The organism is Prevotella sp. HJM029, from assembly GCF_000599605.1.
Taxonomy (GTDB): Bacteria; Bacteroidota; Bacteroidia; order Bacteroidales; family Bacteroidaceae; genus Prevotella.
This window is the reverse complement of sequence record NZ_AZHT01000024.1, coordinates 1-55,569: the sequence shown is the minus strand read 5'-3', so window position 1 is coordinate 55,569 and position 55,569 is coordinate 1. Positions and strand designations below refer to the sequence as shown.

General features: G+C 45.7%; 65 protein-coding genes and 2 pseudogenes (1 of these 67 only partly in view). 9 read left to right on the top strand and 58 right to left on the bottom strand.

Features of this window, described 5'->3' with window-relative positions; translation table 11 throughout:
• From X919_RS0102705 to X919_RS0102695, 3 genes are all read right to left on the bottom strand, one after another.
• Positions 1-1,125: the start of a SusC/RagA family TonB-linked outer membrane protein gene (locus tag X919_RS0102705; protein WP_371212583.1), read on the bottom strand. It extends 1,908 nt beyond the left edge of the window; 1,125 of the gene's 3,033 nt are visible here — the first part of the coding sequence; it begins with the start codon at positions 1,123-1,125; its stop codon lies off the left edge, out of view.
• Between the two features lie 30 nt (positions 1,126-1,155).
• Entirely contained in the window at positions 1,156-2,052 is an 897-nt protein-coding gene (locus X919_RS0102700; protein WP_028898918.1) for a sirohydrochlorin chelatase, read from the bottom strand.
• A gap of 312 nt (positions 2,053-2,364) precedes the next feature.
• Positions 2,365-3,975: a beta-N-acetylhexosaminidase gene (locus X919_RS0102695; RefSeq protein WP_028898917.1), complete on the bottom strand. Its 1,611-nt coding sequence runs from the start codon at positions 3,973-3,975 to the stop codon at positions 2,365-2,367.
• Between the two features lie 218 nt (positions 3,976-4,193).
• Between X919_RS0102695 and X919_RS0102690 the strand changes: the two genes are divergently transcribed.
• Positions 4,194-5,570: an MATE family efflux transporter gene (locus tag X919_RS0102690; RefSeq protein ID WP_028898916.1), complete on the top strand. Its 1,377-nt coding sequence runs from the start codon at positions 4,194-4,196 to the stop codon at positions 5,568-5,570.
• 93 nt (positions 5,571-5,663) lie between these two features.
• Here X919_RS0102690 and X919_RS0102685 read toward each other — a convergent pair whose 3' ends face one another.
• The 7 genes from X919_RS0102685 to tsaB form a co-directional block, all read right to left on the bottom strand.
• The gene (locus X919_RS0102685) at positions 5,664-6,797 is read right to left on the bottom strand and encodes a DUF6261 family protein (RefSeq protein WP_028898915.1); all 1,134 of its coding nucleotides are present in this window, start codon (positions 6,795-6,797) and stop codon (positions 5,664-5,666) included.
• A gap of 1,158 nt (positions 6,798-7,955) precedes the next feature.
• On the bottom strand, positions 7,956-9,341 hold the full coding sequence (rseP, locus tag X919_RS0102680; RefSeq protein WP_028898914.1) for an RIP metalloprotease RseP: 1,386 nt from the start codon (positions 9,339-9,341) through the stop codon (positions 7,956-7,958).
• A 39-nt stretch (positions 9,342-9,380) separates the two neighbouring features.
• Positions 9,381-10,547 carry a 1-deoxy-D-xylulose-5-phosphate reductoisomerase gene (locus X919_RS0102675; RefSeq protein WP_028898913.1) on the bottom strand — a complete coding sequence of 389 codons (1,167 nt, stop codon included), beginning with the start codon at positions 10,545-10,547 and terminating at the stop codon, positions 9,381-9,383.
• A 20-nt stretch (positions 10,548-10,567) separates the two neighbouring features.
• Positions 10,568-11,089, bottom strand: a complete 522-nt coding sequence (gene rimM / locus X919_RS0102670; protein WP_028898912.1) for a ribosome maturation factor RimM — start codon at positions 11,087-11,089, stop codon at positions 10,568-10,570.
• A complete protein-coding gene (gene murA / locus X919_RS0102665; protein WP_028898911.1) occupies positions 11,082-12,392 on the bottom strand; it encodes a UDP-N-acetylglucosamine 1-carboxyvinyltransferase in 1,311 nt (436 codons plus the stop codon). The genes rimM and murA overlap by 8 nt, the downstream gene beginning before the upstream one ends.
• Before the next feature lie 9 nt (positions 12,393-12,401).
• Positions 12,402-13,001: a DUF4290 domain-containing protein gene (locus X919_RS0102660; protein ID WP_028898910.1), complete on the bottom strand. Its 600-nt coding sequence runs from the start codon at positions 12,999-13,001 to the stop codon at positions 12,402-12,404.
• A 2-nt stretch (positions 13,002-13,003) separates the two neighbouring features.
• Positions 13,004-13,696, bottom strand: a complete 693-nt coding sequence (tsaB, locus tag X919_RS0102655; RefSeq protein ID WP_028898909.1) for a tRNA (adenosine(37)-N6)-threonylcarbamoyltransferase complex dimerization subunit type 1 TsaB — start codon at positions 13,694-13,696, stop codon at positions 13,004-13,006.
• Positions 13,697-13,783: 87 nt separating this feature from the next.
• On the opposite strand from tsaB, the gene X919_RS0102650 reads away from it, so the two are divergent.
• The 3 genes from X919_RS0102650 to nadD are packed head-to-tail and all read left to right on the top strand — an operon-like array spanning position 13,784 to position 15,910.
• Positions 13,784-14,662 (top strand): YicC/YloC family endoribonuclease, encoded by an 879-nt coding sequence (locus tag X919_RS0102650; RefSeq protein ID WP_028898908.1) that lies wholly within the window; start codon positions 13,784-13,786, stop codon positions 14,660-14,662.
• A 10-nt stretch (positions 14,663-14,672) separates the two neighbouring features.
• Positions 14,673-15,290, top strand: coding sequence for a guanylate kinase (gene gmk / locus X919_RS0102645; RefSeq protein ID WP_028898907.1), 618 nt, complete (start codon positions 14,673-14,675; stop codon positions 15,288-15,290).
• Positions 15,287-15,910: a nicotinate (nicotinamide) nucleotide adenylyltransferase gene (gene nadD / locus X919_RS0102640; RefSeq protein ID WP_028898906.1), complete on the top strand. Its 624-nt coding sequence runs from the start codon at positions 15,287-15,289 to the stop codon at positions 15,908-15,910. Before gmk ends, nadD begins: the two co-directional genes overlap by 4 nt.
• Before the next feature lie 175 nt (positions 15,911-16,085).
• Here the strand turns inward: nadD and X919_RS0102635 are convergent, their stop codons facing one another.
• Together X919_RS0102635 and X919_RS0102625 are read right to left on the bottom strand one after the other, a co-directional pair.
• Positions 16,086-16,955 (bottom strand): IS982 family transposase, encoded by an 870-nt coding sequence (locus X919_RS0102635; RefSeq protein ID WP_028898905.1) that lies wholly within the window; start codon positions 16,953-16,955, stop codon positions 16,086-16,088.
• A 218-nt stretch (positions 16,956-17,173) separates the two neighbouring features.
• Positions 17,174-17,960: pseudogene (locus tag X919_RS0102625) on the bottom strand (class I SAM-dependent methyltransferase).
• A gap of 211 nt (positions 17,961-18,171) precedes the next feature.
• Here X919_RS0102625 and X919_RS0102620 point away from each other — a divergent pair.
• Positions 18,172-18,960, top strand: a complete 789-nt coding sequence (locus X919_RS0102620; RefSeq protein WP_004341067.1) for a hypothetical protein — start codon at positions 18,172-18,174, stop codon at positions 18,958-18,960.
• A gap of 36 nt (positions 18,961-18,996) precedes the next feature.
• Here the strand turns inward: X919_RS0102620 and mobV are convergent, their stop codons facing one another.
• The 5 genes from mobV to X919_RS0102595 form a co-directional block, all read right to left on the bottom strand.
• Positions 18,997-20,358, bottom strand: coding sequence for a MobV family relaxase (gene mobV / locus X919_RS0102615; RefSeq protein ID WP_004341065.1), 1,362 nt, complete (start codon positions 20,356-20,358; stop codon positions 18,997-18,999).
• Between the two features lie 220 nt (positions 20,359-20,578).
• On the bottom strand, positions 20,579-20,995 hold the full coding sequence (locus X919_RS0102610) for a hypothetical protein (protein ID WP_028898903.1): 417 nt from the start codon (positions 20,993-20,995) through the stop codon (positions 20,579-20,581).
• Positions 20,996-21,006: 11 nt separating this feature from the next.
• The gene (locus X919_RS0102605; protein ID WP_004363971.1) at positions 21,007-22,254 is read right to left on the bottom strand and encodes a primase-helicase family protein; all 1,248 of its coding nucleotides are present in this window, start codon (positions 22,252-22,254) and stop codon (positions 21,007-21,009) included.
• A gap of 470 nt (positions 22,255-22,724) precedes the next feature.
• Complete coding sequence (locus tag X919_RS0102600; protein ID WP_004341058.1) at positions 22,725-23,114, bottom strand: hypothetical protein; 390 nt, start codon at positions 23,112-23,114, stop codon at positions 22,725-22,727.
• Positions 23,111-24,334 (bottom strand): site-specific integrase, encoded by a 1,224-nt coding sequence (locus X919_RS0102595; RefSeq protein ID WP_004341056.1) that lies wholly within the window; start codon positions 24,332-24,334, stop codon positions 23,111-23,113. Before X919_RS0102595 ends, X919_RS0102600 begins: the two co-directional genes overlap by 4 nt.
• A 616-nt stretch (positions 24,335-24,950) precedes the next feature.
• Between X919_RS0102595 and X919_RS0102590 the strand changes: the two genes are divergently transcribed.
• Both X919_RS0102590 and X919_RS0102585 read left to right on the top strand, forming a co-directional pair.
• Complete coding sequence (locus tag X919_RS0102590; RefSeq protein ID WP_028898902.1) at positions 24,951-25,853, top strand: ABC transporter ATP-binding protein; 903 nt, start codon at positions 24,951-24,953, stop codon at positions 25,851-25,853.
• Entirely contained in the window at positions 25,850-26,626 is a 777-nt protein-coding gene (locus tag X919_RS0102585) for an ABC transporter permease (protein ID WP_028898901.1), read from the top strand. The genes X919_RS0102590 and X919_RS0102585 overlap by 4 nt, the downstream gene beginning before the upstream one ends.
• 92 nt (positions 26,627-26,718) lie before the next feature.
• On the opposite strand, the pseudogene X919_RS17180 reads toward X919_RS0102585, so the two are convergent.
• From X919_RS17180 to X919_RS0102575, 3 genes and pseudogenes are all read right to left on the bottom strand, one after another.
• Positions 26,719-27,041, bottom strand: a pseudogene (locus tag X919_RS17180) (IS982 family transposase); the annotation flags it as partial.
• Between the two features lie 65 nt (positions 27,042-27,106).
• Entirely contained in the window at positions 27,107-27,925 is an 819-nt protein-coding gene (locus X919_RS14615; protein WP_051502376.1) for a hypothetical protein, read from the bottom strand.
• A gap of 13 nt (positions 27,926-27,938) precedes the next feature.
• On the bottom strand, positions 27,939-30,011 hold the full coding sequence (locus X919_RS0102575) for an LTA synthase family protein (RefSeq protein ID WP_028898900.1): 2,073 nt from the start codon (positions 30,009-30,011) through the stop codon (positions 27,939-27,941).
• Positions 30,012-30,234: 223 nt separating this feature from the next.
• Here X919_RS0102575 and X919_RS14610 point away from each other — a divergent pair, with 223 nt between their 5' ends.
• Positions 30,235-31,530 (top strand): histidine phosphatase family protein, encoded by a 1,296-nt coding sequence (locus tag X919_RS14610; protein WP_172642705.1) that lies wholly within the window; start codon positions 30,235-30,237, stop codon positions 31,528-31,530.
• A gap of 372 nt (positions 31,531-31,902) precedes the next feature.
• Here X919_RS14610 and X919_RS14605 read toward each other — a convergent pair whose 3' ends face one another.
• Positions 31,903-32,781 (bottom strand): FimB/Mfa2 family fimbrial subunit, encoded by an 879-nt coding sequence (locus X919_RS14605; RefSeq protein WP_155949638.1) that lies wholly within the window; start codon positions 32,779-32,781, stop codon positions 31,903-31,905.
• Positions 32,782-33,062: 281 nt separating this feature from the next.
• Here X919_RS14605 and X919_RS0102560 point away from each other — a divergent pair, with 281 nt between their 5' ends.
• Positions 33,063-34,304: an alpha/beta hydrolase family protein gene (locus X919_RS0102560; RefSeq protein ID WP_028898899.1), complete on the top strand. Its 1,242-nt coding sequence runs from the start codon at positions 33,063-33,065 to the stop codon at positions 34,302-34,304.
• Positions 34,305-34,412: 108 nt separating this feature from the next.
• Here X919_RS0102560 and rplQ read toward each other — a convergent pair whose 3' ends face one another.
• From rplQ to X919_RS0102375, 37 genes are all read right to left on the bottom strand, one after another.
• The gene (gene rplQ / locus X919_RS0102555) at positions 34,413-34,901 is read right to left on the bottom strand and encodes a 50S ribosomal protein L17 (RefSeq protein ID WP_028898898.1); all 489 of its coding nucleotides are present in this window, start codon (positions 34,899-34,901) and stop codon (positions 34,413-34,415) included.
• A gap of 35 nt (positions 34,902-34,936) precedes the next feature.
• Positions 34,937-35,929, bottom strand: coding sequence for a DNA-directed RNA polymerase subunit alpha (locus X919_RS0102550; protein ID WP_004380853.1), 993 nt, complete (start codon positions 35,927-35,929; stop codon positions 34,937-34,939).
• A gap of 12 nt (positions 35,930-35,941) precedes the next feature.
• Positions 35,942-36,547, bottom strand: coding sequence for a 30S ribosomal protein S4 (gene rpsD / locus X919_RS0102545; RefSeq protein WP_028898897.1), 606 nt, complete (start codon positions 36,545-36,547; stop codon positions 35,942-35,944).
• 34 nt (positions 36,548-36,581) lie between these two features.
• Positions 36,582-36,971 carry a 30S ribosomal protein S11 gene (gene rpsK / locus X919_RS0102540; protein ID WP_004380851.1) on the bottom strand — a complete coding sequence of 130 codons (390 nt, stop codon included), beginning with the start codon at positions 36,969-36,971 and terminating at the stop codon, positions 36,582-36,584.
• Between the two features lie 18 nt (positions 36,972-36,989).
• On the bottom strand, positions 36,990-37,370 hold the full coding sequence (rpsM, locus tag X919_RS0102535; RefSeq protein WP_004371766.1) for a 30S ribosomal protein S13: 381 nt from the start codon (positions 37,368-37,370) through the stop codon (positions 36,990-36,992).
• A 102-nt stretch (positions 37,371-37,472) separates the two neighbouring features.
• Positions 37,473-37,589, bottom strand: a complete 117-nt coding sequence (gene ykgO / locus X919_RS0102530; RefSeq protein WP_004350205.1) for a type B 50S ribosomal protein L36 — start codon at positions 37,587-37,589, stop codon at positions 37,473-37,475.
• A gap of 19 nt (positions 37,590-37,608) precedes the next feature.
• Entirely contained in the window at positions 37,609-37,827 is a 219-nt protein-coding gene (infA, locus tag X919_RS0102525) for a translation initiation factor IF-1 (RefSeq protein ID WP_004341775.1), read from the bottom strand.
• A gap of 17 nt (positions 37,828-37,844) precedes the next feature.
• Complete coding sequence (gene map / locus X919_RS0102520) at positions 37,845-38,630, bottom strand: type I methionyl aminopeptidase (RefSeq protein ID WP_028898896.1); 786 nt, start codon at positions 38,628-38,630, stop codon at positions 37,845-37,847.
• Positions 38,631-38,647: 17 nt separating this feature from the next.
• On the bottom strand, positions 38,648-39,985 hold the full coding sequence (secY, locus tag X919_RS0102515; protein ID WP_028898895.1) for a preprotein translocase subunit SecY: 1,338 nt from the start codon (positions 39,983-39,985) through the stop codon (positions 38,648-38,650).
• Between the two features lie 4 nt (positions 39,986-39,989).
• Entirely contained in the window at positions 39,990-40,436 is a 447-nt protein-coding gene (gene rplO, locus X919_RS0102510; protein WP_028898894.1) for a 50S ribosomal protein L15, read from the bottom strand.
• A 24-nt stretch (positions 40,437-40,460) separates the two neighbouring features.
• A complete protein-coding gene (rpmD, locus tag X919_RS0102505) occupies positions 40,461-40,637 on the bottom strand; it encodes a 50S ribosomal protein L30 (RefSeq protein WP_004380847.1) in 177 nt (58 codons plus the stop codon).
• Positions 40,638-40,649: 12 nt separating this feature from the next.
• Positions 40,650-41,162 carry a 30S ribosomal protein S5 gene (rpsE, locus tag X919_RS0102500; RefSeq protein WP_025070652.1) on the bottom strand — a complete coding sequence of 171 codons (513 nt, stop codon included), beginning with the start codon at positions 41,160-41,162 and terminating at the stop codon, positions 40,650-40,652.
• Between the two features lie 7 nt (positions 41,163-41,169).
• Positions 41,170-41,514: a 50S ribosomal protein L18 gene (rplR, locus tag X919_RS0102495; RefSeq protein ID WP_004380845.1), complete on the bottom strand. Its 345-nt coding sequence runs from the start codon at positions 41,512-41,514 to the stop codon at positions 41,170-41,172.
• Between the two features lie 20 nt (positions 41,515-41,534).
• On the bottom strand, positions 41,535-42,107 hold the full coding sequence (gene rplF, locus X919_RS0102490) for a 50S ribosomal protein L6 (protein WP_028898893.1): 573 nt from the start codon (positions 42,105-42,107) through the stop codon (positions 41,535-41,537).
• Between the two features lie 14 nt (positions 42,108-42,121).
• Complete coding sequence (gene rpsH, locus X919_RS0102485) at positions 42,122-42,517, bottom strand: 30S ribosomal protein S8 (RefSeq protein ID WP_004380843.1); 396 nt, start codon at positions 42,515-42,517, stop codon at positions 42,122-42,124.
• A gap of 184 nt (positions 42,518-42,701) precedes the next feature.
• Entirely contained in the window at positions 42,702-43,004 is a 303-nt protein-coding gene (rpsN, locus tag X919_RS0102480; RefSeq protein ID WP_028898892.1) for a 30S ribosomal protein S14, read from the bottom strand.
• A 5-nt stretch (positions 43,005-43,009) separates the two neighbouring features.
• Positions 43,010-43,564 (bottom strand): 50S ribosomal protein L5, encoded by a 555-nt coding sequence (gene rplE / locus X919_RS0102475; RefSeq protein WP_028898891.1) that lies wholly within the window; start codon positions 43,562-43,564, stop codon positions 43,010-43,012.
• Positions 43,564-43,881 (bottom strand): 50S ribosomal protein L24, encoded by a 318-nt coding sequence (gene rplX, locus X919_RS0102470; RefSeq protein ID WP_004380839.1) that lies wholly within the window; start codon positions 43,879-43,881, stop codon positions 43,564-43,566. The genes rplE and rplX overlap by 1 nt, the downstream gene beginning before the upstream one ends.
• Positions 43,882-43,903: 22 nt before the next feature.
• Positions 43,904-44,269 (bottom strand): 50S ribosomal protein L14, encoded by a 366-nt coding sequence (rplN, locus tag X919_RS0102465; protein WP_004380837.1) that lies wholly within the window; start codon positions 44,267-44,269, stop codon positions 43,904-43,906.
• Positions 44,270-44,271: 2 nt separating this feature from the next.
• On the bottom strand, positions 44,272-44,538 hold the full coding sequence (rpsQ, locus tag X919_RS0102460; RefSeq protein WP_036916772.1) for a 30S ribosomal protein S17: 267 nt from the start codon (positions 44,536-44,538) through the stop codon (positions 44,272-44,274).
• 2 nt (positions 44,539-44,540) lie between these two features.
• Positions 44,541-44,735, bottom strand: a complete 195-nt coding sequence (gene rpmC / locus X919_RS0102455) for a 50S ribosomal protein L29 (protein ID WP_028898889.1) — start codon at positions 44,733-44,735, stop codon at positions 44,541-44,543.
• A 3-nt stretch (positions 44,736-44,738) separates the two neighbouring features.
• Complete coding sequence (rplP, locus tag X919_RS0102450) at positions 44,739-45,167, bottom strand: 50S ribosomal protein L16 (protein WP_004380832.1); 429 nt, start codon at positions 45,165-45,167, stop codon at positions 44,739-44,741.
• 14 nt (positions 45,168-45,181) lie between these two features.
• Positions 45,182-45,910 carry a 30S ribosomal protein S3 gene (rpsC, locus tag X919_RS0102445; protein ID WP_028898888.1) on the bottom strand — a complete coding sequence of 243 codons (729 nt, stop codon included), beginning with the start codon at positions 45,908-45,910 and terminating at the stop codon, positions 45,182-45,184.
• 9 nt (positions 45,911-45,919) lie between these two features.
• Positions 45,920-46,324, bottom strand: coding sequence for a 50S ribosomal protein L22 (gene rplV, locus X919_RS0102440; protein ID WP_028898887.1), 405 nt, complete (start codon positions 46,322-46,324; stop codon positions 45,920-45,922).
• 36 nt (positions 46,325-46,360) lie between these two features.
• A complete protein-coding gene (gene rpsS / locus X919_RS0102435) occupies positions 46,361-46,630 on the bottom strand; it encodes a 30S ribosomal protein S19 (RefSeq protein WP_004380829.1) in 270 nt (89 codons plus the stop codon).
• Between the two features lie 10 nt (positions 46,631-46,640).
• Positions 46,641-47,468, bottom strand: coding sequence for a 50S ribosomal protein L2 (rplB, locus tag X919_RS0102430; protein ID WP_028898886.1), 828 nt, complete (start codon positions 47,466-47,468; stop codon positions 46,641-46,643).
• 6 nt (positions 47,469-47,474) lie between these two features.
• Positions 47,475-47,768, bottom strand: coding sequence for a 50S ribosomal protein L23 (gene rplW / locus X919_RS0102425; RefSeq protein ID WP_004380827.1), 294 nt, complete (start codon positions 47,766-47,768; stop codon positions 47,475-47,477).
• Positions 47,769-47,784: 16 nt separating this feature from the next.
• Positions 47,785-48,414, bottom strand: coding sequence for a 50S ribosomal protein L4 (rplD, locus tag X919_RS0102420; protein WP_028898885.1), 630 nt, complete (start codon positions 48,412-48,414; stop codon positions 47,785-47,787).
• Complete coding sequence (rplC, locus tag X919_RS0102415) at positions 48,414-49,028, bottom strand: 50S ribosomal protein L3 (RefSeq protein ID WP_004380825.1); 615 nt, start codon at positions 49,026-49,028, stop codon at positions 48,414-48,416. The genes rplD and rplC overlap by 1 nt, the downstream gene beginning before the upstream one ends.
• Before the next feature lie 43 nt (positions 49,029-49,071).
• Positions 49,072-49,377 carry a 30S ribosomal protein S10 gene (rpsJ, locus tag X919_RS0102410; protein WP_028898884.1) on the bottom strand — a complete coding sequence of 102 codons (306 nt, stop codon included), beginning with the start codon at positions 49,375-49,377 and terminating at the stop codon, positions 49,072-49,074.
• Between the two features lie 97 nt (positions 49,378-49,474).
• A complete protein-coding gene (gene fusA, locus X919_RS0102405) occupies positions 49,475-51,589 on the bottom strand; it encodes an elongation factor G (RefSeq protein WP_028898883.1) in 2,115 nt (704 codons plus the stop codon).
• A gap of 24 nt (positions 51,590-51,613) precedes the next feature.
• A complete protein-coding gene (gene rpsG / locus X919_RS0102400; RefSeq protein ID WP_028898882.1) occupies positions 51,614-52,090 on the bottom strand; it encodes a 30S ribosomal protein S7 in 477 nt (158 codons plus the stop codon).
• Between the two features lie 133 nt (positions 52,091-52,223).
• The gene (gene rpsL / locus X919_RS0102395; protein ID WP_028898881.1) at positions 52,224-52,604 is read right to left on the bottom strand and encodes a 30S ribosomal protein S12; all 381 of its coding nucleotides are present in this window, start codon (positions 52,602-52,604) and stop codon (positions 52,224-52,226) included.
• A 199-nt stretch (positions 52,605-52,803) separates the two neighbouring features.
• Positions 52,804-53,121, bottom strand: a complete 318-nt coding sequence (locus X919_RS0102390) for a DUF3467 domain-containing protein (protein ID WP_028898880.1) — start codon at positions 53,119-53,121, stop codon at positions 52,804-52,806.
• A 121-nt stretch (positions 53,122-53,242) separates the two neighbouring features.
• Positions 53,243-53,629, bottom strand: coding sequence for a DUF1634 domain-containing protein (locus X919_RS0102385; protein ID WP_028898879.1), 387 nt, complete (start codon positions 53,627-53,629; stop codon positions 53,243-53,245).
• Positions 53,630-53,631: 2 nt separating this feature from the next.
• Positions 53,632-54,465, bottom strand: a complete 834-nt coding sequence (locus tag X919_RS0102380) for a sulfite exporter TauE/SafE family protein (RefSeq protein WP_028898878.1) — start codon at positions 54,463-54,465, stop codon at positions 53,632-53,634.
• Positions 54,466-54,493: 28 nt separating this feature from the next.
• Positions 54,494-55,189 carry a DUF421 domain-containing protein gene (locus X919_RS0102375; RefSeq protein WP_028898877.1) on the bottom strand — a complete coding sequence of 232 codons (696 nt, stop codon included), beginning with the start codon at positions 55,187-55,189 and terminating at the stop codon, positions 54,494-54,496.
• Positions 55,190-55,569: the final 380 nt, after the last annotated feature.

Sequence of the window (55,569 nt, the reverse complement as noted above, 5' to 3'; positions counted from 1 at the left end):
TAATTGCTGGTCTAACCCCATCCGAATGCTGAAGCGGCGCTTGTCGTTCCCGGCAATTCGGCCGCCTTGATAGGCATAGTTGCCCGAGAGATAATAGGTTGTTGTGCCGCTTCCACCCTTGATGCTGAGATTATGTTTCTGATAGAAATTGTTGCGGATGAGCTCTTTAAACCAATCGGTATGCACCGCTCTGAGCGCCGACAAGCGCCGTTCTCCCTCGGCAATGAGTTGCTCTTTATGGGGATCGGTGGCATAATAGCGCTCATAGTAGTCGCGACTGTAGCGATAGCCCGGTGCAGAAGGGTTTTGCAACAGCCGCTCAAGTTCCAACTTTTCGTCGGTATCCATCAGCCGAACACCTCGCCTTCCGCGCAACGTCAGTCCCACATCCAAACCATAGGTGACGATCATCTTGCCTTGATAGCCGTGTTGCGAACTGATTTCGAGCACGCCATTGGCAGCCTTAATGCCATATAGTGCCCCCGCAGCTGCATCTTTCAACACCTTGATGCTGGCGATATCCTGTGGGTTGAGGTTATAGAACGTCTCGGCAGAGATAATCTTTCCGTCCAACACATACAATGGTTCGTTACTCACATTACCGCGCCGGAACGATGAGTTGCCACGAATGCGAATCTGAGGAGCGGTACCCAATTCGCCCTGGTTTATGACATTCAGCCCCGGGATCATACCCTGAAGTGCAAGCCCGAGGTCAATCATGGGCTTCTCATTGAGCCGTTTGATATCGACGTTCTCCACGATTCCGGCTTTCGAACGCAGGTCGATAGCGTTGATGTTACTCTTGGCTTTCACGACCACCTCTCCTATTCCCGTGGCAGCTTCCTCCATCTTCACATCCATTCGTTCTCGCCCATCGTCTTGTAATTTCAGCGGTTTGTAACCAATATACGTGAACAAGATTGTTGCCCCCCTCGCCCAATCGCCACCCAATTGATAGCGACCTTTAGCATCGGTTACTGTAACATATGCCGTACGATAGACCCGAACACTCACCCCCACAAGGGGTTCGTTGTTTACATCGGTAACGTAACCATAGAGTTTGCGCGTTTCGGCAGCACTCTGTTGCGGTACCCAACAGATCCACATCAAGGCCAAAAGGCTCATCATGGCGAACTTCTTCATACGCCTATCCGACTAACGCTTACTGGATAACCACTGCTGGGTCTGCGCCACAATCCAGTCAACAACTCGCCCACTTGAGGCTGGCAATATGCCATCGGGGCTATAAACAATCTCTACACCAGTTCTCTTCACCAAGTCACGCTGCACATCTTCCATCTTGTGACGGTCGGCCATGCGTTTCACATCTGATGTCAGATAGATACCTTGCACTATGATGCGCTGCTTCCTCTGTGCTGCTTTAGCCAGTAAGGGTATGAGCTCTTTACCAAAGTCATGTCCCATCTCAATGAGTGCGTGGTCCACATAATCAATCTTTGTGTGTTCCTTGGTGTATTGATCCACGTTTTTAAGCATCTCTTTCCAAAAGCCTATGCGTTCGTCATCGCCGTGGGCAAGATAAATCACAGCCTCTTTAGTGGGTGATTTCGATAAGCTCTGAATACGATCGAGCATGCTCTTTTCTAACACATAACTATAATAGAACGTAGGCCCCAAGACGATGGGCACGCGTGTATGCACCATTTCAGTCTTTTCCTCGGCCAATTCCTCGCGCACATAGGGATTATACTTCTGTCCCAAGATATTGGGAAGATCCTCCTCGGTGTGTCCCGACGGAGCAATGAAGATGGGCAATGCAAAGATGCTATCGGCACCTTCTGATTCACAAGCCTTAACCATCGAGGCTACCGAAGGTTCGGTATATTCCATAAGTGCTACCTTCACGATCTCGATGCCCTTCAACTTGCCATTGGACAATTGTTGTTTCACTAAGGGCTCTAAATCCAGAACAGGCTTGCGCCACGATTCCATAGGCGACCCATGCGCTACAATCAGCAATGCCGTTTTAGCCTGTACGCCCGACCATGCCATCAAAAACATGGCCAACATCAACATGATTTTCTTTCTCATCTTCTTATATGATTAATTTTATCCTAAACCTAAGCTGCCTACCTGCACGTAAGGCAACATTTTCTGTGCAAAATTATAACAAATCATAACTGGTTGCAATACCTACAAATGATGAAAATAACACAGCCTTCTCTCACTTTTCATCGAAAGAGGCAGCTTTCTATCCCCATATTTAAGTGCAATGCCTCTTTTCATTACGTGCTGGGCGCGTGCAGTAACAAAAAAGGGATAGCATGTGCCGCGCTTCATAAAAAGAAAGAGCGATGGAGTTATCGCAACGCCACCGCTCAGAATTCTAAAAAACCTTACAAACTACTTTTTCTCTTTGAACATTTCTTGGCAAGCCTTCCAATCATAATGATGGTAAAGCTGATTGAGTTTACTTTCACGTTGCTTGAACGAATTCAGATCTTTCTTGGCATTCTCTGTCCAGCCTGTTTCTGCCATAGCAGCCAAGCGTGGTAGAAGCTGGTAGAGTGCGAGGTCGCGACCCATGACATATTCAGTCCATAGATTCACTTGCACGCCCTTTACATGTTGCTTCAACGCCTCTGACGCATCGTCGGGCACAGGGTTATAGCTATAAACCTTCTCCACCGGAAGGTCACCGCCGATAAGTGTCAAGCGATGCGCCTTGGTCTGGTAGTAATCTAAGTAATAATAGGTATTGGGCGACATGATGGCATCCAAGCCACGCTTCACTGCCTCCATACCACCATCTATGCCACGCCAGCTCATCACTGTTGAACCAGGAGCCACGTCGCCTTCGAGAATCTCATCCCAACCAATAATGTTGCGCCCCTTAGTAGCCAAATGCTGTGCAATAACATTCATGAAATGCGATTGCAATTGTGCTTCCGCTGAAAAGCCATTCGAACCCTTGAGGTTCAGGCGCTTGATTTCTGCTTGGCAACGAGGACAAGCCTTCCAACGCGTGCGGGGAGCCTCATCACCGCCAAGATGGATATACTTTGAGGGGAAGATGTCGAGCAACTCATCGAGAATGTTATTGACGAACTCATAGGTCTTAGGATTACCTGCACAGAGTATGTCGTCAAACACGCCCCAACGCTCAGCCACCTTATAGGGACCGCCCGTACAGCCATATTCAGGATAGGCAGCCAACGCACCCAGCATGTGACCGGGCATATCTATTTCAGGAATGATAGTGATATAGCGCTCAGCGGCATATTTCACAATGTCGCGCATCTCATCTTGGGTGTAATAACCGCCATAAGGAACGCCATCATAAAGCTCGGTGTTGTTCCCCATCACTGTTTGCGCACGTTTCGAGCCTATTTCTGTTAGCTTGGGATAGCGTTTAATCTCTACACGCCAGCCTTGATCTTCGGTCAGGTGCCAGTGGAAGGTGTTAATGTTGTGCAAAGCCAACACGTCGATATACTCCTTGACGAAAGGTACACTGAAATAGTGACGGGCGCAGTCGAGCATAGCACCGCGATAGCCAAAGCGTGGATAGTCAGCAACCTTACCTACAGGCAAATTGACGGTTGCAGTTTGCTCCACTGGCAACGACTTGCGCAACGTTTGAACACCATAGAATACGCCCTGGGGTGTTTTTCCCTCAATCACGATAGCGCGCGGCTTCACTGTGATGACATAGCCTTCCTGATTAGCTATCTTATTGTTCAGCTTCAGCGTGATGGTAGTGCCTTTCTTGCCTGTTCCAGCCAGCGTTATACCAGTCGCTTCACGTACAAACTGCTTTAAGAATGCGGCGTTGCGTTGCATAGCCTCATCAGAGCCCTCGACCAACACGGCTGTGTTGCCACTTAAAACGAATGGTGCACCTTTCTCCAACGAAATGTTCTGTGGAAGAGGAACAACCTGATAGTTTGCATCTGCAGCCTGAAGACCTAAAGATGCCATCACCATTGCTACGGATAGTAGAATTTTTCTCATGTCTTTTGTTTATATGATTAAATGAATTGCGTTAGTTACTTGTTAGTAGACGGCGAGTGCAAATATACGAAAAAAATAATATCTCCACACCCTTTTCATGAAAAAACATGCATCTTGGTAGCAGATTAGGTGAAATTTAGTACTTTTGCGCCATGATGAAGCGCGGGCAGACGCTCCCTACTCCACCGAAACGAGTAATATTTTCACACCATTACAAAATGACAAAGGAAACAACTCCAACCTCACTCCCTACCAACAATATGACTACAGGTGCACCGTCGCGCGCCATCCTGACCTTTGCCATTCCACTCATCTTAGGCTACATCCTGCAACAGATGTATCTCATTATCGACGCTGCTATCGTGGGGCGCTGGATTGGTGTAGGTGCATTAGCGGCCGTGGGCGCGTCGAGCAGCATCATGTTCCTCATTATGGGCTTCTGTAATGGTTCGTGTGCGGGCTTCGCCATCCCCGTAGCACAGGCCTTTGGAGCCGGCGATTACCACAAGATGCGCTGTTATGTGAGCAATGCCTTACGCATTGCTGTGGTGCTGGCCGTGGTCATCACATTGCTTTCGTGCGCGCTGTGCGACCGCATTCTCAAACTCGTCAACACACCAGCCGACATCTTCCACGATGCTTACGTGTTTCTTTTCCTGCAGTTCTGCACCATCCCCTTTACCATCGCTTACAACCTCTATGCCGGGCAAATCAGGGCATTGGGCAATTCCAAACAACCCTTCTACTTCCTCATCATTTCATCGGTGCTCAACATTCTGCTCGATGTGGTGCTCATCCTCGGCTTCAGAATGGGCGTTGAAGGTGCCGGGATTGCCACCTTTCTGAGCCAGGCCTTTGCCTCATGGCTGTGCTGGCGATTCATCCGGCACCGCATGACCATCCTTGTGCCACAAGGAAACGAGCGGGCCTTCGACAATAAGAAGATAAGCATCTTGCTTAACAACGGTGTGCCCATGGGGTTGCAATTCTCCATCACTGCCATTGGCATCATCATGCTGCAAAGCGCTAACAATGCACTCGGTACAATCTATGTGGCCTCGTTCACGGCAGCCATTCGCATTAAATATCTCTTCACCTGTGTGTTAGAGAACATAGGCGTCGCCATGGCTACCTATTGCGGACAGAACGTTGGCGCAGGGAAAATCGACCGCATAAGGATTGGCGTACGCGACGCCATGGGCATGATGCTGGTCTATTTTGTCTTCACCGTAGCCCTCATCTATCCTTTTGCCGATGAAATGATGGCGCTCTTTGTCAATGCAGGCGAGCACGCGGTCATTGCTCATGCCGCTCAGCTCATGCGCATTGCTAACTGGTTCTATCCTGCATTGGGTGTGCTCGTCATCCTGCGCTACAGCATTCAAGGTTTAGGCTACAGCAACCTCAGCCTCATGAGCGGCGTGATGGAAATGATCGCCCGTTGTGGCGTGAGTCTGTGGATGGTGCCTGCTTTAGCCTGGTTGGGGGTTTGCTATGCCGATCCTGTGGCTTGGTGCATGGCCGATGTCTTCCTCATTCCTGCTTTCTTTTGGCTTTTGCGCCGACTGCGGAAGCATCAATTCAAGCAAGTTTAAACAAAAGGCGAGGCGGAGGTGTAATCACTACAGCTCCGCCCCTTGAAAGTTAATTACCTTGAGTTACAAAGTCCAACTCGTGGAATCTCCTCCTTATTCTTTTGGCTTTATATCCACACTCCCGTGGTTTTTCGGGTTCTCTCCGTCCTGCTTCCCCGAGGGTTTATCTGCAGAATCGTCCGTCCCCGTCTCGGGTGCCTTCCTTCCTTTGGGCTTAGAGGACTTGTGGCTGTCGCGCGCTTCTTTCGCGGCCCCTGCAGGCGCTTTCACCTCAACCAAATGGTCCTTGCTAATGCGCACCCACAGCAATTGATTTGTGTCGCCCACCGAGAGTTCATAAATCAAATGTTTATTCTTGCTGCGCCGATGTCCGGTAAAGGCCAATGTTCCAGCTGCCATGCCCCTCTCCCTTTCAAAAGCGGCATATAAGGGCTGCAGCAACTTGCTAATCTTCTCATATTCCTCGGCCGAGGCCACCTTTTGCTGCGCTGCACTCGCTGTGTGCGTGGTGCGCGATTTGTTCCCCGCCCGATTCATCTTGTCCACCAACTCAACGATGGCCTGCCTGTCGGCCTCAACGGTAGACTGATAATGGGCCACTTCGATGATGCGGCACACCACTTTAAAGAATTGATCGTTGCGTTTACGGATGCTTCTGCTCCGAGGCAATGCGGTATCGGCCTCATGCGCCAGTATCTTATGCCGTAGCATGCGAAACTCCTCATTTGACTGGTGGAGCGACGCGATAGTGGCATTCACACCTAACGCTGCCGTTTCTGCAGTGTGCTTAGCCAAGTCAATCTCTAAACCGCGAATGTGCGCTGTCTTCTCATCCATGCTCTCATTCTGCAAGCCATGATAGGTCTGCACCACGTCGGCAAGCGTTTTATAGGCTTTATGAATCTCCTTGTTGGGATTGAAGCGCTGAGAGTTCACCATGCCGAACAGCGTGGAGATATAGCCATCGCGTTCTAAGTTCTTTTCATTACTCTGCTCAGTGAGTGCCATGTTGTTCACGCGCTTGTTCACCTCGTCTTCGAGCTTTATCTGCTCGTCCCAGGCCTTCATCAATTCATCACTGATACCCAACTTTGTCTTGTCGGCTGCATTAACCAAATCATACTGTGTACGAAGGAACTCGGCATGCAATGCGCCGCGAAAAATCCCATGATTAACTCCCTCAAACGAGATAAGTTCCGGGAGCTCAAAAGGTTTTGGCTTAGTCATATTTGTTAATATTTATGGATTAATAGTTTCTTTTTATCATATCGGTAGCACGCTACTGATGCCCCAAAGATAGAGAAAAGATTATTACGCTCCAACTTTTTAAACACTTTTTTTGCTATTCGAAATGAAAAATTATCTTAAAACGCGTCTCGCTACCCAAAATAGGGTGCAAACAATAGATAGAACGACACTACCCTCACCCAAGTTAGTACCAAACAATAGATAGAACGGCACTACCCTCGCCCAAGTTAGTACCAAACAATAGATAGAACGACACTACCCTCACCCAAGTTAGTACCAAACAATAGATAGAACGGCACTACTTTCGCCAAGTTAGTACCAAACAATAGATAGAATGGCACTACCTTTGCCCAAGGTAGTACCAAACAATAGATAGAACGGCACTACCTTCACCCAAGTTAGTATCAAACAATAGATAGAACGGCACTACTTTCGCCAAGTTAGTACCAAACAATAGATAGAATGGCACTACCCTCGCCCAAGGTAGTACCAAACAATAGATAGAACGGCACTACTTTCGCCAAGTTAGTACCAAACAATAGATAGAATGGCACTACCCTCGCCCAAGGTAGTATCAAACAATAGATAGAACGACACTACCCTCACCCAAGTTAGTACCAAACAATAGATAGAACGGCACTACCTTATATATAATAGGACACAACCGACAACATAAACCCCTGTGCATTCAATTGAGTTATAACATTTATGCCACTATACACTGAATGTGTGCTATCAAACCTTAACCTAAAATGAACCATGAGCACCATAGCCCTTATCCATGCAGCGATAACACATTCTATATTCCAATCGCCTTTATAACAATTCTCTCAGACCAAATGGTATGAACAAGACCTGTGTGCTCACCCGAACGCCCTCGTAGCAGAATATATCTATCTACACTTAGACACACGCTCACCTCACCATGGCCCTCCACCCACTAAAGGCATAGGGACTCTTCTCTTCATATTCAGATTTACCGATGGCTGCGCCTTTGGCGGACAGCACAATTGGCCATACAGACACAGCTCTTACCAACCGCCATGAATTCCCTGCACCACTGCCACACTAAAAAGCATTGGGTGCTCACCTCACGATGAGCACCCAACTTACACTTATTAGAAAAAATTAATCTGCTTATATATAGCCCAGCCAGCGTAGCACATCGTTTAGATTGGCAACGACGAGCAACACGATGAGCAGAGCAAAGCCCACATACTCTGCACGGATGAGAAACTTCTCGGATGGCTTGCGCCGTGTGATCATCTCGTAAAGAAGGAACAACACGTGGCCACCGTCCAACGCTGGGATAGGTAGAATGTTCATAAAGGCAAGCATGATACTCAGGAAAGCGGTCATTTTCCAGAACACATACCAGTCCCACGATGAGGGAAAGAGGCTTGCAATAGACCCAAAACCGCCCAAACTCTTCGCACCATCGCTGGTGAAGATATAACGCAGGTCGCTGACGTAGCCTTTCAGCACATGAATGCCATAGCTCACGCCGGCGGGAATACTACCCAGGAGGCTGTAGCGTTGGTGCACGGGCTGATAGAGTGTGCCCATGGATGGGAATGCGATGGCCAATTTCAGGTCGGGCGTGAGCACTACGTGGGCACTGTCTATCTGCTCACCGCGCTGCCACACCAACTGCACCGTGCGCACCTTCAGGCTATCCTTCGCGGTGCTTACTGCAGCCATTTCGTCAGCTAACCGGCTCATTTCGTCGAGGAACTGGTTGGCCGAAGCCACTGCCTTGCCATTCACCGCCACAAGCTTATCGCCAGTTTGCAAACCAATCTTGGCGGCGGGGCCACCCTGAATGACCGAATCGACACGCGCTGGGAGGTAGGGACGACAAAACACGGGCACGGACTTGATCATATCCAAGAGGTTGAGATCGCCAGGCAGGGTCAATTGCATGGGCTTGCCATCGCGGACGATGCTTACTTGATGGGCTTCGGAAAGGTCGCGGAACATGTCGGCACTAAAATCCTTAAACGCTCCCTTCTCAGTGCCCACGAGGATATCGTGATCGCGGAAACCATAGCTCTTAGCCATGGCGTTGAACTCCATACCTTGCGACATGGCGCGCATGGGGACATAGGTTTCACCCCATACAAACATAATCATCGCATAGATGACGAGTGCCAACAGAAAGTTAACCGTCACACCGCCAATCATCACCAATAGACGCTGCCATGCGGGTTTCGATCGAAACTCCCACGACTCGGCCGGCTTCTCCAATTGCTTGGTGTCGAAACTCTCGTCCACCATGCCAGCAATCTTGCAATAGCCACCGAAAGGCAACCATCCGATGCCATACTCGGTGTCGCTATGCTTGGGTTTGAAACGGAATAGGCTGCCTGTCCACTTACCTATGCCCACATCGAAAAACACGTAGAACTTGTCTACCTTTATGCCGAATAGTTTTGCAAAGAACATGTGGCCGCCTTCGTGCAACAGCACCAACAATGAGATGGCCATCATGAATTGCAAGGCTCTAATCAATATTATTTCCATATTCTGAATAGGGTTGTATTATGTTGTTGTTATATGTTCTTACTTCGTTGCCCCAAGCAGTTCGCGTGCGATGGCACGTGCCTCGGTGTCGGTTTGCAGGAGCGCCTCGAGCGAGGGCTGTGCCTCGAAGGTAGTTGCCGCCATCGTTGCCTCAATGGTGCGTGCCATGTCGGGGAATGAGCAAAGGTTGTTGCGAAAGGCCTCGTTTACCACTTCGTTGGCGGCGTTGAGGATGCAAGACATGTTGCCGCCACGCTCGATAGCCTCATAGGCCAGACCCAAACAGCGGAACCGTTGCACATCGGGTTGGAAAAACTCCAACTTTTGTTGCGCAAAGAGGTCTAAGCGCTCGCCCTGGAGCGGCAGACGCTCGGGGAAGGAGAAGGCGTACTGGATGGGGAGCCGCATGTCGGGCACACCCAACTGGGCCTTCACGCTGCCATCGACGAACTGTACGCCACTGTGCACAATGCTCTGCGGATGGATGAGCACCTCAATCTGTGAAGCTTCCACGCCAAATAGCCATTTTGCCTCGATAACCTCGAAGCCTTTATTCATGAGTGTTGCCGAGTCGATGGTGATTTTATCGCCCATACTCCAAGTGGGATGCCGCAGGGCGTCGGCTGCGGTAACGTGTTTCAGTTGGTCGGGGGTGAAATGACGAAAGGGACCGCCCGAGCAAGTGAGTAAAATCTTCTCGATGCTCGCATCAGCATCGCCTACAAGGCTCTGGAAGATGGCGCTGTGCTCACTATCGACAGGAAGAATGGGCACATGATGCTGCTGAGCGAGACTACAAATGAGCTCGCCAGCGACGACCAAGGTTTCTTTATTGGCCAAACATATCTTTTTCTTGGCCTTAATGGCGTTGATGGTGGGCAACAAGCCCGCAAAACCTACCATTGCGGCCAACACCATGTCGATGGGGTCGGCAGTGACAATCTGCTCCAATGCGGCGGCGCCAGCATACACCTTGATATCGGGTGAGTCGGCCAGCAGAGCCTTCAATGCCTCGTAGTGGTTCTCGTCGGCGATGACCACGGCAGCAGGCTGAAACTCGCGTGCTTGCTGCGCCAACAGCTCTACCTGGCGATGAGCAGTAAGACAATACACTTCGTAGCGGTCGCGATGCTGCCGAATGACGTCGAGTGCCTGTGTGCCAATGCTACCAGTGCTTCCAAGAATACATATTTGTTGTTTCTTCATTGCTTCGTTGTTTTCAATTTCTATAAATCGAGTAGGCCGTGGGGGATAGCCATCCGAATGGTACGCGCGTCCATATCGGCATGATGGATGAGGTCGCTGTGCGCTGGCAGCAGCAGTGTCTGTCCGGCTTCGGTCTCGACCTCAAAGAGCAGGTTAGCGGTCGTGGTGTCGATGTGCTGTAGCGTTCCGAGCCGTTGCTGGGTTGCTTCGTCAATCACTGAGAAGCCTAAGATTTCGTTCCACGACACGCTGTCATCGCTGCTATCCGAGAGCGCACGTGGGAAAAACACCTCGCGTCCCACCAAAGCTTGTGCCTTCTCGGCGGTATCAACACCCTCGAAGGTCACCAACGCACTCTCACTGCTGCGAAATCGATAAGCCTCCATAAAAAAGGGCACCAAGATGCCATCCATGTCGAGAATCAAATAGTCGGCCTCCACCCGGTCGAAGACATCGTCTTCTACTTGAAAGGTGAGTTCACCCTTCACACCGTGCACTTTCCCTAAGCGTCCAATGCGATAAACTTCGTCTTGCTTAATCATTCACCCTGATGATAGAAGCGCCCAAATCGTTGAGCCGCTGTTCAATGTTCTCATAACCGCGATCAATCTGTTCAACGTTAGCGATGCGACTAATCCCCTCGGCACTCATCGCGGCAATGAGCAATGCTATGCCTGCACGGATATCGGGGCTACTCATTCGACCTGCCCGAAGACGCAGCTGATGGTCGTGCCCCACCACAACAGCGCGATGAGGGTCGCACAAAATGATTTGCGCGCCCATATCGATGAGCTTGTCGACAAAGAACAAACGGCTCTCGAACATTTTTTGATGAATGAGCACAGAACCGCGTGCTTGTGTGGCAACAACCAGCAGCACCGATATTAAGTCGGGCGTCAAGCCCGGCCACGGCGCATCGGCTAAAGTCATTATCGTGCCGTCCATGAAGGACTCTACAACATAGTGTGCTTGCTTGGGGATATACAAATCATCCTCGTCCACGTCGATGCGAACACCTAAACGGCGAAAGGCATCTAACGTAATACCTAAATTGTCGACCGAGACGTTCTTAATGCGGACACCATCGCCCACCATTGCAGCCATGCCTATAAACGACCCCACCTCTATCATGTCGGGTAATATCGTGTGACTGGTACCGTGCAGGCGCTCAACACCCTCGATAACGAGCAGGTTGCTCGCCACGCCTGTAATCTTTGCGCCCATACGATTGAGCAAGCGGCAAAGCTGTTGGATATAGGGCTCGCAGGCGGCATTGTAAATGGTTGTGGTGCCCTGAGCTGTCACTGCTGCCATAATAACGTTGGCCGTCCCAGTAACTGAAGCCTCATCTAACAGCATGTAACAGCCTTTTAGCTGCTCGGCACGCAACTGATAAGTGTCGCGTTGGGGGTCTTTCACGAAGACAGCGCCCAACGACTTAAATCCTAAGAAGTGAGTGTCTAAACGACGGCGGCCTATCTTGTCCCCTCCCGGCTTGGCTATTGTCGCACGATGGAAACGTCCCAACAACGGGCCTATCATCAGCACACTACCACGCAATGAAGAGCACTTGCGCACAAACTCGACACTATCTAAATAGGCCAAGTTCAGCGCGGCAGCCTGAAAGGTATAGTCGCCCTGCCCATGGCGCGTCACTGTAACACCCATCTCAGCAAGTAACTTGATGAGGTTATTGACGTCCAAAATGTCGGGAATATTCTGAATGCGCACGGGGTCAGCCGTCAGCAACGTAGCACTGATCACTTCAAGCGCTTCGTTCTTAGCGCCCTGAGGCGTAATAGTTCCTTTTAAGCGGCGTCCCCCTTCTATGATAAACGACTCCATAAACAGCGCTTACCTCTTTTTACGCTTCGCTCCTGTTCCCGATGGCCTTTCTGCAATCTTATCGAAAACGAATGTGTTTAAGTCAAGCTGTATCCGCCCATCTGTATACTTCGCTAAGTCTGAAGCAACCTTTTCATCGTCACAAGAGCCATGGCTCCAGGCCATCAGGTCCAGTTTCATTTGATTGGCTGTGAGCCTTACCAATGCGTCACGCTCTTCACTGGGCTCCATCGTCTTCAACTTATCAAAGATCTCAAAGATAATCTTGCCATAATGGCGCACGGGGATGTCGCGCGAGGCATAAGCGATAGGAGCCGGCTTTGCGCTCATCTTCCGCGCCTCACTAATATCATAAGGCCACTCAATGTCCAACTGAAAACGACTCATGATAGCTAAATGATCCCACAACCGCTGCTGATAGTCAGCATCCTCACGATTCTGTGGAAACATTCTGTCCATGATAGTTACAATGGTTTCAGCACAAGCTTGCCGCTCTTCACGGCTCTCCAACCCTACACAAAGGTCAACCATACTCTGAATCTCACGCCCATATTCAGGCAAAATGAGTTGTTCGCGCTGTGTATTATAATCTAATCCTTCGATATTCATAGCTAAATCAATTTCTTTGGTGTCTTTGCCACAAAGTCTTTCAGATAGAAAGGCACAAAATAAGCCACATCTTCCACACGCCCTTCGGCTAACCGCTTCTCGGCCAAGGGAAACATATTCTTAGCCAAGGGCATAATATCTTTTATGAGATGCGCATGTGGATGGGCTATGGTGTCCATACACTTAGAGGCACCATTACCAAAAAAGTAAACCTCATGTGCGTCTAAAAATTCACGATAAGTGTCAGCGGTCACCACATCAGCCTGTATGCCGCGCACCTCTTTCAAGGCTCTATCCAACACTTGCGCATACACTTCCATGCGGCGTGCATCAAGCATAGGCACCAACAACGCATCGTCTTCAGCCACTTGCTCGCCCAACAATACTGGGACAGCTAACAGCTCTAAGGTGGGAACTGCAATGAGTTTAGCATCGCGTCCATAGCAAATGCCTTTTGCCATCGACGTGCCAATGCGCAAGCCTGTGTAAGACCCTGGACCACTACTCACCGCTACTGCATCTAACTTTATGTTGCGTGTATCTATGAACGTCAAAGCCTCATCGATAAAAGTTCCTAAGATTTCGTTATGATTGGGGCCTTGATGATTTTCCTGATTAAAGATACATTCGCCATCATTGCTCATGGCCACCGAGCAGATATTCGTACTCGTCTCAATGCTCAAAATACACGACATAATGATAAATATATTCTAAATAGGGTGCAAATTTACGTTTTTTCCCTCCAAAATTGCTACTTTTGCAGAAATTTAACGTGTAGCATTATGATATTATCAATGACAGGGTACGGCAAGTCTGTGCGAACCTATGGGGAGAAAAAAATAAATGTTGAAATCAAATCGCTTAACAGTAAGAATTTAGATTTGTCAACAAGGATAGCACCTTTATACCGAGAGAAGGAGATGGAAATCCGCCAATTGGTGGCGCAACAATTAGAGCGTGGCAAGATTGATTTTGCCATTTGGATTGAGAAAGATGCGGCTATCGACGCCTGTTCCATCAATGGTGCCTTGATAGAGAACTATTATCAGCAAATCAAGCAAATCGCACAACAGAGTCACATTCCCGAGCCCACAGACTGGTTTGGCACGTTATTAAGTCTCCCCGACGTGACCACAAAAACAGAAACAGAGCAGTTAGAGCGCGAAGAGTGGGCTGCTGCCGAGCAAGCCATTCACGAAGCGCTTAGCCATCTGATAGCTTTCCGCCAACAAGAAGGTCGGGCGCTGCAACAAAAGTTCAATGAAAAGGTTGATAATATCGAGCAATTATTATTGAGTATAGAGCCTTATGAGAAGAGTCGTGTCGAGAAGATACGACAGAATATTGTCAAAGGGTTGGAGCAAATCCCTGGCGTTGACTACGATAAGAATCGCTTAGAACAAGAGCTTATCTATTACATCGAGAAGTTGGATATCAGCGAAGAGAAGCAGCGTTTGACCAACCATCTGCACTATTTCCGTGAAACCATGCGCGAGGAAGGCCGCGGCTTAGGCAAAAAATTGGGGTTCATTGCACAGGAGATGGGACGCGAAATCAACACTACAGGTAGCAAAAGCAACCAGGCCGAGATGCAAAACATTGTGGTGAAGATGAAAGACGAATTGGAACAAATTAAAGAGCAAGTGCTCAACGTACTTTAAAATATCCTATATGACCGAAGCAAACCACAACTGTCCTTGCCAAAGCAACCCGCAAAAAGGCAAGCTCATCATCTTCAGTGCACCATCGGGATCGGGTAAAAGCACCATCGTGCAATGGCTCATGCATGAGCATCCTGAACTCAATCTGCATTTCTCCATCTCGTGCACCAGCCGTCCACCACGAGGAACCGAGCAGCATGGCGTGGAATATTTCTTTCTCTCGCCAGAAGAATTCAAAGCTAAGATTGCTACCGATGCCTTCTTAGAATATGAAGAGGTCTATGCCAATCGCTTCTATGGCACGTTGAAATCGCAGGTAGAGCAGCAACTCGCCGCAGGGCAGAACGTGGTCTTCGATGTTGATGTGAAAGGTGGTTGCAACATCAAGCAGTTCTATGGCGCGCAGGCTTTGAGCCTCTTTGTGCAGCCCCCTTCGATAGCTGCATTGCGAAAACGGTTGGAAGGACGTGCCACCGATGCGCCCGAAGTGATTGAACAGCGGTTGCAGAAAGCCCAATACGAGCTAACATTTGCGCCCCGATTTGACACCATCATTGTCAATGACGATTTAGAAACGGCCAAAGAAGAGACCTATCAACGCCTCAAAACCTTCCTTGCAACCCCATGAAGCCATCCTCCACGCCACCCCAAACCCACCACATTGGTATCTTTGGCGGTTCGTTCAACCCTATTCATTTAGGGCACATTGCCTTAGCTCGACAGCTGCTAAATCAAACCTACTTAGAGGAGATATGGTTTGTAGTGTCACCCTTAAATCCCTTTAAAAAAGAGGCTTGCGACCTCTTAGACAATGAAAAACGATTAGAACTCACACGCCTTTCGCTCGAGAACGAACCGGGACTTGTCGTCTCGGACTTTGAATTCCACCTGCCCAAACCATCTTACACCTATCGGACATTGTGCGAACTGTCGGCCACCTATCCCGACAAGGACTTTACACTCATCATGGGTGCCGACAACTGGCTGTCGTTTTCCCATTGGGATCATCACGAAGACATTCTGCGCCGCTATCCCATCATGGTGTATCCACGACCACATCACATTGTCGACCCCAACACACTGCCGCCCCATGTCACACTCACCAACACCCCACTCTATCCCTTCAACAGCACCGACATTCGCCATTGTATTCGTCAGGGCATGCCCATACGGAGCATGGTAAAGCCCGAAATTGAAGAGAAAGTAGTGGCCTATTACCGGCAATTGTTTCAGCAACAGGGCCAATAGCCCCACCGGTGTCGCCACATTGTCCTCAACAACGTTTCGCTTACGTAAGCCATCATTTGCAGCAGCGCGCCATAACATTGGTGCCAATCGAGGGAATTGGCACCAATGTTAGATGACATTCGTGCCAAACGAAGTAGATTGACACCAATGTTAAATTAACGTGAGTTCGACGAATTCAGAACAATGCAAGCTGTGTGTCAATGGTCCTTTGTACATTAATGCACGGCTTCTTTGGAAATAGGCAATAGGCAGCAATTGTCCCTAATAAGTTGACGATGAAATTGTCAAAGCATCTATGTCTGGAGTGTTCTACCTGCGCAATGTTCTTAAGTTCATCATTCACCGTTTCAATAATGGCTCTTTTTCTGAGTAAAAGTCTGTCTGAAACGCTCATTAACGCTCCTTTCATGTTACTTTTCAATTTGGTAATAAGCTGTATTCCGTCAACGAAAAACCTTTGAAAGAGGTTCTTGCCGATGTAGCCTTTATCACCGAATAGCTTACCATATATCAAATCTATGAATGCTTTGTACTCCAAAGGCTTACGGTCATCAATATCTCCTGGCGTTATCATAAAGTTGAGAAGTTCTCCTTTCTCATTGCAAATCAAATGCAACTTGAAGCCAAAGAACCAACCCATAGAGCATTTTCCTCTTTGAGCTATGCCTTTGAAAACCTTATGAATATGTATTCTTTGGTTTTTGCAGACACGCAGTGGTGTGCTGTCAACGAAGCTTATGCCCGTGCATTTGCCCAACAAGACCTTCTTGATAAACAAGGTTAAAGGTATAACTACATCCCTTTCCAATTCTACTATATGGTTATAAGAAACAACTTTTGGAAACAGATGGCAAAGCTGCTTGCATACTTTTTCAAGATAGAAATGTTTGAAGCAACGATAACCAGAATCGTGGAAAAGAATCATTATCAGCATAACTTCTGCCTTTGACATTGTAGAATTTCGATGATATTTCCTGTTTCCTGTAGGTTTTAGCGTATATTTTGCTGTCATTGCATCAAAAAACTTGCAGAAGTCATCTGCCATACAAAATATTTTCTGTAACTTTGGATAGAATAGCGACAATCCTTTATACAAGGGCACCTTGTGCGATTGGCTGATTTTGGGGTAACGATTTGGCAACCGTTCCATTTGCTGTGTACTGCTTTGTTTTGCTTGCAAAGAACTCTTTATCTCCGACAAAGATAATGATTATTCCCGAACAATTCTACTCTTTGCTTTATTTTTTCAAGGCAAGGAAAAAATTATTCCCCTGCCGATTTCAAGAAGTAGAAACACGATGTTGTGAAGAAATTGCGGATATATGGAATTGCCCCTATCACGGCGTACAGCCTTCGGGGACGCAGGTGGAATTTCACCTCGTAATGCGGATTGATGAAATAGAAAGTCCTGTCAATGGCTTCAAAGCCTTCCTTTCTCATCGTCCTCTCAAACAACTCTATCGGGCATTTGGTCTTCTTGATGTTCAACAGTTCTCTGACGCATCCCTCGTCTTCCTTCCGAGCCCTCAATATCCGCTCATACAATCTCGTCGGAAGCAGGTGAAAGAAAGGCAGGTGCGAGAGGAAGCGGCTTCGGCATATCTGCTGATGCCCACCGAAAGGCATCTGCCAAGCAGGAAAGGACATGAAAATTACCCCCCCGGGTTTTTAACAACTGTTTACACTTGTGCATAAATTCCTCCTTGTCGTCGATATGCTCTATCACATCATGGCAGACAATCAGGTCGAACTGATGCCTGAGTTCCTTCAACAGGAACACATCGGAGGCGATGAAACGCCCTTTTGCTCCGTTCTCTTGGAAAAACTTCCTTGCGTCCCTTATCCGTCCCTCTGCCATATCCACGCCCACTACATCGCAGCCCATGCGTGAGAAAGGCAGGAGGTTTCCACCGTCCCCGCAGCCTATCTCCAACACTTTCGTGCCTTTCCCTACCTGCCTGTACCGCTTGATGTAAGGAATGAAATACTTCTCGCTTGTGGTTGCGAGTTCGTTGAAATACTGTCTTCGGTTAAGTTGTCTTGACTGCATCTTATTTTAGGGGTGTTATGGTTTCAACGACAAAGGTAGCAATAATCATGGAATAAGACCGCATGTTTCATTCGTTACCATGAAAAATACCTATAAATGATTATATGGCAATGCGATATGGACGAGTGCAACCCAAAGTTTCCGCTCTTTCGTTTGCGGAATGGCGGGAAAATTCGTATATTTGCGAGGTACGACTAAAAAAGATGTAAATATGGCACACCGTAAAACTTGTTTTGTTTTATTGTTCTTGGCATTCCTGCTGGCATGCGCGTCCTGTTCCAATCCCCAAGACGAGGACAGGAAATCTTCTTTTCAATTGGATAAACCTTATAGGGAAATCATGCAAGGCTCTACGCTCCGTGTGTTCATCACGAGTGGCAGTGGAGACTTGCAGATAAGCAATTCCAATGCGTTTAAGGACTATGCTAGAATTGCCTATGCGAGAACTCCCGAACAGGCAGGGCATGTAGGTGTTCTTTCAATCCAAGCCCTGCAAGTGGGAGAATTTCAGGTCTCACTGACCGACAACCTCACAAAGGAAAGACAGCAACTGACCGTTAAAGTCCTCCCGCCTTATCTGTTACTGGAAATTCACGAAGGCTCAGACCCTGTATGGTCAATAGGAAGCGGAGTTTCGGGACTTTTCCTTGTCCAGAACGCAGCGCATTCTTTTTATCTGTGCCGTTACAAGCCCACTCTCTATCGGTATGTCAGTCCTGCCGTTCTCTCGGGCGTATATGAGATTGTCATGAAAGACGGCGTTCCGACGAACTTGCGCCTGCAAAGCAAGAAACAGGGAATTGTCCGTGATTTCACCTTGACAGGGAAAAACAAGAAAGAGGCTTTGGAAAAACTCGGGAGATTAGGCAGGCTCGGACTTCTTCCGAATGAAGAGAAATTCATCTGTCCCGTCTTTCTTGACGAACACGACATGGAAGAGCATATCATGGCGGAAATGACTTATAAGGAAGCAACCTTGCCTGAGAAAGTCATGGAGTGAGATGCAGGAAAGGAAGTGGAGCATGCGGAGGCACGGTTACAGCCTCACTCCCTTGCTCCTGTTCTCTTGGGAGGAATGGACGGACAAATGTCTGAATTTCTCCCACTGCTCCTTAAACCAACGGGCAATCGGCACTCTGTCCACGAGCAGGTCGAGTACGGTCTTGCCATCCCTTTCCTCCCTGCCCACCTGCAAGCGTGCCTTCTCAACGGCGAACGAACGCCTGTACTCATCAGAATGCAGTTTCCCCGTAACAACGAGTACTTTGCCTTGCAGGAGTTCGTCCGTGTGTCTCTCTGACAATCCGACCGAACGGCAAAGCCTTTCAATACGGAAAAACTCGGCAAGCATGGGAAACCATTCCTTTGCCTTGTCGATGATGCGCCTGAGATTGCCGATTTCACGCTGATGCTGCTCCGATGCCCGCAACCGCTCGGCGACGTGGCTTTCTTTCATTTTCTGCATATCCGTGCGCATCTGTCCGATGCTCTCTTTCAGTTCCGCCACCTCACCATGCAACTGCCTGTTCTCGCTTTCAAGCCTGCTCACTTTATTACCGCCCAACAGGGAGTTGATGCCGTTGAGTGCTGCTGTGGCGGTCTTGGTAGCTGAGTTTTTCAGTTCCACCGTTTTTTTCTCCGCCTTGATGCGTGCGAGTTCCATTTTGGCTTGCTCCGCCTCCTCGATGATGCACCGTGCTTCCGCCTCCCTTGCCAGCAGGTTGGCGATGTTCTCCTGTATGTCCTCGCCCTGCGTGATGAGATTGCGGTAATACTCATGCGTGGAGAGGTGCTTGGCTGTCGAGCCCCTGACACCCCTTTTCAGCTCGTACTTCGCCATGTGTTCGGCGTAGGTGTCCTGATACCTGATGAGGTTGGCACGGCTCATCACCTCGTCTGCGCAGAGGCGTGGGGCTGTCGCTTTCGTCCTGTACCTGCGCTTTGCCTTCTCTTCCTTTTTCTGCTTCCTGCGCTCACCCTGCACTATCGGCACTACGGTGGCATGGATGTGCGGTGTTTCCTCGTCCATGTGCAGGACTGCCGACACGAGGTTGTCCGCCCCGTAGGTCTCTCTCAGCCACGCCACGCTGTCATCGCACCACTCTCCGAGCCTCCTTTCGTTTTCCATTCGTTCCATATCCTCGTGCGTTCCGCTCAGCACGATGCGGATTGCCTGTACTTGGTTCTTCCCTATCTTGCGTTTCAGCCCTGCCGTGTCAAGGCGGTGGCGTATGGCAGCCGTGCGGTTGCACACACCGTCGGGAAACCTGATTAACTCACGGTTGAGGTGCGTTCTCGTAGGGTCTATGTTCTTCGGCACGATGGTGCGCTCGATGTGAGCCGACATTCCGCTGTCGGCTCCCTTTGCCTTTTCCAAATGCAATACGCAATATCCCATATCCTTTTGTCTTTTTTAGATGTTGTCATTATCTTGTTTTCGTTGCCTTGATGTCCTTAGATACGGTCGGTGGACAATCGTTGAAAGGAGGAAAGACTTCCTTTCGGCTTGCTCGTTTCTTTATGCCGACAGGCTCGGCAGGGGTGTCCAGAGGGGTGCAACCCCGTTGGCTTATTGGGAGATTTTCAGCGGACACGGAGTGAAGCGTGAGGAAAATCCCCTAATGAGCTACGGTATTTTCTCTTTTGAAAATATCCGTACCGTGCTTACCACGTGGGCATTTGCCCCTGCCACTTCTTTCCCTTATAACCTGAAGTCCCCACGGTTTCTCCATCGGTGCTGCCGATTGGACTTGTTTCTCCGAAGGCATACTTGGACTGCACCCGAATATCTGAATACCCTGCATGCTTGGAAATACAGAATGCACGGCTTGCCGTGACTGCCTTTTTCTGTTGCTTATATCAGCGTGTCTTGCCTGTTCCGTTTCAGCCTGTAATGCCACTGCCGTTTCCCACCGAAGTCGGAGTGATGAAAATTCTGATGAATTGATGAATGTCGTTCCAATAATCTGGAAATCAACATAATATGCTTTCATCATGCCCTCATCAAGCCGCTTGTCAAAGTGGAGTTTCATCATTTCCGATTCCTCTATCCCTGCATTTCCTCCAACTGCTTCCTGCCGATGGTGTAAAAACGCCCCGTGCGCCTAATCTCCGTATATGGGCGCATGTTGTCATAGCTCGGCTGGCAGGTCGTATAGGTGAGCGTGTTTTCGGCAGGAGTGAGTTTCCATATATCCTGCACGATACGCCTTACCTGCGTCCTGTCCGTCCTGCAGCCTGCGCAGTTCAGCAGAAGGAGCATGTCGTTGATGCAGAAAGAGAAAGCGGACGCTTTCATGCAGTCCATGACTTCAAGGCAGGTTTCCGCCATCTCCACCTCCGTCCTGTTACGGTTGCTCCGTATAATCCTGCTCAGGGCTTGCGTGTGGATGAGTTCGGGACTGAACCACATGCGGCTCTCTTTCTTCGTGGAGAGCGTGCGGTGCTGGAGAAAATAGAGGAAGGCGGGTATTTCCTCCTTTACCCTTTGCAGGAAGTCCGTGTCGTCCTTTTCTATCCTCCCCACCTTCCTCACCCAATAGCGTGTCTCTCCTGTGTCGATTATGACGGGTAGACGTTCGTTGTTGGAGCATAGTACGAACTTGGCGAAGAATGAAATCTCATCCCTGTCCTTGCCCTTCGCCTCCACCTTGTAGGAAAGGGTGGTGCTGAGGTTCTTGAGCCGCTCGCTGTCCTCCCTGCGGTCGAGAAGCACCTCGTCCACGAGGATGAGCAGTTTCCCTGCCCAGTCCGAGTTGAACTGACTTCGGAAGTCCTCGTTGGTGTTGAAGGTTACATTGCCCCCGAAGAGGGCTTTGAGGAAGTTGAGGAACGTGCTCTTGCCCGTGTTGCGCTCCTCTGATACGAGCAGCAGGATGGGCAGTTTCTCTATGGGCTGCAGGTAGAGTAGTTGCAGGTAGTCCATGCCAAGTTCGTACTGCTCCCCGAAGATGTGCCTTGCCAATGCCTCGATATGGGGAAACACACCTTGCTTCGGATGATGCCCCGTCGGCTCGTAGAGGTTGAGGAAACTGCCTACTACGGGCTGATAGTTCACATGGTCGGGGACGGTGCAAAAACCGTCATACTTCGGGACGGTCGCCAGATAGTCCCTGCCGTAGTCCTGACGGAGCGTCTCGTTGTTCCACACGATGCGCTTCCTTACAAAACCGCCTCCGACAAGAGGCATGTCTGCAAGTTTGTAGAGCGTTGTGCCCACACGGACGAAAGCCCCGTCCTTTTTTCTTTTTTCGGGCATATCTTCCAGCAGCCCGTCATTGTTTTTCTTATCCATTTCTTTCTTGCTTAAATGGTTGATATATAGCATCGTGCAAAGTTACGGACATCGTTCGGAAAACTACTTGTGAAGAATGGCGCGGAACGGTGAAAGAAAAACGGAATGGAATAAAAACAGGGGAAAGCAGGGAGGTGCGGAGCAATAATTGAGGGGAACAGGAGGATAATTTTGCAGGATTTGTCGAGGGTTGCTGAAAAAGGGAAAATGCCTTTTTCTTTCATCGTTCGCAAGCGTCTGATGATATGTTGATGAACTTGCAATCGCTTGATATTCAATCATATTATATCAATATTCATCAATTCATCAAAATAAAAGAAGTTGTGTTCGGTATGTTTTTCTTTTCTCGGCAGTCCTATACGACTCGTCCCTAACTGTTATCCCTGCCCTTCAACCACCCAAAAAGAAAAAGGTTTATTTCCCCCATCGACACAAGGGGATAAACCTCTATAAACCTCTGTCAAGGCGTTTCAGCAGGGACTGCCTGCCCGTGCAGGAAGGAGCATGACAAACCTTTCGTGCCGTTCGTTCAGCATTGCGATGACATGCTCCCAAAGCCTTTTTGCCCTTTGCGACCTGATACGGAACGCAAGGGCTATGACCATTTCAAGGCTGTACGCATCAAGCCAGCGACCCTCCGCCACCCTGATGTTCCTCTCTGCCGTGCAGGGGTGCAGCAGTCCATCCCTGTATATCTTCTTGACCAGCGTGTGGATGGTATGTCCGAACACGCCAAACAGGTCGGCAATCTCAAACTCGCCCATCCATATTTCGCCGTTGGGTATGACGATGTTCCCGTGCTCGTCTATCGTGATTATTCGACGGGCATTGCTGCTTATGTCTTTCCCTTTCATTGTCATGCCATCTTAATATTGCCAAATGAGGCGTTGAGCTTGCTGCCGAGCATGGAGAGGTCGGTGTCGAGTTTCTCGGTGGTTATCTTCGCATAGAGTTGTGTGGTTACGATGTTCGTGTGTCCGAGTACACGGCTCACGCTCTCAATCGGCATGCCCTTGCTCAGAGCCAATGTCGCAAAGCCGTGCCTTGCGCAATGGAAGGAGATGTCCTTTGTTATCCCGCACTCGCTGATGACTTTTTTGAGCTTCTTGCAGACCGTCCAGTAGTTGATGTCCCCGAATATGGAGTTGTCCTTCTGGAACGGTCGGTATCTGTCGATGATTTGCAAGGGTATATCGAGCAGTTTCACTTGGTACGGCACCTGTGTCTTGTGCCTTTTTGCAAGTATCCACTTCTCGCCGTTCACCTCCACAATCTCATCGGTGGTGAGTTCCTTCAAGTCCACGAAGGAAAGGGCGGTGAAGGAGGCGAAGACAAACAAATCACGCACGAAGGCGGAATGGCTGTCCTTGAACTCGTGCGAAACCAGTGTCTTCAACTCGTCCTCCGTGAGGAACGCACGCTCCTTCGTGTTCGGGCTGATATGAAACTGCGCGAACGGGTTTCTCGGTATCTTGCCGTTGAAGTGCGCACGCATCACCACGCCTTTGAGCCACATGCAGTTTATCCATATCGTGGCGTTCCTGTTTCCTTTCACCGTGCTGAGGTACACGGCGAAGTCCCTGATGAAGTCGGGGGTGAGTTCCAGCATCGACATGTCGCTGCGGTTGTACTTGTGGCGGATAAACCTCGCCGTGTTGTTCCTCGCCCTGAGCATCACCTTGTATGTTCCCATGCTCCTGTCCTTACCCACACGCTTGAACAGAGAGGCGCAGTCCCTGTCGAACGCTTTCATCAGGGTGTCGTACTCGCTGCCCAGCCCCTGATAGGCGTTGCGCACCATCTCCGCCGTGACGAACGCCTCACGGTCGGAAAGACGCTGATAGTGCTTGATGATTTGCGCCTTGATGTTGTCGAGCGAGAGGTTGGTGGCGATGGCTTCCCTGCTCTTGCCTTTCGCCCTGTTGCCTTTCACATCCCACAACTCCTTTGGGATGGTGCGCTTGCAGCTGAACTGAGCCACCGTGCCGTTGATTGTAACCCGTCCCATGATGGGGACGATGCCGTCTTTCTCCTTGCTGCCGTTCACATAGAACAGCACCTTGAATGTGCTTCTTGCCATTGTCTTTTCTTTTTGGTTGCAAAATTAAACATGAAAGAGCCTAACCCTGCTATGCAAAATATAGAGCAATAGAGCAACAGCAACGGATGCACGGAAAACCGCTGTTTTTCTCCTCTTTAGCGGAGGTAATTATCCTGCTTTCGGGTAACGATTTGAAAACATTTCTGTTTCAATAATCCGCATTTTCCTGCCTCGTGGCAGGTGGCGGATTTGCTGCGATTTACACCGTATAGCCCTAATAATCAAGCCGAATTGCGTTAAACTTCCGATTTCCTGCAAATATTACAGCGATTTTCAGTAACTTTGTCCTCGGTGATCATAGCGATTTTTGTTTGTAGCTATTTGTATATTAGCTCCTTAAAGTTACAAGAAATTTCGCTAATTACCAATTTTATAGACACTTATAATTCGTCGAACTCACGTTAATATATATATGGTTGATACTCCTTTATTCCATTTATGTCATCCGAGAAAAGAAAATAGTTCTTTCCGACCAAAAATATTTCATCAGATATCTTCCAATGAATTATATAGAATATCAAATAGTTCTAAAGAAGAGCTACAGGATTATATTAAATCATTTAAATACGAATAATTTTAAAAGAAAGTGTTGATTATGAATATACTTGAAACTAACCATCTCACTTTTAACTACAGAAATCATTCTGTATTAGAAGACATTAACTTGAAGATTCCAGAAGGTTCCATTTATGGATACTTAGGCAAGAATGGAGAGGGTAAATCAACTACGATAAAGATACTTTTAGGATTGGAGCAAACTAAAATAAATACGGTATTTTTCAATAAAAAAGAATTTCATTCCAACAGATTGCATATCCTTCAAAATATAGGATGCTTGATTGAACATCCATTCTTCTATGCAGATTTGAGTGCCTATGAGAACCTAAACTATTTGGATATACTATATCATTGTGGACAAAAACGCATTCAAGAGGTTCTAGAGCTTGTGAATTTGACTAAAGATAAAGACAAAAAAGTTAGAAAATATTCTACAGGAATGAAACAACGCTTGGGAATTGCGATGGCAATGTTTCATAATCCTAAATTACTCATTCTTGACGAACCACTCAATGGACTAGATCCTCAAGGTGTTTTTGAAATGAGAGAGCTAATGCTCAAACTTAAAAGTGAAGGAAAAACTATTTTCATTTCAGGACATATCTTAGCTGAAATGGAGAAAATATGCACACATGTCGGAATATTAAATAATAAAAGATTATTGTTTCAAGGAGAAATTAACAGTCTCCTCAATCAGAAAAAGCAATCTTATTTAATACATATAGACCAACCGGAACGATGCATGGAGATATGTAAAGAACACTTGATTCCCACAAAAAGGATTTCTGATGGAACGCTTATCATAGAAATAGAGCAAGATGGTTCCTTTGACAGTTTAAAAAAATTAATGCAACAAAACCACATTCAAATTTTATTTGCAGATACATACCAAGAAAATTTGGAGTCTGTATTCCTTCATCTAATAAAAACCGACTTATGAAACCAATATCGCTCTTTACTATTCTTAAAAGTGAACACTATAAATTAAGATTTAATATTGCCATTTGGCTTTTCTTGCTATTTCCTTTGTTCATGACTTTATGCGTTGATATATATGTTTTGTTTAAACATGCTGATGCTGTCAATAATCCAACAATAACTTTTGATTATAATCCTTGGGTATGGGTATTGGGTAGATACATCTTCGACTTCTATGCTCTGCTTTATCCAATTCTTGCAGCCATTTTGAGTTATTCTTTATGCGATGTAGAATATAAGAATTATGGATTTAGACTTCTTTTTACAAGACCAATTAGCAAGCTGACAATTTATTCGAGCAAAATGGTCTTCCTTTTAGAGATTAACTTTATTTCTTTCCTCATAGGTTATCTTGCTTTCCTTCTGTCTGGTTTTGCTCTGGATAAGTTATTACCTGGATATGAATTCTCCAGTTATAATGTTAATAACCTAATAGCTTCTTATTTCTCATATTTGTTTATAGCACTTTCTGCTGTTTCAATTATGCAATATTATCTTAGTTTAATCTTTAAGAGTTTTGTTTTACCTATCGGGTTTGCTGGTTTCATGACGATTTTTGGTATTATTGCTCAAAATAAAGATTATATCTATCTTATACCCTATGGTACAGTGTGGAGATTAAACTATGGTTTTTATAGCGGGATAATAGACTTTTCGAAAGGCGAATACGTAAACATAGCCTGTGTGCTATTCTTTATCATTATTTCATTTTTTGTATTTATAAGGAAAAAATAAAAGATACACCTACGGTAAAAAAAGAATCAAATAATTAATTAAGAATAATGCGAGCTGTGTGTCAATGGTCCTTTGTACATTGATGCACGGCTTCTTTGGTTTTTGCAGACACGCAGTGGTGTGCTGTCAACGAAGCTTATGCCCGTGCATTTGCCCAATAAGACCTTCTTGATAAACAAGGTTAAAGGTATAACTACATCCCTTTCCAATTCTACTATACGGTTATAAGAAACAACTTTTGGAAAAAGATGGCGAAGCTGCTTGCATACTTTTTCAAGATAGAAATGTTTAAAGCAACGATAACCAGAATCGTGGAAAAGAATCATTATCAGCATTACTTCTGCCTTTGACATCATAGAATTTCAATGATATATTTTCTTTTCCCAGTAGGTTTTAGTGTATAGTTAGATGACATTCGCGCAACATGAGGGCGCGCGTTGACTGAAACGCTGCCTTTTGGGATGTCGCTACAAAGGCCGTTTAACGCGAATAGGGTGTGGATGTGTCAGTGGCTGTAAACCACAATCCTAACACTGTGAGGATGGCACCCCACAAAGTGTTGGTGGTTTGCTCGGAAACGGGCTTGGCAGGGAAATCAACTTTCAGGCCAACCGAAAAGGCTGTGCGCGGCGTTGAGGTGTCATAATGCAGCAACTGTCCCATGTAAGGCCCGTCGATGAACCGCAAATCAGCACGATGATAGCCACCCAACGCCCAGCGCAGGTCCCAGTCCATGGTCAAAGCTACCGACGTAAAAAGATAGAGATCGAAGCCCACCCGCGGCGCAAATTGCAGCGTGGGGTTGCGCAAGGCATAGTCGACATTGAGCTTGCGCCAATGGTTTTGATGGAACACGCTATAGGTTTTGCTGCCGCTTTGCCCCCAAAAGCTAAATGGGTTGACCATGACATTGCCGCCGATGAAAGGCTGCACGAGCCATTTATTGGGAAGGGGATAGAGCTTTGCACCGCCGATGAAGTCGAGCCGATGGCTCTTTTTCAGCCCCAAACCGCTACCCAAATTAGTGAGCAATCCCTCGCGACCATAGGCCAATCCGGCCGTCAGGGCAATGTGTTTGTTGAGATAATAGTCGCCCATGAGCGTATAAGCCTCCCCTTCGTCGTCGCCAACAGAAATCGATTGTCCGGCGGGTGAATCGTCTTCGAGCGTCGTTTTGCTCCAAGTAGCTTGCAACGACCATTGCCGTGGCTTTTTATTTTCGGTTGATTGTGCGGTGGCCAAGGCGGCAAAAGCACAAGCCAAGACCGTGAGCGAGCATCGTTTGTGGCAAATCGTCATGTGGTTTTGCAATTTACTTTGCGTTTAAATACAAGTTGACGAATTGGTAATAGCTCTGCGCTTTCGTAGCCAAAGCTTTGTTGTGCTGCTTTAACAACTGCTCTTCGTGGGCGCCATTGGGCAACGCCTTGACGCGATATTGGCGGATGTTGCGCACGGGCGAGAGCACAGTGAGCGTGTCGTTCTCCAAGTAACCTAAGTCTTGATAGGTGGCCATAAAGGCACGTGGCCGATAAGTGGACGCATAAATGTTTTGCCCTGCACAATGAACGGTGGTCTTGAGGCGCAGCAAAGCCAGCAACGTGGGCAACACATCAATCTGCGAGCACACCTTTTCCTCGTAGCCGGGGCGGATGAGTTGCGGCGCGTAGACAATGCAAGGAATGTGATATTGGTCAACGGGCAACGATGTTTTGCCTGCACTTGATGCGCAATGGTCGGCAATCACCACAAACACTGTGTTGCTGAACCAAGGCTGTTTGGCTGCCGCTTGCAGGAAATGATGAATGGCATAGTCGGTATATTTCACCGCAGCTTCGCGACAATGTGGGTCGCCATCAAATTGAATGCGGCCGTCGGGATAGGTATAAGGGCGGTGATTGCTCGTAGTCATGATCTGCGCAAAGAAAGGTTGTCCTTGCTGCGCATTGCGATTGAACACCGAAAGCGCCTTGTTGAACATATCCTCGTCGGACACTCCCCAAATGTTTGCAAAGGTGATGTCGTGTGGATTGATTTGGCTGCGGTCAATCACTTCATAACCATTGTGCGAGAAGAAGTCACCCATGTTATCGAAATAGCTGTAACCACCATAGAGGAATTGACTACGATAGCCCAACCCTTTCATCACAGCGCCCATCGAAAGATTGCCCATGCGGTTGGCTTTGCGCTTAATAATGCTCTCGCCTGCACTCGGTGGAATGCACAAAGAGAGCGCCTCAAGCCCACGCACCGTGCGATTACCGGTGGCATAAAGGCGGTCGAACACTAAGCTCTGTCCCATCAAGCGGTCTAAATGGGGCGTGATGTGCTGCGTGTTTCCATAACGCGAAAGAAACTCGGCGCTGAGACTTTCCACCGTAATGAGCACAATATTGGGACGATTTTTGCCCAACTCATAGCCCACAACCTTGCTGTTGCGTGCATTCAAACCTGTTAGTCTGTGATAGTTCTCTACCGCTGTTTGCTGAGGCAACATCGCATAGAACTGTGCATAGTCGAGCTTGTTATTGACAAAGGCGTTCACAAAATCATAGGCACCATTTTGCGAAAGCTGGTCAACATATTGGTTGTCGGTTTGCAAATGGTGCAAGCTGCGGCTCAGAAAATAGCCACCCACGGCCAAAAGCAAATAGAGCAGGGTGTGAATGGCAAAGAGCTTGCTGGTGTAGAGCTTCGTGAGCTTAAACCGATTGTGGCGCGATTGCAGGTAAACGATGCCCACACTCAGCGCCACAGCTACCACCATCAGCGGCACAATGGCATAAGACTCCATGATGTTGCCCAGCACTTCGTGGGTGTAAACCAAATAGTCTACGGCAATGAAGTTGTAACGAACGCCAAACTCTTGCCAGAAAAAATATTCGCCCATCGACACCACAAGCAGCAGCAACACATAAATGCCCCACGTGAAATAGAGCGAAAAGCGACGCCAGGCATCGCGCAACGGCCACACTCCAAAACGCAGACTGAAGCTCACAAACTTCCACGTGAGGAAGATTTTAGCTATCAACGGCGCACCACCACCATATTCATCAAAAATAGAATGGAAACCATAAACATAAACCAGACTGCCTAATAGCAACACTTCAATGCTCCATCCCACCCAACGTTGGTATTTCAACTCGTTGAGACCGGGATAGATAACCAGCAGGGGTGCACAGCACAATAGCCCCACACCGAGGTCAGTAGCAAGTCCAACTCCAAGCAGACGCAAGATTTCGACAAAACTAAACTGCGCATCTTGCGGTGCGGTGCACATCAAAACTACGCGGAGCAACAAGCCCACGAGTAAATAAAGTCTTAGAAAACGGCTCCCTATCAAAAACAAGGGATTGCGGTAATTTAGGTTTCTTCTCCTATTCATGAATATATTTGTTTTCTGCTTTGCAAAGTTAATGATTTATTTGAGCTAAGCCTTTATTTTACGAAAAAACATCAAAAAAATTGGCCTTTTTGTGTCAAGAAAGCATCATTTTCAGAGAGAAAACAGCCTATAAACCTTAAACCACATGGTTTTTCGATTGTTTATGCTATTTTTGCAGCACAGGAAACAGTTTGTAGATGTTAAAAACAACAAAGGAAAACAGATGAGAACGAAAAGAATAGTGCTGCTGGTGGTTTGCGGGCTGATGGCCTTTTGCAGCCATGCACAAACCACACGCGCGCAAATGAGCGGTCCGTTTTGCGCCTATGTTCCCCCACAAGTGGCCGACACCCTGCCCGTTCCCGAAGGCGCTGTGCCATTTTATATCTCGCATTATGGCCGGCATGGCAGCCGTTGGCTCATACACCAAGCGCAATATGATGGCGTGTTGTCGTTTTTCTTCGATCGCAACAACCTCACAAAGTTGGGGCGTTCGGTGGTAAAACGCTTGGCAAAGGTGGCACAGGCAGCCCGTGGGAAGGCCGGCCTGCTCACCCCTTTAGGCGAGCGACAGCAACGCGAAATCGCACAACGCATGCGGCAAAACTATCCCATAGTGTTTCGCTCTTCGGCCACGGTTCATGTTTATGCGTCGCCTGCAGAGCGCTGTCAGCAAAGTAAAATGGCCTTCATTGCCGGGTTAAATGCTGCAAATCGTGCACCAATCGCTTTGCTTTTGCACAACGATTCGATAGCTTTTTCGTGGTTAGCCCCTACGAATGCCGAATTTAAAGCGTGGAAAGCGCGTCCCCACAAGCTACCCACCTTGCCCACAGCCCATTTTCTTGCTGCGCTATTTCGCGACACAACGCAAGTGAAACGCGGCGAGCGGCTGATGATTGAACTCTACAAACTGGCTGCCGATATGCAAAATGTGCCGCTGAAAATTCGTTTCGACGATGCCTTCGATGACGACGAATGGCGCGCCTGTTACGAGCGAAACAACTGGGGCATGTGGCTGCTTCACGGACAAGCGCCCGACAATCAGGGCGTCACACAACGTGTGGTGGCACCCCTGTGGCAACAGATTGTCGACGAGGCTGCTCAAGCGTTGCAAGGCAAAGTGGCGGCCACCTTGCGCTTTGGGCACGACACCTCGCTCTATCATCTCTTGGCCTTGCTCGGCACAGACAAACTCTCTGACGAGCATGCGGATGCTTTAGAACAGATTATTCCCATGGCAGCCAATCTGCAAATCGTGTTTTATTGCCGTCGCGAACAGGTGGGGGAGCCGCTCGGCTCCGACGATGTGGTGGTGAAATTTCTGCTCAACGAGCGCCCCATACGGTTGTCAAAAGTGGGTTCGGAGGATGTTGCTCCCGATGGAAAGACGGGCTATTATTACCGATGGAGTCGTGTGTTGGCCTACGTAGCGAAGCGGTTGGCCGCAGCCAATGCGCAGGGTCGGTGGGCCATGGCCAACCCTTTGGTGGGCACAGCGTGGCAGTTGCAACACTGAAACCATCCATAAACGGCACAGCATCGCCGGGAAAACGTTGTTCCCAAGGTCGGGAACGTGTGGATTTCACAAAAACAAGCGTTCCCAAAGTCGGGAACAGCGAAATTTAATAAAAATGGTTGTTCCCGACTTTGGGAACAACTGAAAACGAAAAAAATGAGCGTTCCCGACCTCGGGAACGAGAATTTTTAAGAAAACCAGGTGCTCCCGAGGTCGGGACACCTGGTTTTACATGTAGCATAATCCCCATACTCTTGATTTTCCCATCAAAATTTTCCTACTTGTGGTGCCCTCATCGTGCACACATGTCGCCCACAAAAAGAGGCGCAGTCTGCCCAACTGCCAAGCGAAGCAATGAGAAAAAGAGGGCGGTTAATAGGTGAGATGCAGTACCTTTTTCCAATCTTTATCGGCCATCATTTCCAAATCGCTCTCGAGATCTTCGGTTCTTTGTGGGAAAAACTTTCCCGTGTAGCAGGTGAGTGTGCGCATAGCCACTGGGATTTCTGTAAAAGTGCGCTTTGAAATGGCTTCATTTTTATCGTTCAGCGCCTCCACTTCGAGCTTGATTTCGCCACCCTCTGAGGTGCGAGGGAAGGTGTAGAGGTCGTAGGTTGAGGCCTCGGTATGAGCTGAAGCGGCTACCACACGGTCTTCGGTCTGATGGGATTTCACGACGCCAATCCCATCAACGACATCAAGGGTGCTGCTTCCACCTGTATAACTGAACTTGAGATGGGTGACTTCTGCAGGGATAGGGTCTTCGATGGTGAAGGCTATTTTGGAGACACAATGTTCCATCGTAGCCTGAATGTCTACGGCTCCCTCGAGGGTTATCTCACGCGCAAAAACGTAGGTGTCGGTCACTTTGCCGCCAAACGAAATCTTTCGAAATTCGGTTAGCGATGCATTCTCACTCCCATTATGCCCCACTATCACCAAATAATATTTGCCAGCAGGAAGACGGAAACTTAACTTCCCGAAGTCTTTGTCGCTGTTGGTCTGATTAACCGACAACACCTTTTTCCCCGTTTGATAAGCAGCTACATGGAGACGCGTACACACTTCATGGGCTGGTACTGCCGCACGAGTGAGGGTGTCATAACGCACATGGTCGAAATCCCTAATCTGTATGTGTACTTCATAGCCTTCGCCTTTGAGTGGTTGCGAGGCTATGTCGACTTTTTCGCAAGCAGAAAGGGTCAACAATAGTAGAATGGATGTAGTCAATACGTTTACGATATGTTTCATAAGAAAGTTATTTGATGTAAGATAATTAATTCGTATTGTTGTTAATAGTGAAGACCAGCAGCCTTTTTCCGACTGAATGCGGAATGGTTATTCGCGTAAAAGGCACATGCTGTTCAAGTCGGTTCAAAAATAGGAAATTATCAAATATGTTCCAAGCAAGACGTACGTTTTTTGCAAAAAATTGATGTCTTTTCTGCAAAACAATATGTTTTTCTATGAATTTTTAAGCCGTTTTGTGTAAAATTTGTATTTTTGTTGGCATCAAAATCAATATACTGACAATGAAAAAATATTTGCTTTTAGGGCTGCTTTGCTGCGGTTTGCAGGCAACGATGGCGCAAAACTCGTTGCAAGGAACATGGACGGGGAAACTGAAAACCAGTGCATTTGAGCTGACGGTGGTGCTTCATGCTACACCAACAGAAGGGAAATCGCTGGAATTCACCTTGGATAGCCCCGACCAAAACGTGAAGGGAATTCCGATGACAACAGACTACCTGTCGGCTGACTCGCTGGCGTTGAGCATTAACCAAATGGATATTCACTTACGAGGGCATTACCAAGCTGATGAAATCTCGGCTACGTTCCTGCAAAACCATTTCATTTTTCCGCTGAAAATGACGCGCCATGAAGAAAAGCTTTCGCGACCACAAACACCGCAACCGCCTTTCCCTTACACGCAACAGGAGGTTGTTTTCGAGAATAAAAAAGCGGGAGCTTCGCTGGCAGGGACGCTCACCTACCCCACCAATTTCAAGAAAGGAAAGACGCCTGTGGTGTTGATGGTGACAGGAAGTGGGCAACAAAACAGAGATGAAGAGGTGTTTGAACACAGACCTTTTGCCGTCATTGCCGACTATTTCGCACGCCATGGCATCGCAACACTGCGGTACGACGATCGTAATTTCGGACAATCGAAAGGGGGAGATGTGGCGCATGCAACGACACAAGACTTCGCACAAGATGCCAAAGCAGGCATTGATTACCTGAGGAAACGGCATGAATTTGGAAAGATTGGTGTATTGGGGCATAGCGAGGGTGGCAACATCGCCTTCATCTTAGGTGCACAACAACAAGTGGATTTCATCATTAGCATGGCCGCTGTGGGCGTGAAAGGGGATGAAGCGCTGACAGAACAAGTGAATAAATGTATGGAAATTGTGGGGGAGAAAACGCGGATGACGGTAGCTGAATATCGAAAACAAAATGTAGGAAAGCATGTACCATGGCTCGATTATTTCGTGGATTATGATCCAACCTGTGACCTTCGCCATACGACTTGCCCTGTTTTCGCCCTCAATGGTGACAAAGATTGCCAGGTGATTGCGACGCAAAACCTCACGGCTATCAAAGAGAAATTACATAGAAACAAAGTATCACAAACAAAAATCTATCCACAGCTGAACCATCTTTTCCAGCATTGTCAGAGCGGATTGCCCGCAGAATATCGACAAATCTCAGAGACCATCGCACCCGAAGTGCTGACGGATATGACAAAATGGATTAACGACATTGCAAAATAAGGGCGTCATATGTTGCAGCTATCCACATGGTTTGAGGCGCAATGTATGCGCGAAAAGAAAAGCGTGACGAGAAATTCGCCACGCTTTTCCTTTTTATATTGACTAAGCTTATTCAGCCTTTGGTGCTTCTTCTGCTGCCGGTGCTTCTGCAACGGGTGCTTCAGGAGCAGCTTCTGCCTTTGTAGTCTTGCGGCTACGACGCGTCTTCTTAGCTGCCTTTGGTGCTTTTGCCATGTTCTCATCGAAGTCAACTAACGCGATAAAAGCCATTGGAGCAGCATCACCTTGACGTGTACCTAATTTGATTACGCGTGTATAACCACCGGGACGATCAGCCACCTTCGTAGCAACCACACCAAAAAGCTCCTTAATAGCTTCCTTCTGTTGAAGATAACGGAAAACTACACGACGTGAGTTTGTTGTATCCTCTTTAGAACGAGTGATAAGCGGTTCTACATATTTCTTTAAGGCTTTTGCCTTAGCGAGCGTCGTAGTGATTCTTTTGCGCATAATCAATGACACGGCCATGTTGGCTAACATCGCGTCACGATGAGATGCAGTACGACCCAGATGGTTGAATTTTTTATTATGTCTCATTTTATTTTTTCGTTTAAGTGGAAAAAGAAGATAACTTACTCCTTATCCAATTTATACTTTGAAATATCGGTTCCAAACGAAAGATTCAGACTCTCGAGCAAATCATCAAGCTCTGAAAGCGATTTCTTACCAAAATTGCGGAACTTCAACAAGTCGGTCTTGTTGTACTGAACCAAATCACCAAGTGTTTCAACATCAGCAGCCTTCAGACAGTTCAAGGCACGAACACTGAGGTTCATATCCACCAACTTGGTCTTCAACAACTGACGCATATGCAAAATCTCCTCATCAAACTCTTGATTGCCATCTTGATCAGGAACCTCTAAGGTTATCTTCTCATCAGAGAACAACATGAAGTGATAAATGAGAATCTTGGCTGCTTCTTTCAGCGCATCCTTTGGATGAATGGAACCATCCGTAGTCACTTCAAGAACTAACTTATCGTAATCGGTCTTCTGCTCAACGCGATAAGGCTCTACTGCATAGCGAACATTACGGATAGGGGTGTAGATAGAATCGATTGGAAGTACATTAACATCCGTGCAGAACTCACGATTTTCATCCGCCAAGACATAGCCTCGGCCTTTATTTATTGTGAGATCTATTTGCAAGGATGCCTTGGCATCTAAATGACAAATCACCAAATCAGGGTTTAACACTTCAAATCCAGTCAGATACTTTGTTATATCACCGGCCTTGAATTCTGTGGAATTCTCTACGGTGATACTAACTTTCTCATTCTCGAATTCTTCTACTACTTGCTTGAATCTTACTTGCTTCAAATTCAAGATGATGTTGGTTACATCTTCTTTCACACCAGGAACGGAAGAAAATTCATGCTCAACACCCGCAATTTTGATGGTGTTGATGGCATAACCTTCCAAAGATGAAAGAAGAATGCGGCGCAAAGCGTTACCAATGGTAACACCAAAGCCTGGCTCCAAAGGACGGAATTCAAATTTCCCGTACTTATCGTTGGCCTCCAACATTACTACTTTATCAGGTTTTTGAAATGCTAATATCGCCATTAATTCAATGATTTATTTAGAGTACAACTCAACGATTAATTGTTCCTTAATATTCTCTGGAATATCGGCACGTTCTGGTTTGTGTAAGAACTTACCGCATTTTGCATTGTCATCCCATTCAATCCAAGGATATTTGCTATGATTAAAGCCTGCCAAAGCAGTTTCAATCACCTCAAGAGATTTGGACTTCTCTCGAACAGCAACTATCATACCTGGTTTAACAGCAAATGAAGGAATGTTTACAACCTTGCCATCTACAGTGATATGCTTATGTCCAACGAGCTGACGAGCAGCTGCACGTGTAGGAGCAATACCCAAACGGAACACGACGTTATCTAAGCGACACTCCAAATTCTGAAGTAACACTTCACCCGTGATACCATCGGCTTTCGCAGCCTTCTCAAACATATTACGGAATTGGCGCTCAAGCACACCATAAGTGTACTTAGCCTTTTGCTTCTCTGCCAACATGACACCATACTCAGAAGTCTTTCTGCGACGATTATTGCCATGCTGTCCAGGAGGGAAGTTTCTCTTGGACAAAACTTTGTCAGCACCGAAAATGGCTTCACCAAATCGACGTGCAATTTTAGATTTCGGACCTATATATCTTGCCATAATTAAAAATATGTGCTAAAAAATAATACAATTATTAGACCTTGCGGCGCTTAGGAGGACGACAACCATTGTGAGGTAATGGGGTGACGTCTATGATTTCTGTTACTTGAATACCTGCAGCATTCACGGCACGGATAGCGGATTCGCGGCCATTACCTGGACCTTTCACATAAGCCTTAACCTTGCGAAGTCCCAAATCGAATGCTACTTTTGCACAATCCTCACCAGCCATCTGAGCTGCATAGGGAGTATTTTTCTTTGAACCACGGAAGCCCATCTTACCTGCTGACGACCATGAGATAACTTGTCCCTCGCCGTTAGCCAACGATACGATGATATTATTAAAAGAACTATGAACATGGAGCTGACCAACCGCGTCTACTCGCACGTTTCTTTTCTTAGATGTTGCTTTTGTCTTTGCCATAATTAATTTCCATTAAAATTACTTAGTAGCCTTCTTCTTATTAGCAACAGTCTTCTTCTTTCCCTTGCGAGTACGTGCATTGTTCTTTGTACTCTGACCACGAACAGGAAGACCATTACGATGTCTAACACCACGATAGCAGCCAATATCCATCAACCGCTTAATGTTCATTTGGATCTCTGAACGGAGATCACCTTCTACTTTGAACTCAGCGCCGATAATTTCACGGATTTTGGCAGCTTGATCGTCAGTCCATTCGCTGACCTTCAAGTCACGGTTTACACCGGCCTTATCCAATATCTTTGCTGAACTACTTCGACCTATTCCATAAATATAGGTCAATGCGATTTCGCCACGCTTGTTTTGGGGCAAATCTACTCCAACAATTCTTATTGCCATTTAAATTTGAATAAAATTTAATTTAATAAAATTTTCTCTTTAAAGAACGCACAAAGTTAGATATAAAAACTGATTTATTCCAACGATTACGATACTTTAACACTAACCCTGACGCAATTTAAACTTAGGGTTCTTCTTGTTAATCACGAACAAACGACCTTTGCGACGAACAATCTTGCAGTCGGGTGTACGCTTTTTTAATGATGCTCTTGTTTTCATATCAATGTGTTATGAATAATTATTTATATCTGAAAACGATTCTACCTTTTGTTAAATCATAGGGGCTCATCTCTACTTTCACCTTATCTCCTGGAAGAATCTTGATATAGTGCATACGCATCTTACCAGAGATATGCGCAATGATTTGTACCCCATTTTCGAGTTCTACACGGAACATTGCATTCGATAGACTCTCAACAATTGTTCCATCCTGCTCTATAGCGGATTGTTTTGCCATAAATTTTGCAATCTTACTTAATGATTTTCTATTTCTTCAAACGTTGATAAAATTTCTGCTCGTCCCTTACGGATTGCTATTGTGTGCTCAAAATGTGCAGCAACCTGATGATCGAGTGTCACAATACTCCACTGATCTGGTAACATACCAATCTTTCGACTACCCAATGTCACCATCGGCTCAATGGCAATACACATCCCTGCCTTCAGCATAACGCCATTTCCTCGCATACCATAGTTAGGAATCTGTGGTGCTTCGTGCATTTCTTTCCCAATTCCATGCCCAGTCAATTCACGTACAATCCCATAACCATGGGCTTCACAATGCGCTTGGATAGCAGCTCCTATATCGCCAACATGCTTCCCAGAAACCGCCTGTTCAATGCCCAGATAAAGTGACTCCTTCGTAATTTCTAACAGTTGCTTAACAGTTTTATCAACTTCGCCTACCATAAATGTATAGGCAGAGTCACCATTATAGCCATTTAACAATGTTCCACAATCAACCGATATAATATCGCCTTCATGCAGAACGACATCATCACTGGGTATTCCATGCACAACAACATCATTCACCGAGGTGCATATTGCTGCAGGAAAAGGCTCACCATAAGGATTAGGGAATCCCTTAAATGTTGGGATTGCCCCATGATCGCGTATAAACTCATCCGCAACCTTATCCAAATAGCGCGTTGTAACGCCGGGTTTTATGTGGCGCCCTACCTCTGCAAGCGTTTTTCCAACCAATTGATTGGCTTCGCGCATGAGATTAATTTCATCTTCTGTCTTCAGAAATATCTTCATCCTTCAGAGGCCCCTCCTTAATAAGCAGACACACTATTATTACGTGTATGCCCTGAGTTGAGTAGACCATCATAGTGGCGCATCATCAGATGACTCTCTATTTGTTGGAGTGTATCAATTACTACTCCTACAAGAATCAACAAAGATGTTCCACCAAAGAATTGTGCAAAACCTTGCTGCACATTAAGAAATCCTGTTAAAGCAGGCATAACAGCTATAAAAGCAATGAAGAGTGAGCCAGGAATGGTGAGCCGAGTCATAATTGTATCGATATACTCTGCTGTGTCCTTACCTGGTTTTACTCCAGGTATAAAGCCATTATTCCGCTTCATATCTTCGGCCATTTGCGTTGGATTCAATGTTATTGCAGTGTAGAAAAATGTAAATGCAACGATTAACGTCACATAAACTACATTATACAACATACTGCGATTATCCATCAAAGAGCGTACGACCCAAGAAGCATTATCACTTTGATACTGTACGATAGCCAAAGGGATGAACATCAATGCTTGGGCAAAGATAATAGGCATCACATTCGCAGCGAACAACTTCAAAGGAATATACTGCCGGGCACCACCATACTGCTTATTTCCAACTAAGCGCTTCGCATATTGTACAGGCACCTTTCTTGTTCCTTGAACCAGAAGGATTGACGCACAAACAACGAAATAAAGAATGAGCAATTCGACAATGAACATCACAATACCGCCCCCTGAGATGGCTGTAAAACGAGAGGTAACCTCCTGCACAAAAGCCTGTGGTAAGCGTGCAATAATGCCAATCATGATAATCATTGAGATACCATTCCCCACTCCTTTATCCGTGATACGCTCACCCAACCATAAGATGAACATGCTACCAGCCGCAAGAATAATTGTTGCAGGAATAATGAAGAATGTCCAAGAAATGCCGCTAGCCAAGGCCTGGCTAGCTTGCATTTTCAGATTCATGAGGTAGGCGGGTGCCTGGAATACTAAGATAGCAATCGTCAGCACACGCGTGTACCAGTTTATCTTCTTCCTGCCACTTTCTCCCTCACGCTGCATCTTTTGGAAATAAGGTACAGCCACGGCGAGCAGTTGCATTACGATAGAAGCTGAGATGTAAGGCATAATTCCAAGTGCAAAGATAGAGGCATTGGAAAATGCTCCACCAGAGAACATGTCTAAAAGCGACATCAGGCCGCCTTTGGTTTGCGACTGAAGTGTTTCCAACTTAGCCGGATTAATACCAGGAAGAACCACAAACGAACCAAATCGGTAGATTGCAGTGAACAGAATTGTGATGAGGAGACGCTGACGCAAGTCCTCTACCTTCCAACAGTTCTTTAGTGTCTCAATAAACTTTTTCATTTACTTAGATTATAGTTGTGCTCCCTCCGACAGCCTTAATTGCTTCTTCAGCTGATTTAGAGAAAGCATTTGCTTCAACATCGATTTTTGCTTTTAACTCACCATTGCCTAAAACCTTAACCAATTCTTTGCCATTCGTGAGTCCTGCAGCTTTAAGATCTACGATAGTAATTTTAGTAAGACTCTTTGCCTCAGCCAAAGCCTGAAGCGTAGAGAGGTTCACTGCAAAGTACTCCTTGTGGTTCACATTCTTGAAACCAGCCTTAGGAATTCTGCGCTGAAGTGGCATCTGTCCACCTTCGAAACCAATCTTCTTCTTATAACCTGAGCGAGCCTTTGCACCCTTATGACCACGCGTAGAAGTACCTCCGAGTCCAGAACCTGGACCACGACCAATACGACGACGAGAATGAGTAGAGCCTGCTGCTGGCGTTAAAGTATTTAATTTCATAATTTAATTCTCTTTGTTTTTATATTATTCAACGACGTTAACCAGATGATGCACCTTGCGAATCATACCACGAACGCTTGGTGTATCCTCCACTTCTACGACTTGTGAAATCTTACGAAGCCCCAAAGCCTGAAGTGTACGCTTCTGGTCTACAGGATAACCAATTTTGCTTTTTACTTGTTTAATCTTGATTGTAGCCATAGCTTATTCCTATTAACCGTTAAACACTTTATCCATACTGATACCACGCTCACCTGCTACGGTATAAGCATCGCGCATCTCAGACAATGCAGAGATGGTTGCTTTTACCAAGTTGTGAGGGTTTGATGAACCTTTTGATTTTGCAATCACATCGGTTACACCAGCGCTCTCAAGCACAGCACGCATTGCACCACCGGCTTTCAGACCCGTACCTGCTGCTGCTGGCTTAAGAAGAACCTGTGCACCACCAAAAGAAGTCTCAACCTCGTGAGGCACTGTACCCTTCAACACAGGAACCTTTACCAAGTTCTTCTTGGCCGATTCAACACCTTTAGAGATTGCAGTCGTAACTTCACCGGCTTTTCCAAGCCCCCAACCTACGACACCATTGCCATCACCTACAACGACAATAGCAGCAAATGTGAATGTGCGACCACCTTTGGTAACCTTCGTTACACGATTGATAGCAACCAAACGATCTTTCAGTTCTACATCGCTATTAATTTTTACTTTATTCATTGCCATAATCGTTTTAGAATTTAAGTCCTCCTTCTCTTGCACCATCAGCCAATGCTTGCACACGACCATGATAGAGATAGCCATTACGATCAAACACAACACTTTCTACACCGGCAGCCTTTGCTTTCTCGGCAACCAATGCACCAACGCGCTTTGCCTGTTCAATCTTTGCCAATTTCTCTAAGCCAAGTGATGAAGCTGAAGCAAGTGTTGTACCTGTCAAATCATTAATAACTTGCGCATAAATCTGCTTGTTAGAGCGGAAAACACTAAGACGTGGACGCTCAGCAGTCCCATTGACACTCTTGCGAATGCGGAACTTTATTTTAATTCGTCTTTCAACTTTCTTTGTTGTCATAATTGTTAATTCAATTAAAATTACTTAGCTGCAGCGGTCTTACCAGACTTTCTGCGAATAACCTCGCCTTGGAACAAGATACCTTTTCCTTTATAAGGTTCAGGCTTACGGAAAGAACGAATCTTTGCACAGATGAGACCTAACAACTGCTTGTCACAAGATTCAAGTGTAAGAATGGGGTTCTGGTTACGTTCAGACTTTGTTTCCACCTTAACCTCCTTAGGAAGCTCCAGAAAAATGGGGTGCGTATAACCTAAAGAAAACTCGATAAGGTTTCCTTGGTTAGAAACTCTGTAACCAACACCTACGAGTTCCAAAACCTTTTTGTAGCCCTCACTTACACCAACAACCATGTTGTTAACCAAAGAGCGATAAAGACCATGGAACGCTTGTTTCTGCTTGACATCTACCAAACTATCTTCGTTGATCGTGAAAACCAAATGGCCATCGTTGTTCTCAAGCTTGATTGCAGGATTAATCTCCTGTGAAAGTTCGCCTTTAGGACCTTTAACTGTAACGACATTGGTCTTCGCATCGAAGTTTACTGTAACTCCAGCTGGAATACTAATGGGTAATTTTCCTATTCTTGACATATAAAAACCTCCAATTAGTAAACATAACAAAGAACTTCACCGCCGATTTTTAAACCGGCAGCTTCCTTGTCTGTCATAACACCTTGAGATGTAGATAATATTGCAATACCTAATCCGTTAATAACTCTCGGCATGTCTTTATAACCGGTATACTGACGCAAACCCGGTGTAGAAACACGTTTTAAGCTCTTGATAGCGCTTTGTTTTGTTGAAGGGTCATACTTAAGTGCAACCTTAATTGAACCTTGGGGACCATCCTCTACAAATTTGTAGTTGAGAATGTAGCCCTTCTCGAAGAGGATTTTGGTAATTTCCTTCTTCAAGTTCGACGCAGGAATTTCAACGACACGATGATGTGCCATGATTGCATTTCTGAGTCGTGTCAGATAATCTGCTATTGGATCTGTCATAAAATATAAATGTTTAATTAATCGGGACGACCCCGACAATATTAAAGAAAAATCGCGTTGAGTGATTGAAGAAAAGTGAATAGCAACACCATGACATTTTAATGGACTGCAAATTATGATAGAAAAGCATGTGAATTACACGTCAAAATGATGCTAATCACTCTCCAATATCGATGCTTTTAGTTTACCAACTTGCTTTCTTCACGCCAGGAATCAAACCGGCCGATGCCATCTCGCGGAATTGAATACGCGAAATTCCAAACTGGCGGATATAGCCCTTTGGACGACCTGTGATCTTACAACGGTTGTGAAGACGAATAGGATTTGCATTCTTAGGAATGGCTTGGAGCTTACGAGCTGCCTCATAAGCCTCGGCCAAATCAGTAGAAGTTGCAACAATCTTTTTCAGAGCTGCACGCTTTTCAGCATAACGAGCAACAAGCTTCGCACGCTTAACTTCGCGAGCTTTCATAGATTCTTTTGCCATATTCCTTAATCGTTTTTAGCGTTCTTGAATGGGAGACCAAAAGCCTTCAACAAAGCATACCCTTCTTCATCGGTCTGAGCCGATGTAACAAAAGTGATGTTCATACCTTGAATGCGATCAATCTCATCGATGTTAATCTCGGGGAAGATAATCTGTTCGGTGATACCCAAAGTATAGTTACCACGCCCATCTAAGCGCGTTGCAATACCTTTAAAGTCACGAATACGTGGAAGAGATACACGAATGAGTTTCTCTAAGAACTCATACATACGTGCTCCACGAAGTGTTACCATCACACCAATTGGCATCTTCTTACGAAGTTTGAAGTTTGCAATATCCTTTTTTGAATAGGTTGCAACGGCCTTCTGACCCGTAATAGCCGAGATCTCATTAATTGCTACATCAACAATCTTCTTATCTTGTGTAGCATCACCGAGTCCTTGGTTAATAACTATCTTCTTCAATACAGGAACCTGCATCGACGAAGAGTAGTTGAATTGCTTTTGAAGCGCAGGAGCAATTGTCTCCTTATACACCTTCTTTAATTGTGCTGTATCCATTACTTAATTACCTCCCCTGATTTTTTAGCAACACGAATAACATTCTTGCCCTCATGCTGAATAGAAACACGAGTAGCTTTACCACTCTTTGGATCAATCAAACTGAGATTTGAAATATGGATAGAAGCTTCTTGCTTAACGATACCTCCTTGTGGATTCTTAGCTGAAGGCTTCATGCTCTTCGATACAAGGTTTACGCCTTCAACAATCGCACGATTCTTGTCAACTAATACCTTGAGCACCTTACCAGTCTTGCCCTTATCACTTCCAGCAAGTACAACGACTGTATCGTTCTTTCTAATATGTAACTTACTCATTACTTATCTGTTTTATGATTATTTAAAGTACCTCAGGTGCCAAAGAAACAACCTTCATATTCACTGCACGAAGCTCACGCGCAACGGGACCAAAAATACGGCTTCCACGAAGCTCACCAGCATTGTTAAGCAATACACAAGCATTATCGTCGAAACGAATGTATGAACCATCTGCACGACGAATTTCCTTCTTGGTACGAACAATCAAAGCTTTAGATACTGCACCCTTTTTCAAATCACTTGAGGGGATGACATTTTGTACTGCTACAACGATAACGTCACCCACACTAGCATAACGACGGCCAGTACCACCTAAGACACGAATGCACTTAGCTTCACGTGCGCCGCTGTTATCACATACTGTAAGTCTTGATTCTGCTTGTATCATAATTACTTAGCTTTTTCAACAATTTGTACTAATCTCCATCTCTTTGTTTTAGACAGAGGACGAGTCTCCATAATCTGAACGGTATCGCCTACATTGGCCTCATTCTTCTCGTCATGAGCATGGTACTTCTTAGTCTTTTGGACGAACTTACCATAAATAGGGTGCTTCTCTTTGAACTTAGAGGCAATAACAATGGTTTTATCCATCTTGTTGCTTATAACAACACCCTGTCTTACTTTTCTTAAATTTCTTGTTTCCATCTGAACCATTATTATTTTTTAAGTTCTCTCTGACGAAGCTCTGTTTCGATACGCGCGATGTCTCGGCGAGCAAACTTAATCTGTGATGGATTCTCAAGAGGAGCAACTGCATGGTTCAACTTGAGCTGAACAAGCTTTGCCTTTGCCTCTTCTAACTTCTCTGCCAATCCTTTAGCATCGAGCTCTTGTAATTCTTTCATCTTCATAGCTTAAGCATTTTTATCGAAATCACGTCTAACAACAAACTTGGTCTTCACAGGAAGTTTCTGCGCAGCAAGGCGAAGTGCCTCCTTTGCAATATCAAAAGAAACTCCTTCTACTTCAAAGAGAATGCGACCAGGTGTAACAGGTGCTACCCAACCTGCGGGATCACCTTTACCTTTACCCATACGAACGTCAGCAGGCTTACGTGTGATAGGCTTATCAGGGAAGATACGTATCCACACTTGTCCTTGACGATTCATGTAACGATTCACCGCAACACGAGCAGCTTCTATTTGGCGACTATTGATCCATTTAGGCTCTAAAGTCTTAATACCAAAAGAACCAAAGGCCAATTCTGTACCGCGGTGTGCATTACCTTTATTTCCACGACCATCTTGCGGTCTTCTATATTTTACTCTTTTTGGCTGTAACATGATAGTTCTCTGTTTTAACGGTTATTGTTTCTTCTGCGATTACCGCGACCGTTACGTCCGCCATTAGGACGACCACCATTTTGCTTATCTTGGGCAAAGTTGGGGGTTAAATCACGCTTACCATAAACCTCTCCACGGCAAATCCATACTTTTATTCCTAAGAGACCTACCTTTGTAAGAGCTTCTGTTGCACAGTAATCTATGTCTGCACGGAATGTATGCAGAGGGGTACGTCCCTCCTTAAACATCTCCTTACGTGCAATTTCTGCACCATTCAGACGACCAGAGATTTGAACTTTAATACCTTCTGCTCCTGCACGCATCGTGTTCTGAATAGCCATCTTGATGGCACGGCGATAAGAAATCTTACCCTCCACCTGGCGAGCGATGTTATTGGCTACAATGTTTGCATCGAGTTCTGGCTTCTTAACTTCGAAGATATTGATTTGAATGTCTTTTTTATAAAGCTTCTTCAACTCTTCTTTTAACTTGTCTACATCTTGACCACCTTTACCAATGACGATACCCGGACGGGCTGTACAAATAGTGATGGTGACGAGTTTCAATGTGCGCTCAATGACAACACGAGAGAGACTGGCCTTCGCCAAGCGCTCGTTCAGATACTTACGGATTTTACGATCTTCTACGATGTTCTCTCCAAAGCTCTTGCCACCGAACCAATTTGAATCCCAACCACGAATAATTCCAAGGCGGTTGCTTATTGGATTAACTTTTTGTCCCATTCTATTTAATTATTTTTCGTCGTTAGTTTTGGCATCAACAAATAATGTTACATGATTTGAACGCTTACGAATTCTGTAGCCACGACCTTGTGGTGCAGGACGCATACGCTTCATTGTAACACCTTCATCAACAAATATTTTGCTGATATATAATTCTCCATCTTCGGCCTTACGGTCATTTTTGGTTTCCCAGTTAGCAATTGCAGAACGGAGTAGTTTCTCAACGTCTGCGGCAGCTTGCTTCTTAGAGAATCGAAGAACGCCTAAAGCACGGCTCACTTCTAAGCCACGAATCATGTCTACAACGTAGCGCATCTTACGTGGAGAAGAAGGAACGCCCTTAAGCTTTGCAAAGTACAAATTCTTACGAGCCTCTTTTATCTTTTCAGCTGCAATATGTTTTCTTGCTCCCATTATTATTCTTATTTGTTAAATGGATGTTTAACCTGCTTACTTCTTATTATTTCCAGCATGGCCACCAAAACGACGTGTAGGTGCAAACTCACCCAACTTATGGCCGACCATATTCTCTGTAATATAAACAGGAATAAATTTATTTCCGTTATGAACAGCAACAGTGTGCCCCACAAAGTCTGGGGAAATCATTGATGCTCTAGCCCATGTTTTCACAACACTCGCCTTTCCACTCTCGTTCATAGCGAGAATCTTCTTCTCAAGCGATACATTAATATATGGACCTTTTTTTAAAGAACGACTCATATCTTACTCTTTATTTTTTATTAGCTCTTTCAATAATATACTTGTTAGAAAGTTTCTTGGGTGCACGAGTCTTGAGACCCTTAGCGTAAAGCCCCTTACGAGAACGTGGGTGTCCACCGCTCTGACGACCTTCACCACCACCCATTGGGTGATCTACAGGGTTCATAACCACACCACGGTTGTGTGGACGACGTCCCAACCAACGCGAACGACCAGCCTTACCAGACTGTTCCAAAGCATGATCAGAATTACCTACACTACCAACAGTTGCTTTACAAGCACTCAAAATCTGGCGAGTTTCACCAGAAGGGAGCTTAATAACACAATAACTGCCCTCACGAGAAGTCAACTGAGCAAAATTACCAGCCGAACGAACTAACAAGGCACCCTGTCCTGGACGCAACTCAATGTTATGAATTACGGTACCCACAGGAATGTTTGCCAAAGGAAGGGCATTACCAATTTCAGGAGCAGCATCAGCACCTGACATTAAAGTAGCACCTACCTGAAGTCCATTAGGAGCAATAATGTAACGTTTTTCACCATCAGCATAGTATAAAAGAGCAATACGAGCAGAACGATTAGGATCATACTCGATTGTCTTTACTATAGCTGGAACACCATCTTTCTCACGCTTAAAGTCGATTAAACGATACTTCTGTTTATGACCACCACCAATATAGCGAACGGTCATCTTACCAGTGTTGTTTCGACCACCAGTAGAACGTTTACCGTAAACGAGAGACTTCTCTGGCACGGATGCAGTAATATCCTCGAACGTGCCAATAACCTTGTGTCTTTGTCCCGGAGTAACCGGGTTTAATTTACGTACTGCCATTTTTATTTAGATATTGCTATAAAAATCAATTGTGTCGCCGTCCTTAACGGTAACGATAGCCTTTTTAAAAGCATTCTTCTGCCCTTTAATCAGCCCAGCCTTTGTATAACGACTTGAACGCTTACCAGCATAGCGAAGGGTATTCACGTCAATCACTGTAACATTATACAAGCCTTCAACCTCTTGCTTAATCTGGAGTTTATTAGCTTCTGGGCGAACAATGAAACCATAGCGGTTTGCATGCTTGTCTGTTATCTTGGTTTGCTTCTCAGTAACCAATGGTTTAATAATAAATGCCATAATCTAATTCTCCTTCTTATTTATTTAAAACGCCGTCAATTGCTTTCAAAGAGCTTTCCGTCAACACCAAAACATCTGCATTCAAAACTTTATAAGAATTGAGTGCAGTTGCCAGCATCACATCAGCGCGCTGAATATTACGAGCAGACAAATATACGTTTTTATTAACTTCTGACAAAAGAACAAGCGCCTTTTTGCCCTCAACTTTGAGATTTTTAGCTAAATTTACAAATTCTTTCGTCTTTGGAGCCTCGAAATTGAAGTCTTCAACAACAACAATAGCATTTTCTTGAGCTTTATAAGAGAGTGCAGATTTGCGTGCAAGCACCTTTACTTTCTTATTCAACTTAAAATCATAGTTGCGAGGCTTGGGACCGAATACACGTGCACCGCCTACTAAAACTGGCGAATTAATATCACCACGACGAGCACCGCCACCGCCTTTCTGGCGACCAAGTTTTCGGGTAGAACCGCTCAATTCACTTCTTTCTTTCGATTTAGCTGTGCCCTGACGTTGTGCGGCAAGATACTGCTTTACATCCAAATAAAGAACGTGATCGTTAGGCTCAATACCAAAGATAGCTTCATTCAGCGTTACCTTTCTGCCGGTCTCTTGACCCTTTATATTTAAAACGCTAACTTCCATTACTTCTTGATTAAAACAGTTGAACCATTACATCCAGCTACAGAACCTTTCACAAGGAGAAGATTGTGTTCTGGAATTACCTTTAACACTTGGAGATTCTGCGTGGTAACGCGATCGCCTCCCATTTGGCCACCCATGCGCATACCCTTAAACACCTTTGCTGGATATGAACAAGCACCGATAGAACCCGGCTTACGTGCGCGGTCATCTTGACCGTGTGTGCTTTGACCCACACCGCCAAAACCATGACGTTTTACGACACCTTGGAAGCCTTTACCCTTAGATGTTCCTACAACATCAACAAACTTTGCATCTGCAAAGATTTCAACTGTTAAGGTATCACCGAGGTTATGCTCCTCATCAAACTTGAACTCGGCCAAGTGCTTTTTAGGTGTTGTGCCAGCCTTCTTAAAGGTCCCCATCATCGGCTTAGAAGTTCTATTCTCCTTTGCCTCACCGAAACCTAACTGAAGTGCTTTGTAACCATCCTTCTCTTCTGTCTTTACTTGGGTTACAACACAAGGACCTGCTTCGATAACAGTGCACGGAACATTCTTACCGTCGGCACTGAAAACGGATGTCATTCCGATTTTTTTTCCAATTAATCCTGGCATTTCAATACTTACTTGATTTATGAATAATTTACTTCACTCAAAATTAGACTTTAATTTCAACTTCGACACCCGAAGGAAGTTCTAACTTCATCAAGGCGTCAACAGTCTTAGCTGTAGAGCTATAAATGTCGATAAGGCGTTTAAAGTCTGAAAGCTGAAATTGCTCACGTGACTTTTTGTTCACGAAAGTGGAGCGATTCACAGTGTAAATACGCTTACGTGTTGGCAATGGAATGGGACCACTAACGATAGCACCCGTAGCCTTTACTGCCTTTACGATTTTCTCTGCAGACTTATCAACCAAAGTGTGGTCGTAAGACTTGAGCTTAATTCTAATCTTCTGACTCATTGTTCTTTTAATTATAATATGATTAAATAAGAGCGTAAGAGGCACACTGCTTAAGAGTCATTCGCTAAGCAGCGCCTCTTTGCGCATAAAATATCCTTTACAGAAGCTCCGCGTGTCCGTGAACCTCCTCAAGTACTTCCTTAGCTATGCTTGTAGAAAGTGGAGAATGGTGATCATACTCCATAGAAGATGTTGCACGACCAGAAGTAATTGTGCGGAGAGCTGTCACATAACCAAACATCTCGGCCAATGGAACCATAGCCTTTACGATGCGTGCACCGCTACGCGCTTCTTCCATACCTTGAACCAAACCACGACGTTTGTTCAAGTCACCAATCACATCACCCATGTTCTCTTCAGGAGTAACAACTTCAACCTTCATAATAGGCTCCATCAAAACAGGACCTGCTTTAGGACAAAGCACCTTGAAAGCCTGGTGAGCTACCAACTCGAAAGACAACTGGTCTGAGTCTACAGGGTGGAAACTACCATCGGTCAAAGTCACCTTCATGCCTGTCATCGGGAAGCCACCGAGCACACCATTGCTCAAGCAATCAGCAAATCCTTTCTGAACAGAGGGGATAAACTCCTTAGGAACGTTACCACCTTTCACCTCGTTCACGAATTGCAAATCACCTTCTGTGTAATCTTCATCCTTTGGAGCAATCGTCACATCAATGCAAGCGAACTTACCACGACCACCCGATTGCTTCTTATAGGTTTCACGGCTCTGTGCAGAACGAGTGATAGCCTCTTTATAATTCACCTGAGGTTTACCTTGATTACATTCAACCTTAAACTCGCGTTTCAAGCGGTCGATGATGATATCCAAGTGCAACTCGCCCATACCAGAGATAATGGTCTGCCCACTTTGCTCATCTGTACGAACAGTGAAGGTTGGGTCTTCCTCAGCCAACTTAGCCAAACCATTATCTAACTTGGTAACGTCAGCCTGACTCTTAGGCTCAACAGCAATAGAAATCACCGTATCGGGGAATGTCATAGACTCCAACACGATAGGTGCATTCTCATCACAAAGTGTATCACCCGTGCGGATATCCTTAAAGCCAACGCCTGCGCCAATATCACCCGCATCAATCGAATCCATAGGAATCTCTTGCTTTGAGTTCATCTGGAACAGACGGCTGATACGTTCTTTTTTCCCCGAACGAGGGTTATAAACATAAGAACCTGCCGTAATTTTACCCGAATAAACACGAAAGAACACCAAGCGACCCATGAATGGATCAGTAGCAATCTTAAATGCAAGTGCCGATGTAGGCGCATCCTCTGAAGGTTTACGATCTTCCTCTGCGTCTGTATCAGGGTTCGTTCCAACAATTGCTTGCGTATCAACAGGCGAAGGAAGGAAAGCACATACATAGTCCAACAAAGGTTGAACACCCTTATTCTTATAAGAAGAGCCCAACAACATAGGGCAACACTCCATAGCGATACAGCCTTTACGGATAGCACGAAGCAACTTATCTTCGCTAATCTCCTTACCTTCGAGATAGAGTTCCATCACTTCATCATCGAAGTTAGCTGCACCTTCTACGAGCTTCTCACGCCACTCTGCAGCTTCATCTGTCAAGTCAGCAGGAATATCTTCTACATCATATTCAGCGCCCATTGTCTCATCGTGCCATAAGATAGCTTTCATTTTAATCAGGTCTACAACACCCTTGAAGTTCTCTTCTGCGCCAATAGGAATTTGGATTGCAATAGGGTTAGCACCCAAGATATCCTTCATCTGCTGAACCGTTTCATAGAAGTCTGCACCCGAACGGTCCATCTTGTTCACATAACCAATACGAGGAACATTGTATTTATCTGCTTGACGCCATACGGTTTCTGACTGAGGTTGCACGCCGTCAGCTGCAGAGTAGGTAGCAACTGCACCATCAAGCACACGCAACGAGCGCTCTACTTCTGCAGTAAAGTCTACGTGTCCCGGAGTATCAATCAAGTTAATCTTATAAGACTTTCCATCATAATTCCAGTTACAAGTTGTCGCTGCAGAGGTAATTGTAATACCACGCTCCTGCTCTTGCGCCATCCAGTCCATTGTAGCAGCACCATCGTGTACTTCACCAATCTTGTGCGTTTTACCTGTATAGAACAGGATACGCTCTGAAGTGGTTGTCTTACCCGCATCAATGTGCGCCATAATACCGATATTACGAGTCAAGTGTAAATCGCGATTTGCCATTTTCTTTTTTTCTTTTTAAATCAATTAGAATCTGAAATGAGCGAACGCACGGTTAGCTTCTGCCATACGATGCATATCCTCTTTACGTTTAAATGCACCACCCTGGTTATTATAAGCATCCATAATCTCGGCAGCAAGTTTTTCTGCCATTGACTTTCCACCGCGCTTACGTGCAAAGTTAATCAAGTTCTTCATTGAGATACTCTCTTTGCGGTCAGGACGAATTTCGGTTGGAACCTGGAATGTTGCACCACCTATGCGGCGGCTCTTTACTTCTACCTGAGGAGTGATGTTGTCCAAAGCTTGTTTCCAAATCTCAAGAGCAGGCTTTTCTTCATTAGCCATCTTCTCTTTTACAGTGTCAAGAGCTTTGTAGAAAATTTCGTATGACACGGTTTTCTTACCATCATACATCAAATGGTTTACAAACTTTGAAACCTTTTGATCGTTGTAAACTGGATCCGGAAGGATCACACGTTTCTTGGGTTTTGCTTTTCTCATTTTGTTTGAAATAAATTCTGACTGGGGCTGTTTCCTGTTCTTCAACGCCCGCTCCCGAGCGTTTACTCAACCTGTTAACAACAAATCTCCAGCAAAACGTTTAATAAAATCTTTTAATTCTGCTCAGCGAATACTACTTACCCGCTTTGGGGCGCTTAGCACCATATTTAGAACGACGCTGTGTACGGTTAGCAACACCAGCCGTATCCAATGTGCCACGTACAATGTGATAGCGCACACCTGGAAGATCCTTCACACGACCACCGCGCACCAAAACAATAGAGTGTTCCTGCAAGTTATGACCTTCTCCAGGAATATAAGAGTTCACTTCCTTTTGATTGGTCAAACGCACACGAGCAACTTTACGCATTGCTGAGTTAGGCTTCTTAGGAGTTGTCGTATAAACACGAACACAAACACCACGGCGCTGTGGACAATTGTCCAGCGCAGGTGACTTGCTCTTGTCTACGATGTCCTTTCTGCCCTTTCTTACTAATTGTGAAATAGTAGGCATAATCTTACTTTTTAATTTATATATTTATTTATTTATTATCAAACACCACAGAAAAAGGCCTTTCAAAAGCCTATTTCGGGCTGCAAAGGTACAAACAAATATTCGAATTACCTAATTATATAAAAAGCAAAAAACCTATATCATTTTAAAATTTAAAAGATATAGGTTTTATTAACAGTCGTTTGTATTAAAACACTACTCAAGACTCTTCTTCTGGAATTTTAAAGGGCGTTGCTATGTTGCCTTCCTGTTCAGGAATCACAATTTTGCCAAATTGCTGCTCATAGCGTTGCACATTTTCTTGCAAAGCGCGCAATAAATGCTTAGCATGCTCAGGCGTCATCACTACACGCGATACGACTTGTGGCTTAGGCATTCCTGGGAGAATGGAAGCGAAATCGAGCACAAAATCTGCGTTAGAATGCGTAATCAAAGCTAAATTGGCATAAACACCTTTAGCCATTTCTGGAGTCAAATCGATTTGAAGACCCTCATTTTCCTTTTGTTCTTCGTTCATTGTTCTATAATTCAATATTTAAACTTGTATTCTTTTCACCTTAATAAATATAGCATTGCAACGCAATATATACCACATTATCACACCATACCGATGGTATTGCGACATAAAAGCAACGCTTTTACCCCACACCCACTAACGAATTGACAATGATCACTATCAAGACGATTGCTGTAATGCCCACATAAAGCCAATCGCGTTGAATGGAGAAGTCAACTAACGAGAGTACAACACGCATGATAGGAGTAAGCATTAACACGACAACGCCTAATTGCATCCATTCGGTCGCCGACATGCTAAAGGCGCCACGGATAATCCCTTCGAAGGTGGTGTAACTTGCTCCACCTTCATGAAAGGTTTTATAATCAGGTACAAGCTGTCCTGATGTAGTCAACAAATAATAAATACCACCAATCAGTGCGATGATACAAGCTGCGAAAACACCTATACGCAACGTGTTACCAATCAGCTCATTCATTTTATTTTGGGAATGCATTTTCTCTTCCATCTTTAGAACTTACCCATTAATCCGTTATAAATCATATTCACTGCGACTAACAAAATAGCGATGGCAAATATCTTACGCAGCAAACGAACATCTAAATGTTTGAGCAACTTTGCACCTGTAAGTGCACCACCCAGCACGCCCACCATAATAGGAAATGCAATACCGGGCTCAATATAACCGCGTTGCAAATAAACAACAGCCGATGTAACGGCAGTCACACCAATCATGAAATTGCTCGTTGTGGTGCTCACTTTGAAGGGCACTTTCATGCACGAGTCCATCGCTAACACCTTCAACACACCACTACCAATGCCCAACAAACCAGACAAAGCCCCCGCAGCAACCATAATCAAAAAGCCCCCAGGAACATTCGTTAACTCGTAGTTTTGCACACCTCCTTTTGTGGGATAGCTACCAAAAAGCTTCAACTTCATCGCCAAAGCACTACCTTTCACACCCACATGATCGACCTTCTGCCGATTTTGCATCACAGCAGTGAAGAACAATACCACGCCAAAGATTACCGCAATAGCATTCGTTGGCATCCAAAGAGCTATCACGGCACCTAACACTGCCCCTACACTCGTAGCAATTTCCAAGAACATACCCAAGCGGATATTTGTCATACCCTCTTTCACGTAGGCACTCGCCGAGCCCGAAGAGGTTGCAATAGAAGCGACCAAAGCCGCACCTATGGCATAATGAAAGTCAATCCCAAAAGCTAAAGTAAGTAGTGGAATGACTATCACGCCACCGCCTAAACCTGTCAAAGAACCTAACAGGCCTGCAGCATAGGCACCTAACAATAGGATTAATGTAAAGACTAAAACACTCATATAAAATATAATTTCAGGTCACCCCACCTTAACTATGGTCTTCATGCTTAATATGTTCTGCCAAAATCTCTTCCTTGCCTCGCTTCACATCACCCTCATAAGTCACAAAATAAAAGCCCTTTCGTGGCGTCCATTCCATGCAAAACAAGTCACTTGGATTGTCATATCCATTACTTTTTAGCTGATGTAACACCCAAGATTTTGAACGATGGGAACGCTTCAGATTATGTTCCACAATGGCACCATTATTAATAAGCAAATGGGACTCGGCCATTTCTCCTGGCTCTGAAACCGTAACAGCACCATTAGTTTCAAACAAAACATCCTCTACATCAAACATCGAGAAGATACCTTTCTGTCGTAACAACATTCTAAATTGCTCCATTTCCAAACTATTACGCTTAAAAGCCTTAAAGTTGATGATACCATTTTTCACCAAATACTCACTCTCCCCTTTAATGAAATGGCGCAACCGAGCTGAACGCATGCAAAAGCGAACGAACAAATTGAATGCAGTCCACACGGCTAAGGCAAACAAGATATGCCACATCGACATGTCGGGATTATAAAGTACACCACCGACTAAAGCACCAATCACAAATGCACTCACTGTATCTAATGGCGTTATCTGAGCCATCTGCACCTTACCTGCTATACGAAGGAATGCCAATATGCCAATCATTCCCGTGATGAGCTTCAGGCCAATCTGAATGTACACTTCCATACTATAATCTTAAACCTTGAATTAAAAACGCCAACAAATTTACGACTTTCTACGTTCTAAATGAAATCTAACACGAATAAAATCATAAGGAAAATACACCTCTAATCATAACTCCGCACAAATATACGCTCCCTTGCACACTCATTGTACCAACTAACCGCTCAACACAGCAACTCACCTCATGGTATAACGCCACCACATGTCGAAATCTTAATTCAACCTTATTAAAAAAGTTCAACTCATAGAAAACAACACCTTCACAGCCCACCATGTTAAGCCCAATGTTCAAAGTTAACACGATTTTTACAAGAAGAGACCTCTGCAAAACCTACCATCCACTCAATTCTCACCCATACACTCTTAGAAGAATAAATCTTTTT

What these genes read in the sequence shown, in the direction of transcription:
- X919_RS0102700 (WP_028898918.1), bottom strand. Translation starts at nt 2,052, where the DNA reads ATGAGAAAGAAAATCATGTTGATGTTGGCCATGTTTTTGATGGCATGG.
- X919_RS0102695 (WP_028898917.1), bottom strand. Translation starts at nt 3,975, where the DNA reads ATGAGAAAAATTCTACTATCCGTAGCAATGGTGATGGCATCTTTAGGT.
- X919_RS0102690 (WP_028898916.1), top strand. Translation starts at nt 4,194, where the DNA reads ATGACAAAGGAAACAACTCCAACCTCACTCCCTACCAACAATATGACT.
- X919_RS0102685 (WP_028898915.1), bottom strand. Translation starts at nt 6,797, where the DNA reads ATGACTAAGCCAAAACCTTTTGAGCTCCCGGAACTTATCTCGTTTGAG.
- rseP (WP_028898914.1), bottom strand. Translation starts at nt 9,341, where the DNA reads ATGGAAATAATATTGATTAGAGCCTTGCAATTCATGATGGCCATCTCA.
- X919_RS0102675 (WP_028898913.1), bottom strand. Translation starts at nt 10,547, where the DNA reads ATGAAGAAACAACAAATATGTATTCTTGGAAGCACTGGTAGCATTGGC.
- rimM (WP_028898912.1), bottom strand. Translation starts at nt 11,089, where the DNA reads ATGATTAAGCAAGACGAAGTTTATCGCATTGGACGCTTAGGGAAAGTG.
- murA (WP_028898911.1), bottom strand. Translation starts at nt 12,392, where the DNA reads ATGGAGTCGTTTATCATAGAAGGGGGACGCCGCTTAAAAGGAACTATT.
- X919_RS0102660 (WP_028898910.1), bottom strand. Translation starts at nt 13,001, where the DNA reads ATGAATATCGAAGGATTAGATTATAATACACAGCGCGAACAACTCATT.
- tsaB (WP_028898909.1), bottom strand. Translation starts at nt 13,696, where the DNA reads ATGTCGTGTATTTTGAGCATTGAGACGAGTACGAATATCTGCTCGGTG.
- X919_RS0102650 (WP_028898908.1), top strand. Translation starts at nt 13,784, where the DNA reads ATGATATTATCAATGACAGGGTACGGCAAGTCTGTGCGAACCTATGGG.
- gmk (WP_028898907.1), top strand. Translation starts at nt 14,673, where the DNA reads ATGACCGAAGCAAACCACAACTGTCCTTGCCAAAGCAACCCGCAAAAA.
- nadD (WP_028898906.1), top strand. Translation starts at nt 15,287, where the DNA reads ATGAAGCCATCCTCCACGCCACCCCAAACCCACCACATTGGTATCTTT.
- X919_RS0102635 (WP_028898905.1), bottom strand. Translation starts at nt 16,955, where the DNA reads ATGGCAGATGACTTCTGCAAGTTTTTTGATGCAATGACAGCAAAATAT.
- X919_RS0102620 (WP_004341067.1), top strand. Translation starts at nt 18,172, where the DNA reads ATGGCACACCGTAAAACTTGTTTTGTTTTATTGTTCTTGGCATTCCTG.
- mobV (WP_004341065.1), bottom strand. Translation starts at nt 20,358, where the DNA reads ATGGGATATTGCGTATTGCATTTGGAAAAGGCAAAGGGAGCCGACAGC.
- X919_RS0102610 (WP_028898903.1), bottom strand. Translation starts at nt 20,995, where the DNA reads ATGATGAAACTCCACTTTGACAAGCGGCTTGATGAGGGCATGATGAAA.
- X919_RS0102605 (WP_004363971.1), bottom strand. Translation starts at nt 22,254, where the DNA reads ATGGATAAGAAAAACAATGACGGGCTGCTGGAAGATATGCCCGAAAAA.
- X919_RS0102600 (WP_004341058.1), bottom strand. Translation starts at nt 23,114, where the DNA reads ATGACAATGAAAGGGAAAGACATAAGCAGCAATGCCCGTCGAATAATC.
- X919_RS0102595 (WP_004341056.1), bottom strand. Translation starts at nt 24,334, where the DNA reads ATGGCAAGAAGCACATTCAAGGTGCTGTTCTATGTGAACGGCAGCAAG.
- X919_RS0102590 (WP_028898902.1), top strand. Translation starts at nt 24,951, where the DNA reads ATGAATATACTTGAAACTAACCATCTCACTTTTAACTACAGAAATCAT.
- X919_RS0102585 (WP_028898901.1), top strand. Translation starts at nt 25,850, where the DNA reads ATGAAACCAATATCGCTCTTTACTATTCTTAAAAGTGAACACTATAAA.
- X919_RS14615 (WP_051502376.1), bottom strand. Translation starts at nt 27,925, where the DNA reads ATGACGATTTGCCACAAACGATGCTCGCTCACGGTCTTGGCTTGTGCT.
- X919_RS0102575 (WP_028898900.1), bottom strand. Translation starts at nt 30,011, where the DNA reads ATGAATAGGAGAAGAAACCTAAATTACCGCAATCCCTTGTTTTTGATA.
- X919_RS14610 (WP_172642705.1), top strand. Translation starts at nt 30,235, where the DNA reads ATGAGAACGAAAAGAATAGTGCTGCTGGTGGTTTGCGGGCTGATGGCC.
- X919_RS14605 (WP_155949638.1), bottom strand. Translation starts at nt 32,781, where the DNA reads ATGAAACATATCGTAAACGTATTGACTACATCCATTCTACTATTGTTG.
- X919_RS0102560 (WP_028898899.1), top strand. Translation starts at nt 33,063, where the DNA reads ATGAAAAAATATTTGCTTTTAGGGCTGCTTTGCTGCGGTTTGCAGGCA.
- rplQ (WP_028898898.1), bottom strand. Translation starts at nt 34,901, where the DNA reads ATGAGACATAATAAAAAATTCAACCATCTGGGTCGTACTGCATCTCAT.
- X919_RS0102550 (WP_004380853.1), bottom strand. Translation starts at nt 35,929, where the DNA reads ATGGCGATATTAGCATTTCAAAAACCTGATAAAGTAGTAATGTTGGAG.
- rpsD (WP_028898897.1), bottom strand. Translation starts at nt 36,547, where the DNA reads ATGGCAAGATATATAGGTCCGAAATCTAAAATTGCACGTCGATTTGGT.
- rpsK (WP_004380851.1), bottom strand. Translation starts at nt 36,971, where the DNA reads ATGGCAAAGACAAAAGCAACATCTAAGAAAAGAAACGTGCGAGTAGAC.
- rpsM (WP_004371766.1), bottom strand. Translation starts at nt 37,370, where the DNA reads ATGGCAATAAGAATTGTTGGAGTAGATTTGCCCCAAAACAAGCGTGGC.
- ykgO (WP_004350205.1), bottom strand. Translation starts at nt 37,589, where the DNA reads ATGAAAACAAGAGCATCATTAAAAAAGCGTACACCCGACTGCAAGATT.
- infA (WP_004341775.1), bottom strand. Translation starts at nt 37,827, where the DNA reads ATGGCAAAACAATCCGCTATAGAGCAGGATGGAACAATTGTTGAGAGT.
- map (WP_028898896.1), bottom strand. Translation starts at nt 38,630, where the DNA reads ATGAAGATATTTCTGAAGACAGAAGATGAAATTAATCTCATGCGCGAA.
- secY (WP_028898895.1), bottom strand. Translation starts at nt 39,985, where the DNA reads ATGAAAAAGTTTATTGAGACACTAAAGAACTGTTGGAAGGTAGAGGAC.
- rplO (WP_028898894.1), bottom strand. Translation starts at nt 40,436, where the DNA reads ATGAAATTAAATACTTTAACGCCAGCAGCAGGCTCTACTCATTCTCGT.
- rpmD (WP_004380847.1), bottom strand. Translation starts at nt 40,637, where the DNA reads ATGGCTACAATCAAGATTAAACAAGTAAAAAGCAAAATTGGTTATCCT.
- rpsE (WP_025070652.1), bottom strand. Translation starts at nt 41,162, where the DNA reads ATGGCAATGAATAAAGTAAAAATTAATAGCGATGTAGAACTGAAAGAT.
- rplR (WP_004380845.1), bottom strand. Translation starts at nt 41,514, where the DNA reads ATGACAACAAAGAAAGTTGAAAGACGAATTAAAATAAAGTTCCGCATT.
- rplF (WP_028898893.1), bottom strand. Translation starts at nt 42,107, where the DNA reads ATGTCAAGAATAGGAAAATTACCCATTAGTATTCCAGCTGGAGTTACA.
- rpsH (WP_004380843.1), bottom strand. Translation starts at nt 42,517, where the DNA reads ATGACAGATCCAATAGCAGATTATCTGACACGACTCAGAAATGCAATC.
- rpsN (WP_028898892.1), bottom strand. Translation starts at nt 43,004, where the DNA reads ATGGCAAAAGAATCTATGAAAGCTCGCGAAGTTAAGCGTGCGAAGCTT.
- rplE (WP_028898891.1), bottom strand. Translation starts at nt 43,564, where the DNA reads ATGGATACAGCACAATTAAAGAAGGTGTATAAGGAGACAATTGCTCCT.
- rplX (WP_004380839.1), bottom strand. Translation starts at nt 43,881, where the DNA reads ATGAGTAAGTTACATATTAGAAAGAACGATACAGTCGTTGTACTTGCT.
- rplN (WP_004380837.1), bottom strand. Translation starts at nt 44,269, where the DNA reads ATGATACAAGCAGAATCAAGACTTACAGTATGTGATAACAGCGGCGCA.
- rpsQ (WP_036916772.1), bottom strand. Translation starts at nt 44,538, where the DNA reads ATGGTTCAGATGGAAACAAGAAATTTAAGAAAAGTAAGACAGGGTGTT.
- rpmC (WP_028898889.1), bottom strand. Translation starts at nt 44,735, where the DNA reads ATGAAGATGAAAGAATTACAAGAGCTCGATGCTAAAGGATTGGCAGAG.
- rplP (WP_004380832.1), bottom strand. Translation starts at nt 45,167, where the DNA reads ATGTTACAGCCAAAAAGAGTAAAATATAGAAGACCGCAAGATGGTCGT.
- rpsC (WP_028898888.1), bottom strand. Translation starts at nt 45,910, where the DNA reads ATGGGACAAAAAGTTAATCCAATAAGCAACCGCCTTGGAATTATTCGT.
- rplV (WP_028898887.1), bottom strand. Translation starts at nt 46,324, where the DNA reads ATGGGAGCAAGAAAACATATTGCAGCTGAAAAGATAAAAGAGGCTCGT.
- rpsS (WP_004380829.1), bottom strand. Translation starts at nt 46,630, where the DNA reads ATGAGTCGTTCTTTAAAAAAAGGTCCATATATTAATGTATCGCTTGAG.
- rplB (WP_028898886.1), bottom strand. Translation starts at nt 47,468, where the DNA reads ATGGCAGTACGTAAATTAAACCCGGTTACTCCGGGACAAAGACACAAG.
- rplW (WP_004380827.1), bottom strand. Translation starts at nt 47,768, where the DNA reads ATGGCATTTATTATTAAACCATTGGTTACTGAGAAGCAAACCAAGATA.
- rplD (WP_028898885.1), bottom strand. Translation starts at nt 48,414, where the DNA reads ATGGAAGTTAGCGTTTTAAATATAAAGGGTCAAGAGACCGGCAGAAAG.
- rplC (WP_004380825.1), bottom strand. Translation starts at nt 49,028, where the DNA reads ATGCCAGGATTAATTGGAAAAAAAATCGGAATGACATCCGTTTTCAGT.
- rpsJ (WP_028898884.1), bottom strand. Translation starts at nt 49,377, where the DNA reads ATGAGTCAGAAGATTAGAATTAAGCTCAAGTCTTACGACCACACTTTG.
- fusA (WP_028898883.1), bottom strand. Translation starts at nt 51,589, where the DNA reads ATGGCAAATCGCGATTTACACTTGACTCGTAATATCGGTATTATGGCG.
- rpsG (WP_028898882.1), bottom strand. Translation starts at nt 52,090, where the DNA reads ATGAGAAAAGCAAAACCCAAGAAACGTGTGATCCTTCCGGATCCAGTT.
- rpsL (WP_028898881.1), bottom strand. Translation starts at nt 52,604, where the DNA reads ATGCCTACTATTTCACAATTAGTAAGAAAGGGCAGAAAGGACATCGTA.
- X919_RS0102390 (WP_028898880.1), bottom strand. Translation starts at nt 53,121, where the DNA reads ATGAACGAAGAACAAAAGGAAAATGAGGGTCTTCAAATCGATTTGACT.
- X919_RS0102385 (WP_028898879.1), bottom strand. Translation starts at nt 53,629, where the DNA reads ATGGAAGAGAAAATGCATTCCCAAAATAAAATGAATGAGCTGATTGGT.
- X919_RS0102380 (WP_028898878.1), bottom strand. Translation starts at nt 54,465, where the DNA reads ATGAGTGTTTTAGTCTTTACATTAATCCTATTGTTAGGTGCCTATGCT.
- X919_RS0102375 (WP_028898877.1), bottom strand. Translation starts at nt 55,189, where the DNA reads ATGGAAGTGTACATTCAGATTGGCCTGAAGCTCATCACGGGAATGATT.